This window comes from Pontibacter sp. BAB1700, assembly GCF_000277005.1.
In the GTDB taxonomy this organism is placed as follows: Bacteria; Bacteroidota; Bacteroidia; order Cytophagales; family Hymenobacteraceae; genus Pontibacter; species Pontibacter lucknowensis.
On sequence record NZ_AKIS01000022.1, the window covers coordinates 1 to 57,077 of the forward strand.

The 57,077-nt window shown below is 50.2% G+C and carries 57 protein-coding genes and 4 pseudogenes (1 of these 61 running past the window's edge); 40 read left to right on the plus strand and 21 right to left on the minus strand.

What is annotated here, in order from left to right; all coding sequences use genetic code 11:
- Together O71_RS03225 and O71_RS03230 are read left to right on the plus strand one after the other, a co-directional pair.
- A partial coding sequence (locus O71_RS03225; protein WP_007653158.1) for a UDP-glucose/GDP-mannose dehydrogenase family protein occupies positions 1 to 311 on the plus strand: 311 nt, incomplete at its 5' end.
- Between the two features lie 2 nt (positions 312 to 313).
- Positions 314 to 1,279: a UDP-glucuronic acid decarboxylase family protein gene (locus tag O71_RS03230; RefSeq protein WP_007653163.1), complete on the plus strand. Its 966-nt coding sequence runs from the start codon at positions 314 to 316 to the stop codon at positions 1,277 to 1,279.
- 79 nt (positions 1,280 to 1,358) lie between these two features.
- Here the strand turns inward: O71_RS03230 and O71_RS21355 are convergent, their stop codons facing one another.
- Positions 1,359 to 1,973 (minus strand): lipopolysaccharide assembly protein LapB, encoded by a 615-nt coding sequence (locus tag O71_RS21355; RefSeq protein ID WP_051017686.1) that lies wholly within the window; start codon positions 1,971 to 1,973, stop codon positions 1,359 to 1,361.
- Complete coding sequence (locus tag O71_RS21360) at positions 1,925 to 2,602, minus strand: hypothetical protein (protein ID WP_051017687.1); 678 nt, start codon at positions 2,600 to 2,602, stop codon at positions 1,925 to 1,927. Before O71_RS21360 ends, O71_RS21355 begins: the two co-directional genes overlap by 49 nt.
- A gap of 110 nt (positions 2,603 to 2,712) precedes the next feature.
- Between O71_RS21360 and O71_RS03240 the strand changes: the two are divergent.
- The 11 genes and pseudogenes from O71_RS03240 to O71_RS03290 all read left to right on the plus strand — a co-directional run bounded on the left by O71_RS03240 (position 2,713) and on the right by O71_RS03290 (position 14,395).
- Positions 2,713 to 3,626 (plus strand): annotated as a pseudogene (locus O71_RS03240) (M20/M25/M40 family metallo-hydrolase).
- A 273-nt stretch (positions 3,627 to 3,899) separates the two neighbouring features.
- Complete coding sequence (locus tag O71_RS03245; RefSeq protein WP_007653165.1) at positions 3,900 to 6,146, plus strand: sodium-translocating pyrophosphatase; 2,247 nt, start codon at positions 3,900 to 3,902, stop codon at positions 6,144 to 6,146.
- 98 nt (positions 6,147 to 6,244) lie between these two features.
- Positions 6,245 to 6,787, plus strand: coding sequence for a hypoxanthine phosphoribosyltransferase (hpt, locus tag O71_RS03250; RefSeq protein WP_040573523.1), 543 nt, complete (start codon positions 6,245 to 6,247; stop codon positions 6,785 to 6,787).
- A 115-nt stretch (positions 6,788 to 6,902) separates the two neighbouring features.
- Positions 6,903 to 7,493, plus strand: coding sequence for an adenylate kinase (locus O71_RS03255; RefSeq protein WP_007653167.1), 591 nt, complete (start codon positions 6,903 to 6,905; stop codon positions 7,491 to 7,493).
- Between the two features lie 111 nt (positions 7,494 to 7,604).
- Positions 7,605 to 8,597, plus strand: coding sequence for a GTPase ObgE (gene obgE, locus O71_RS03260; RefSeq protein WP_007653168.1), 993 nt, complete (start codon positions 7,605 to 7,607; stop codon positions 8,595 to 8,597).
- 167 nt (positions 8,598 to 8,764) lie between these two features.
- The gene (locus tag O71_RS03265; RefSeq protein WP_007653169.1) at positions 8,765 to 9,331 is read left to right on the plus strand and encodes a nucleotide exchange factor GrpE; all 567 of its coding nucleotides are present in this window, start codon (positions 8,765 to 8,767) and stop codon (positions 9,329 to 9,331) included.
- A gap of 3 nt (positions 9,332 to 9,334) precedes the next feature.
- Positions 9,335 to 10,483, plus strand: coding sequence for a molecular chaperone DnaJ (gene dnaJ, locus O71_RS03270; RefSeq protein ID WP_007653174.1), 1,149 nt, complete (start codon positions 9,335 to 9,337; stop codon positions 10,481 to 10,483).
- Between the two features lie 298 nt (positions 10,484 to 10,781).
- Positions 10,782 to 11,591 carry an ABC transporter ATP-binding protein gene (locus O71_RS03275; protein ID WP_237717692.1) on the plus strand — a complete coding sequence of 270 codons (810 nt, stop codon included), beginning with the start codon at positions 10,782 to 10,784 and terminating at the stop codon, positions 11,589 to 11,591.
- Positions 11,584 to 12,921, plus strand: coding sequence for an ABC transporter permease (locus tag O71_RS03280; RefSeq protein WP_007653176.1), 1,338 nt, complete (start codon positions 11,584 to 11,586; stop codon positions 12,919 to 12,921). The genes O71_RS03275 and O71_RS03280 overlap by 8 nt, the downstream gene beginning before the upstream one ends.
- Positions 12,922 to 13,011: 90 nt before the next feature.
- The gene (locus O71_RS03285) at positions 13,012 to 13,905 is read left to right on the plus strand and encodes a ChaN family lipoprotein (RefSeq protein ID WP_007653183.1); all 894 of its coding nucleotides are present in this window, start codon (positions 13,012 to 13,014) and stop codon (positions 13,903 to 13,905) included.
- Positions 13,906 to 13,915: 10 nt separating this feature from the next.
- Positions 13,916 to 14,395, plus strand: a complete 480-nt coding sequence (locus O71_RS03290; protein ID WP_007653185.1) for a hypothetical protein — start codon at positions 13,916 to 13,918, stop codon at positions 14,393 to 14,395.
- Between the two features lie 67 nt (positions 14,396 to 14,462).
- Here the strand turns inward: O71_RS03290 and O71_RS03295 are convergent, their stop codons facing one another.
- Positions 14,463 to 14,810 carry an iron-sulfur cluster assembly accessory protein gene (locus O71_RS03295; RefSeq protein ID WP_007653187.1) on the minus strand — a complete coding sequence of 116 codons (348 nt, stop codon included), beginning with the start codon at positions 14,808 to 14,810 and terminating at the stop codon, positions 14,463 to 14,465.
- Between the two features lie 156 nt (positions 14,811 to 14,966).
- Here O71_RS03295 and O71_RS03300 point away from each other — a divergent pair, with 156 nt between their 5' ends.
- Positions 14,967 to 15,512, plus strand: coding sequence for a hypothetical protein (locus O71_RS03300; RefSeq protein ID WP_007653189.1), 546 nt, complete (start codon positions 14,967 to 14,969; stop codon positions 15,510 to 15,512).
- Here the strand turns inward: O71_RS03300 and serA are convergent.
- The 3 genes and pseudogenes from serA to O71_RS03315 all read right to left on the minus strand — a co-directional run bounded on the left by serA (position 15,496) and on the right by O71_RS03315 (position 21,984).
- Positions 15,496 to 17,388: pseudogene (serA, locus tag O71_RS24210) on the minus strand (phosphoglycerate dehydrogenase). The gene O71_RS03300 and the pseudogene serA overlap by 17 nt on opposite strands.
- Positions 17,389 to 17,815: 427 nt before the next feature.
- Complete coding sequence (gene bshA, locus O71_RS03310) at positions 17,816 to 18,964, minus strand: N-acetyl-alpha-D-glucosaminyl L-malate synthase BshA (protein ID WP_192811626.1); 1,149 nt, start codon at positions 18,962 to 18,964, stop codon at positions 17,816 to 17,818.
- Positions 18,965 to 19,033: 69 nt separating this feature from the next.
- A pseudogene (locus O71_RS03315) lies at positions 19,034 to 21,984 on the minus strand (glycoside hydrolase family 3 N-terminal domain-containing protein).
- Between the two features lie 362 nt (positions 21,985 to 22,346).
- On the opposite strand from O71_RS03315, the gene mutL reads away from it, so the two are divergent.
- The 4 genes from mutL to O71_RS03335 all read left to right on the plus strand — a co-directional run bounded on the left by mutL (position 22,347) and on the right by O71_RS03335 (position 26,452).
- Complete coding sequence (mutL, locus tag O71_RS03320) at positions 22,347 to 24,173, plus strand: DNA mismatch repair endonuclease MutL (RefSeq protein ID WP_007653202.1); 1,827 nt, start codon at positions 22,347 to 22,349, stop codon at positions 24,171 to 24,173.
- A gap of 130 nt (positions 24,174 to 24,303) precedes the next feature.
- On the plus strand, positions 24,304 to 25,065 hold the full coding sequence (locus O71_RS03325) for a rhomboid family intramembrane serine protease (protein ID WP_007653204.1): 762 nt from the start codon (positions 24,304 to 24,306) through the stop codon (positions 25,063 to 25,065).
- 69 nt (positions 25,066 to 25,134) lie between these two features.
- A complete protein-coding gene (locus O71_RS03330; RefSeq protein WP_007653206.1) occupies positions 25,135 to 26,052 on the plus strand; it encodes a rhomboid family intramembrane serine protease in 918 nt (305 codons plus the stop codon).
- A gap of 31 nt (positions 26,053 to 26,083) precedes the next feature.
- On the plus strand, positions 26,084 to 26,452 hold the full coding sequence (locus O71_RS03335) for a hypothetical protein (RefSeq protein WP_007653208.1): 369 nt from the start codon (positions 26,084 to 26,086) through the stop codon (positions 26,450 to 26,452).
- Between the two features lie 90 nt (positions 26,453 to 26,542).
- On the opposite strand, the gene mdh is transcribed toward O71_RS03335, so the two are convergent.
- The 3 genes from mdh to tilS (O71_RS03345) form a co-directional block, all read right to left on the minus strand.
- Positions 26,543 to 27,484 (minus strand): malate dehydrogenase, encoded by a 942-nt coding sequence (mdh, locus tag O71_RS03340; protein WP_007653210.1) that lies wholly within the window; start codon positions 27,482 to 27,484, stop codon positions 26,543 to 26,545.
- Between the two features lie 227 nt (positions 27,485 to 27,711).
- Entirely contained in the window at positions 27,712 to 28,149 is a 438-nt protein-coding gene (gene tilS / locus O71_RS25055) for a tRNA lysidine(34) synthetase TilS (RefSeq protein ID WP_051017688.1), read from the minus strand.
- Entirely contained in the window at positions 28,146 to 29,042 is an 897-nt protein-coding gene (gene tilS / locus O71_RS03345) for a tRNA lysidine(34) synthetase TilS (protein WP_051017689.1), read from the minus strand. Before tilS (O71_RS03345) ends, tilS (O71_RS25055) begins: the two co-directional genes overlap by 4 nt.
- Positions 29,043 to 29,163: 121 nt before the next feature.
- Here tilS (O71_RS03345) and O71_RS03350 point away from each other — a divergent pair, with 121 nt between their 5' ends.
- From O71_RS03350 to O71_RS03395, 12 genes and pseudogenes are all read left to right on the plus strand, one after another.
- Complete coding sequence (locus O71_RS03350; protein WP_051017690.1) at positions 29,164 to 31,062, plus strand: OstA-like protein; 1,899 nt, start codon at positions 29,164 to 29,166, stop codon at positions 31,060 to 31,062.
- Between the two features lie 12 nt (positions 31,063 to 31,074).
- On the plus strand, positions 31,075 to 31,698 hold the full coding sequence (locus tag O71_RS03355) for an outer membrane protein assembly factor BamD (protein ID WP_051017691.1): 624 nt from the start codon (positions 31,075 to 31,077) through the stop codon (positions 31,696 to 31,698).
- 2 nt (positions 31,699 to 31,700) lie between these two features.
- Positions 31,701 to 31,898: a hypothetical protein gene (locus O71_RS25060; RefSeq protein ID WP_051017692.1), complete on the plus strand. Its 198-nt coding sequence runs from the start codon at positions 31,701 to 31,703 to the stop codon at positions 31,896 to 31,898.
- A gap of 11 nt (positions 31,899 to 31,909) precedes the next feature.
- Positions 31,910 to 32,236, plus strand: coding sequence for a DNA-directed RNA polymerase subunit omega (locus O71_RS03360; protein ID WP_007653213.1), 327 nt, complete (start codon positions 31,910 to 31,912; stop codon positions 32,234 to 32,236).
- A 68-nt stretch (positions 32,237 to 32,304) separates the two neighbouring features.
- Entirely contained in the window at positions 32,305 to 32,802 is a 498-nt protein-coding gene (locus tag O71_RS26985) for a flavoprotein (protein WP_007653215.1), read from the plus strand.
- Complete coding sequence (locus O71_RS26990; RefSeq protein WP_007653217.1) at positions 32,786 to 33,154, plus strand: phosphopantothenoylcysteine decarboxylase; 369 nt, start codon at positions 32,786 to 32,788, stop codon at positions 33,152 to 33,154. The genes O71_RS26985 and O71_RS26990 overlap by 17 nt, the downstream gene beginning before the upstream one ends.
- 10 nt (positions 33,155 to 33,164) lie before the next feature.
- Positions 33,165 to 33,446, plus strand: a complete 282-nt coding sequence (locus O71_RS26995; RefSeq protein WP_369750865.1) for a phosphopantothenoylcysteine decarboxylase — start codon at positions 33,165 to 33,167, stop codon at positions 33,444 to 33,446.
- Positions 33,447 to 33,471: 25 nt separating this feature from the next.
- Positions 33,472 to 34,025 (plus strand): annotated as a pseudogene (locus O71_RS26270) (DUF4835 family protein).
- Complete coding sequence (locus O71_RS26275; protein WP_007653223.1) at positions 34,022 to 34,342, plus strand: DUF4835 family protein; 321 nt, start codon at positions 34,022 to 34,024, stop codon at positions 34,340 to 34,342. The pseudogene O71_RS26270 and the gene O71_RS26275 overlap by 4 nt, the downstream one beginning before the upstream one ends.
- A gap of 68 nt (positions 34,343 to 34,410) precedes the next feature.
- Positions 34,411 to 34,641 (plus strand): hypothetical protein, encoded by a 231-nt coding sequence (locus tag O71_RS03385; protein ID WP_007653225.1) that lies wholly within the window; start codon positions 34,411 to 34,413, stop codon positions 34,639 to 34,641.
- Between the two features lie 75 nt (positions 34,642 to 34,716).
- Positions 34,717 to 36,396, plus strand: a complete 1,680-nt coding sequence (gene recN / locus O71_RS03390) for a DNA repair protein RecN (RefSeq protein WP_007653227.1) — start codon at positions 34,717 to 34,719, stop codon at positions 36,394 to 36,396.
- A 201-nt stretch (positions 36,397 to 36,597) separates the two neighbouring features.
- Positions 36,598 to 37,416: an enoyl-ACP reductase gene (locus O71_RS03395; RefSeq protein WP_007653229.1), complete on the plus strand. Its 819-nt coding sequence runs from the start codon at positions 36,598 to 36,600 to the stop codon at positions 37,414 to 37,416.
- A 201-nt stretch (positions 37,417 to 37,617) separates the two neighbouring features.
- Here the strand turns inward: O71_RS03395 and O71_RS03400 are convergent, their stop codons facing one another.
- Entirely contained in the window at positions 37,618 to 37,989 is a 372-nt protein-coding gene (locus O71_RS03400) for a cupin domain-containing protein (RefSeq protein WP_007653231.1), read from the minus strand.
- A 17-nt stretch (positions 37,990 to 38,006) separates the two neighbouring features.
- On the minus strand, positions 38,007 to 38,237 hold the full coding sequence (locus O71_RS03405) for a Kazal-type serine protease inhibitor (RefSeq protein WP_007653234.1): 231 nt from the start codon (positions 38,235 to 38,237) through the stop codon (positions 38,007 to 38,009).
- Between the two features lie 201 nt (positions 38,238 to 38,438).
- Here O71_RS03405 and O71_RS22460 point away from each other — a divergent pair, with 201 nt between their 5' ends.
- From O71_RS22460 to O71_RS03420, 4 genes are all read left to right on the plus strand, one after another.
- A complete protein-coding gene (locus O71_RS22460; protein WP_007653235.1) occupies positions 38,439 to 38,840 on the plus strand; it encodes a CsbD family protein in 402 nt (133 codons plus the stop codon).
- Between the two features lie 180 nt (positions 38,841 to 39,020).
- A complete protein-coding gene (locus O71_RS21375; RefSeq protein ID WP_007653241.1) occupies positions 39,021 to 39,368 on the plus strand; it encodes a YtxH domain-containing protein in 348 nt (115 codons plus the stop codon).
- A 246-nt stretch (positions 39,369 to 39,614) separates the two neighbouring features.
- Positions 39,615 to 39,884, plus strand: coding sequence for a hypothetical protein (locus tag O71_RS23655; RefSeq protein ID WP_155800468.1), 270 nt, complete (start codon positions 39,615 to 39,617; stop codon positions 39,882 to 39,884).
- Positions 39,885 to 39,904: 20 nt separating this feature from the next.
- Complete coding sequence (locus O71_RS03420; protein WP_040573529.1) at positions 39,905 to 40,093, plus strand: hypothetical protein; 189 nt, start codon at positions 39,905 to 39,907, stop codon at positions 40,091 to 40,093.
- Between the two features lie 75 nt (positions 40,094 to 40,168).
- On the opposite strand, the gene lysS is transcribed toward O71_RS03420, so the two are convergent.
- The 3 genes from lysS to O71_RS25075 all read right to left on the minus strand — a co-directional run bounded on the left by lysS (position 40,169) and on the right by O71_RS25075 (position 42,936).
- Positions 40,169 to 41,695, minus strand: coding sequence for a lysine--tRNA ligase (gene lysS, locus O71_RS03425; protein ID WP_007653245.1), 1,527 nt, complete (start codon positions 41,693 to 41,695; stop codon positions 40,169 to 40,171).
- 213 nt (positions 41,696 to 41,908) lie between these two features.
- On the minus strand, positions 41,909 to 42,484 hold the full coding sequence (locus O71_RS25070) for a hypothetical protein (protein WP_237717690.1): 576 nt from the start codon (positions 42,482 to 42,484) through the stop codon (positions 41,909 to 41,911).
- Positions 42,481 to 42,936, minus strand: a complete 456-nt coding sequence (locus tag O71_RS25075; RefSeq protein ID WP_237717691.1) for a hypothetical protein — start codon at positions 42,934 to 42,936, stop codon at positions 42,481 to 42,483. The genes O71_RS25070 and O71_RS25075 overlap by 4 nt, the downstream gene beginning before the upstream one ends.
- 266 nt (positions 42,937 to 43,202) lie before the next feature.
- On the opposite strand from O71_RS25075, the gene O71_RS03435 reads away from it, so the two are divergent.
- The 5 genes from O71_RS03435 to O71_RS03455 all read left to right on the plus strand — a co-directional run bounded on the left by O71_RS03435 (position 43,203) and on the right by O71_RS03455 (position 48,487).
- A complete protein-coding gene (locus O71_RS03435; RefSeq protein WP_007653248.1) occupies positions 43,203 to 44,363 on the plus strand; it encodes a PLP-dependent aspartate aminotransferase family protein in 1,161 nt (386 codons plus the stop codon).
- Between the two features lie 181 nt (positions 44,364 to 44,544).
- Positions 44,545 to 45,903 (plus strand): choice-of-anchor J domain-containing protein, encoded by a 1,359-nt coding sequence (locus tag O71_RS03440; protein ID WP_155800470.1) that lies wholly within the window; start codon positions 44,545 to 44,547, stop codon positions 45,901 to 45,903.
- Between the two features lie 77 nt (positions 45,904 to 45,980).
- Positions 45,981 to 47,336 (plus strand): endonuclease/exonuclease/phosphatase family protein, encoded by a 1,356-nt coding sequence (locus tag O71_RS03445; RefSeq protein WP_155800472.1) that lies wholly within the window; start codon positions 45,981 to 45,983, stop codon positions 47,334 to 47,336.
- 35 nt (positions 47,337 to 47,371) lie between these two features.
- The gene (locus O71_RS03450; protein ID WP_007653249.1) at positions 47,372 to 47,947 is read left to right on the plus strand and encodes a T9SS type A sorting domain-containing protein; all 576 of its coding nucleotides are present in this window, start codon (positions 47,372 to 47,374) and stop codon (positions 47,945 to 47,947) included.
- Between the two features lie 153 nt (positions 47,948 to 48,100).
- The gene (locus O71_RS03455) at positions 48,101 to 48,487 is read left to right on the plus strand and encodes a hypothetical protein (RefSeq protein WP_007653251.1); all 387 of its coding nucleotides are present in this window, start codon (positions 48,101 to 48,103) and stop codon (positions 48,485 to 48,487) included.
- Here O71_RS03455 and ggt read toward each other — a convergent pair.
- Both ggt and O71_RS03465 read right to left on the minus strand, forming a co-directional pair.
- Positions 48,462 to 50,300 carry a gamma-glutamyltransferase gene (gene ggt / locus O71_RS03460; protein ID WP_007653253.1) on the minus strand — a complete coding sequence of 613 codons (1,839 nt, stop codon included), beginning with the start codon at positions 50,298 to 50,300 and terminating at the stop codon, positions 48,462 to 48,464. The two genes, O71_RS03455 and ggt, sit on opposite strands and share 26 nt — an antisense overlap.
- Positions 50,301 to 50,391: 91 nt before the next feature.
- A complete protein-coding gene (locus O71_RS03465) occupies positions 50,392 to 52,503 on the minus strand; it encodes a carboxy terminal-processing peptidase (protein WP_040573535.1) in 2,112 nt (703 codons plus the stop codon).
- A 331-nt stretch (positions 52,504 to 52,834) separates the two neighbouring features.
- Between O71_RS03465 and O71_RS03470 the strand changes: the two genes are divergently transcribed.
- Positions 52,835 to 53,398: an arylesterase gene (locus O71_RS03470; protein WP_007653256.1), complete on the plus strand. Its 564-nt coding sequence runs from the start codon at positions 52,835 to 52,837 to the stop codon at positions 53,396 to 53,398.
- A 44-nt stretch (positions 53,399 to 53,442) separates the two neighbouring features.
- Here the strand turns inward: O71_RS03470 and O71_RS03475 are convergent, their stop codons facing one another.
- The 5 genes from O71_RS03475 to O71_RS03495 all read right to left on the minus strand — a co-directional run.
- Complete coding sequence (locus tag O71_RS03475; protein ID WP_007653258.1) at positions 53,443 to 54,027, minus strand: DUF4142 domain-containing protein; 585 nt, start codon at positions 54,025 to 54,027, stop codon at positions 53,443 to 53,445.
- Positions 54,028 to 54,234: 207 nt separating this feature from the next.
- Positions 54,235 to 54,771, minus strand: coding sequence for a hypothetical protein (locus O71_RS03480; RefSeq protein ID WP_007653261.1), 537 nt, complete (start codon positions 54,769 to 54,771; stop codon positions 54,235 to 54,237).
- A gap of 207 nt (positions 54,772 to 54,978) precedes the next feature.
- Complete coding sequence (locus O71_RS03485) at positions 54,979 to 55,575, minus strand: fasciclin domain-containing protein (protein WP_040573545.1); 597 nt, start codon at positions 55,573 to 55,575, stop codon at positions 54,979 to 54,981.
- Between the two features lie 249 nt (positions 55,576 to 55,824).
- Positions 55,825 to 56,922 (minus strand): serine protease, encoded by a 1,098-nt coding sequence (locus tag O71_RS03490; protein WP_007653263.1) that lies wholly within the window; start codon positions 56,920 to 56,922, stop codon positions 55,825 to 55,827.
- 52 nt (positions 56,923 to 56,974) lie between these two features.
- A protein-coding gene (locus O71_RS03495) for an RNA polymerase sigma factor (RefSeq protein ID WP_040573537.1) crosses the window boundary here: on the minus strand, positions 56,975 to 57,077 show its final stretch. It continues 470 nt past the right edge of the window; 103 of the gene's 573 nt are visible here — the last part of the coding sequence; its start codon lies off the right edge, out of view — the gene reads right to left on this strand; the stop codon is at positions 56,975 to 56,977.

The following is a 57,077-nucleotide window of genomic DNA, read 5'->3' on the forward strand; positions in this document are numbered from 1 at the left end:
GCGGTGCCAGGGTGAAGGCCTATGACCCGGTGGCCATGAAGGAGGCAAAGCACTCTTTGGGTGACCGCATCGAGTACGGCAAGGACGAGTACGAGACGCTCATCGACGCAGACGCCCTGCTGCTGGTGACCGAGTGGCCCGAGTTCCGCTCCCCCAACTTCGCCGTTGTCAGCAAGCTGATGAAGGAGAAGGTGGTCTTCGACGGAAGAAACATCTACGACTGCAAGGAGATGGAGGAGAAGGGCTTCACCTACTTCGGCATTGGCGTCAAGCAGGCCAAGGTGGCCCAGGAAACTAAAGCAACTGTATAAGTATGGCCAGAAAAAGAGTATTGGTAACGGGGGGAGCCGGCTTTCTCGGCTCCCACCTGTGCGACAGATTCATAGCCGAGGGTTACCACGTGATCGCGATGGACAACCTGATCACGGGCAACCTGGAGAACATTGAGCACCTTTTCAAGCTGGAGCAGTTTGAGTTCTATCACCACGACGTGTCCAAGTTTGTGCACGTGCCGGGAGAGCTCGACTACATCCTGCACTTCGCCTCGCCGGCCAGCCCGATCGACTACCTAAAGATTCCGATCCAGACGCTGAAGGTGGGCTCGCTGGGCACGCACAACCTGCTGGGCCTGGCCAAGGCCAAGGGAGCGCGCATGCTCATCGCCTCCACGTCGGAGGTATACGGCGACCCGCTCGTGCACCCGCAGAACGAAGACTACTGGGGCAATGTGAACCCGGTGGGACCTCGCGGTTGCTATGACGAGGCCAAGCGCTTCCAGGAGGCCATGACCATGGCTTACCACATGCACCACGGGCTGGAGACGCGTATTGTGCGTATTTTCAACACCTACGGTCCGCGCATGCGACTGGACGACGGCCGCGTACTGCCTGCCTTCCTGAGCCAGGCCCTGCGCGGCGAGCCGCTGAGCATTTTCGGCGACGGCAGCCAGACGCGCTCCTTCTGCTACGTGGACGACCTGGTGGAGGGCATCTACCGCCTGCTGCTGAGCGACTACCCGTACCCGGTGAACGTGGGCAACCCGTCCGAGATCACCATCAGGCAGTTTGCCGAGGAAATCTGCCGGCTGACCGGCGCGGAGCTCAACATCGAGTACCAGCCCCTGCCGACCGACGACCCGCAGAAGCGCCAGCCGGACATCTCGAAAGCCAAAGAGGTGCTAGGTTGGGAGCCGAAGGTGGACCGTGCTGAAGGTCTGCAGAGAACACTCGAGTACTTTAAGGAGAAAGTGAAACTGCCTGTTGAACGTGTAGTAGATTAGGCGCTTTGCAAATAAACACAGAAGGGCCCTGACACTTGGCGATGTCAGGGCCCTTCTGTGTTTACATCCTTTGGTGAGGTTAGATCTTTTTGTGCGCCTTCATAAAGTCCTTCGCTTCCTTATTAGCCGCATGCTTTTTGTCGGTTGTTTCCAGTACAATCCCGTAATAATGCTTCGCTGTTTTTAGTTCGCGCTCCTGTTTGGCAATACGGGCAAGGTTCAAGTATGAATTGACGAAGTAACCGGAATCACGCTCATTGCTCATTTCAGCGTAAGTGATTGAGTTCTGGTAGTAAGCCTTTGCCTTTTGGAAATCACGATACTTATTCTGGTTGATATAAGCCAGAATATAAGAGGCGTAACGTCCACTCACAGCTTCGTAGCCTGGCATACGCCGGTCGAGCTTACTTAGAATGTCAAGACACACCCGCTCTGCCATGGTAAAGTGGCCCTGCACGAAAAGAGCACGTGCATAGAAGCGCTGGAAGTAGGCATTGTTCGGGTATTTTTCAACCAGCCCTTTTACCAGATCCAATGCGGCCTCCATGTTCCCTTCCTCATTGGCATATATCTTCATTAGAAAGAATTTAGCCTCCGTGCCGGTATAGAAACCGTTATTTGCTACATAACGCAACTGTTTTATACCTAGTCGCTTGTCGCCACTCGGGAAAAAAGCCAGCACAGGACGCAGCATCTTGTAGTTTTCGTGAATCCAGATGGAGTAGTAGTTGAAGAGCGCTTCCCCAAACAAAAACTCAGGCTCAGGCCGTTGCCAGCCTTGGCTTTCTCTAAATATTCCAGTGATCGTTTGCTGGCAATGGTGGCTTTGCGCCAGTTGCTGCGCTCTGAGTGCAGGCGACCGGCAAATCCGTTGGCAGCCGATAGGAAAAAGGCTGCTTCATAGTCTTTGTTGTTCTGATCATAAAGTGTCTCAGCTTTTTGGATGGTTGAATCCATATAGGCAAAGAACAGATCGTCGTATTGCGTAGTCTGTATATTGGTAGGTACGATCTTCCACCATTGGCTGAGGCCCATCAGGAAGTAAGGAAGGGGGTGATTCGGATAACGGCGGCGCAAAGATTTGAATTGCTTCTCGGCCAATTCGTACTTAAAGTTGTACATGTTGTCCACGGCGCCCTCCAGTTCATACTGGATGTCTTTATCCATGAGCAGCATGCCTTTGATGTTCCCAGCCGCAGGTATAACCTCTACCGATTGTATTGTGACTTCTCGTATAGCTGTATCAGACTGCGCCTTAGAGCCCTGGCCCAAAGCAAAGTGTGACAGGGTGATACCGAGAAATGCAAGTACAATCTTCTTCATAAGTAAAAAGGAAAATCCGGCGTATCGTGTTTGTAGCTCCTTATCTGGTAAACAGGTAATAAAAGTACAACAATTATATTAATTTTGAATTGATACAAAAGAAATATTGCATGAAACTTCTGAAACAACTCTGCAGCATACACGCACCGTCCGGCAACGAGAAAAAACTAACCGATTTTCTGCTTAACTACATTGAAGAACATAAAGTTCAGTGGAAACAGCAACCTATTATACTTTATGGGGAGGGCTTTCAGGATTGTATTTTGTTAATATTTGGGAAGCCCGAACTGCCATTTTTGCCCATATAGACTCCATTGGCTTTACAGTGCGCTACGGAAAGCAGCTCGTAAAAATCGGAGGGCCTGACCTGGAAACCGGTTATACGCTGGTGGGTGAGGACTCACAGGGTAAAATTGAGTGTACGCTGGAGTTTGACGAGGAAGAGCATGAGATTAGTTACAGCTATGAACGTGAGATAGAACGTGGTACGGAGCTTGTGTTTAAATGTGATTTCCGGGAAACTGAAGAAACAGTGCAATCCTGCTATCTTGATAACAGACTGGGTGTGTGGAGTGCTTTAAAAGTTGCTGAGACATTGGAGAATGGCATCATTGCGTTCAGTAGTTGGGAGGAGCACGGTGGCGGTTCAGTGGCATACCTGGCCAAATATATTGCTGAGCGCTACGGTGTGCATCAGGCGCTGATCTCGGATATTACCTGGGTAACGGAGGGAGTGAAGCCAGGAGAGGGCGTGGTGATCTCTATGCGCGACAGTCTTATACCTCGCCGGTCATATGTCGAAAAGATCATAGGTATAGCCAAAGCCTCCGGTATACCTTATCAACTGGAAGTAGAAGGCTCGGGCGGCAGTGATGCTAAAGAATTACAACACGGGCCTTATCCATGGGATTGGTGTTTTGTAGGAGCGCCGGAAGATAATGTGCATACCCCAAATGAGATCGTCAACAATAAAGACATCGAGAGTATGGTAGCTTTGTACCGGGAGTTGATGGAGAAGCTCTAGGTACTTGAGATTAGGATTTAGACAAGGGCTGCTAGGCATAAGCAGCCCTTTTTTATGTCTTTTAGGGTAGTTGAGGCGGTTGAGGTTAGGTTGAAGCCCTTTGGTACAGGATAAGCAGCGCAATAGCTTCAGGTTTAGAAATATAGCCTATATCTGCTAAATGCAGCTTTGCAGCCAATTATTTGGAAAAGTCAAACGAATAGCCTTTCTTTAATAGCTCTATATAGCAATTTCAGAATCTCAACCCTTATTAACAAAACTAACTCTTATTGAATGGAAACTATTCTCTACGCAATTCCTGGATTTGGTCTGGCGGCCCTCCTGTATACCTTTATCAGGTCGGCTTGGGTAACGAAGCAAGCAGCAGGTAACGAACGCATGACGGAGATTGCCCGTCACATTGCCGATGGTGCCATGGCCTTTTTGAAAGCGGAGTACAAAGTGCTCTTCTACTTTGTGGTCATCGCCAGTATATTTCTTTTTTATCTGGGCTATACCGGTGAAAACTCCCACTGGACAATTGTCATAGCCTTTATCATTGGCGCGCTCTTTTCGGCCATTGCTGGCTTTATTGGGATGCGCATTGCCACGAAGGCAAACGTGCGTACGGCCGAGGCAGCCCGTACAAGCCTGTCGCGCGCTCTGAGCGTGTCGTTTGCGGGTGGCTCCGTAATGGGTATGGGTGTGGCAGGTCTGGCGGTACTGGGCCTTGGCTCACTTTTCATCGTGCTTTACTACTTCTTTGTATACAGCGTGAACGGTAATGTGAACGGCCACGAGATGGAAGTGGCGCTGGAAGTACTCACCGGCTTCTCACTGGGTGCTGAAAGTATTGCCCTCTTTGCCCGTGTCGGTGGTGGTATCTATACCAAAGCAGCCGACGTAGGCGCTGACCTGGTGGGTAAAGTAGAAGCAGGTATACCGGAGGATGACCCGCGTAACCCGGCTACCATTGCCGATAACGTGGGTGACAACGTGGGTGACGTGGCAGGTATGGGAGCCGACCTTTTCGGTTCGTACGTGGCTACTATCCTGGCTACGATGGTACTGGGCCGCGAAGTGGTTTCGCAGGACAATTTCGGCGGCATGGCCCCAATCATTCTTCCGATGTTCATTGCTGGTCTTGGTATTGTCTTCTCCCTGATCGGTATGCTCTTTATTCGTGTAAAGGAAGGTGGCAATGTGCAGGCGGCTCTCAACCTGGGCAACTGGATATCGGTGGCCCTGACAGCAGTGGGTGCTTATTTCGCTATTCACTGGCTGCTGCCTGAGAACATGAACCTGCGTAACTTCGAGTTTACTTCAAACGGTGTATTTATCGCTGTGATCGTGGGTCTTGTAGTAGGTACGCTTATGAGTATCATTACAGAGTACTACACGGCCATGGGCAAAAAGCCTGTTAATTCTATCGTACAGCAGTCTTCTACCGGGCACGCTACCAACATCATTGCTGGTTTGGCGGTAGGCATGCATTCGACTGTATTGCCTATCATTGTGCTGGCGGCGGGTATTGTGCTGTCTTACGCCTCGGCTGGTCTTTATGGCGTAGCTATCGCGGCGGCAGGTATGATGGCAACGACAGCCATGCAGCTGGCCATTGACGCTTTCGGTCCTATTGCAGACAACGCCGGTGGTATAGCGGAGATGAGTGAGTTGCCAAAAGAAGTGCGCGGCCGTACCGATATCCTGGACGCCGTAGGCAATACAACTGCTGCGACCGGTAAAGGCTTCGCGATCGCATCGGCTGCTCTCACCTCACTTGCGCTGTTTGCTGCGTTTGTAGGTATAGCGGGCATCTCGAGCATCGACCTTTACAAAGCCCCTGTGCTGGCGGGCCTCTTCATTGGTGCCATGATTCCGTTTATCTTCTCGGCATTGGCGATTGCTGCCGTAGGTCGTGCGGCTATGGCCATGGTGCATGAAGTGCGCCGTCAGTTCCGCGAGATCCCAGGCATCATGGAAGGTACAGGCCAGCCGGAATATGAGAAATGCGTGGCTATCTCTACTAAAGCCGCTATCCGTGAAATGATGTTACCGGGTGCTATTGCCCTGATTGTGCCGGTTGTAGTGGGCTTTGGTTTCAGAGGTGTTTTTGATGAAACGCCTTCAGCTGAAATTCTGGGTGGCCTGCTGGCTGGTGTAACCGTATCAGGGGTACTGATGGCGATGTTCCAGTCTAACGCCGGTGGCGCCTGGGACAATGCCAAGAAGTCGTTTGAGAAAGGCGTGGAAATCAATGGCAAGATGGAGTACAAAGGCTCTGACGCCCACAAAGCGTCTGTAACGGGCGACACGGTAGGCGATCCGTTCAAGGATACATCAGGCCCGTCTATGAACATCCTCATCAAGCTGATGTCGATCGTGTCATTAGTAATTGCGCCTCACATTGCCACAGAGCGTACCCCAGCTATACCTGAGGAACCAAACCTGAACATGCAGCTAGAGCAGGAGGCACCATCTACAGTGCAGCATATCAATCCTGAGAATACAGTTATTGTTGCCGGTCTGACGGCTAGGTAACCAACACAACTATGCGAAGTATAAATAAGCCCAACTATTCGGTTGGGCTTATTTTTTATTATCCTTACCTTTGTTTACCAACAAGACCGATACGCTATATGGATCCCCGTACAATCACGATTCACGATTGTGACTTCAGTACCTACATGTACGAAGAAGAAATCATTGCACGCATAGTGATGCTGGCAGAGCAAATTGAGCAGGACTATGCTGGTAAAAACCCACTTTTTCTGGCAGTACTGAACGGGTCGTTCATGTTTACAGCCGATCTGATGAAGCGCATCAACATACCTTGCGAAATATCTTTCATCCGCATGTCGTCCTACCAGGATATGCAAAGCACCGGCCATGTGAAGGAAGTACTGGGTCTGACTGAAAACATTGAAGGGCGTGACGTGCTGATCATCGAAGACATCGTGGACACAGGACACACCGTAAATGCGCTGCTGCACCAACTTCAAGAGAAGAATCCTTCCTCGCTCGAGATCGTAACGCTGCTGATGAAGCCTGAATGCCTGCAGCACCAGCTGGATGTGAAGTACGTGGCCAAGTCTATCCCGAATGACTTTGTAGTTGGCTATGGGCTCGACTATAATGGATTGGGTCGCAACCTGCGGGATATTTACAAAATCGTGTCTTAAGGAGTCTGGCGTGCCTGAAGCGAAAAGGGCCGACTCAGATTAGGCGCAACTCAAAAATTATTGAACAATACACCGATTTTATACTTAAATTTGTTTTTTATCATAAATCAAAGATATGCTCAACATCGTTTTGTTTGGCCCTCCTGGTGCTGGTAAAGGTACGCAAAGCCAAAAGCTGATAGATAAATATAACCTGATCCACCTTTCTACTGGTGATTTGCTCCGTTCTGAAATTGCCGCTGGCACCGAGCTGGGTATGAAGGCCAAGTCGTTGATGGACAACGGTATACTGGTTCCAGACGAAGTGGTGATCGGCATGATCGAGAACAAAGTGAAGGAGCATAGCCACGCAGGTGGTTTTATCTTTGATGGCTTCCCTCGTACTGTGCCTCAGGCGCAGGGACTGGATAAACTTTTGATGGACCATGGCACCGAAATTTCGTGCATGATCGCGCTGAAAGTAGACGATGAAGAGCTGACCAAGCGACTGTTGCTGCGCGGTGAGACTTCTGGCCGTCCGGACGACCAGAACGAAGAGCTGATCCGCAAGCGCATACAGGAGTATAACACCAAAACTACACCAGTGGCTGATTACTATGCAGGTCAGAACAAGTACTGCGCAGTAGATGGAATTGGCGAGATCGAGGAAATCTTTGCTGAACTTTGCAAGCAGGTTGACTCCTTGAAAGAGAAGCAGCAGAAGTAATCTTCTTCAAAGCTTTATTTAGAAAGAACATAGAAGGTATAAGCAGGCCGGAACTTTGATGCTCCGGACTTGCTTATACCTTATAATTTATACCTATTAGCATTACCTACATTGGCCCAATCCAACTTTATTGATTACGTAAAAATCTGTTCCCGCTCTGGTCACGGTGGCGCTGGATCTGCGCACCTGCACCGCGACAAACGCACCGCCATGGGCGGACCTGACGGCGGCGATGGGGGCAGAGGAGGCCATATCATCCTGCGTGGCAATGCCCAGCTGTGGACTTTGCTGCACCTGCAGTACCGTAAGCACGTGATCGCCGAAAACGGCCATAACGGAGGCCCAAGCCACTCTACTGGAGCACAGGGCAAAGACGATGTACTGGAGGTTCCACTTGGAACAATCGCCCGCAACGCCGAGACCGGCGAGTTCATGTGCGAGATCACCGAGGACGGACAGGAGATCATCCTGACACCGGGTGGCCGTGGAGGACTAGGCAACGCCCACTTTAAATCACCTACTAACCAGACGCCGCGCTATGCACAGCCAGGCGAGCCAGGTATAGAGGAGTGGGTGATCCTGGAACTGAAACTTCTGGCAGATGTCGGGCTGGTAGGTTTCCCGAATGCCGGCAAGTCTACTTTGCTTTCAGTAGTATCAGCGGCAAAACCAAAGATCGCCAACTATGCCTTTACCACGCTGGAGCCTAACCTGGGGGTAGTGGCCTACCGCGATTACAGGTCCTTTGTAATGGCCGATATACCTGGTATTATCGAGGGTGCTTCGGAAGGCAAAGGTCTTGGTCTGCGTTTTCTGCGTCACATCGAGCGTAACTCTATGCTGCTGTTCATGATATCCTGCGACAGCCCGGATATAGCTGAGGAGTACAAGGTGTTGGTAAACGAACTGCAGACCTACAATCCGGAGCTACTCGACAAGAAGCGCATTCTAGCCATCACAAAGACGGATATGATTGACGACGAACTGGAAGCTGAAATGCGCGAAACCTTACCGAAAGATATTCCAACGGTGTTTATTTCGAGCATGACCCAGAAGAATATCACGCAGCTAAAAGACATGATCTGGTCGGCGCTCAACTCATAGTTGCTGCAGCCAGTTTGAGAATACACATCGGTAGAGGCTGCAAGGCTTGCTACCGATTTTTTTTGAGATGCACCAACCAAATAAATGTCAATCTGACACAAAAACAGAATTGGCAAGACAATTGAAAAGACAAAATAGACCTATCAACCTATAATTCTTAAGGCATTATGTCAGAGAAAGATATCAAGAAAGAGCAGGAAAACACAGAACTAGAGGATAACACTGCCAATACAGAAGAAAACAACGGACAGGAGCAGGCTGAGGAGACAGTAGAAGAAACTGGCTCTGAAACCAAAGCAGAAGCCGAATTGGCAGAAATGAAAGACAAATACATCCGTTTGATGGCAGAGTTTGAGAACTTCAGACGCAGAACTGCCAAGGAGCGCATGGACTTGCTCAAAACAGCCAACGAAGACCTGATGAGCGAACTGTTGCCTGTACTGGATGATATGGAGCGTGCCCGCCAATCAATGGAGGCAACTAAAGATGTGGATGCGATGTTGCAGGGCCTGGAGCTGGTGTTCCACAAGCTGAAGCACGTGACGCAGCTCAAAGGTTTGAAGCCAATCGTGATCAACGCTGGCGATGATTTCGACAGCGATCTGCACGAGGCGGTAACGCAAATTCCGGCGCCATCAGAGGAACTGAAAGGCAAAATAGTAGACGTAATCGAGAAGGGCTATACCTTGAATGAAAAGGTGATCCGCTTCGCGAAAGTTATCATAGGAGCTTAAGCAATGGCTAAGAGAGATTATTACGAGATTTTAGGTGTAAGCAAAGGAGCAAGTCAGGAGGAGATCAAGAAGGCTTACCGTAAGCTCGCCATCAAGTTTCACCCCGACAAGAACCCCGACGACCACACGGCGGAAGAAAAGTTTAAGGAGGCGGCTGAGGCTTATGAAGTATTGAGCGACCAGCAGAAGCGCCAGCGCTATGACCAGTTCGGTCATCAGGGCATGAACGGTGGCTTCAGCGGAGGTGGCGGCATGAATATGGAGGATATCTTCTCCCAATTCGGCGACATCTTCGGCGGGGCTGGAGGCGGCTTCGAGAGTTTCTTTGGCGGCGCTGGCCGTCAGGGAGGCCGACGTACCCGCAAAGGCAGTAACCTGCGCATCAAGTTAAAGCTCAACCTCGAGGAAATTGCCAACGGCGTTGAGAAGAAGATCAAAGTAAAACGCTACGTAGCCTGTGGCACTTGCGGCGGCAACGGTGCCAAGAACGGTACCGAGATGCAGACTTGCGGCTCATGTCAGGGCTCAGGTCAGGTGCGCAAGGTAGTGAATACCATGCTGGGCCAGATGGTGAGCACAGCGACCTGCCCTACCTGTAACGGCGAAGGCCGTATCGTGACCAAGAACTGCGAAGCCTGCCACGGAAGCGGCCGCGAACTGCAGGAAGAGGTGATCACGATCAACGTGCCGGCTGGCGTGATGGATGGCATGCAGCTTTCCATGAGCGGTAAAGGTAACGTGCCGGAGCGTGGCGGTGTGCCGGGTGATTTGCTGATTCAGATTGAAGAAGAAGAACACCCAAGCCTGAAGCGTGACGGCAACAACGTAATTTTTGACCAGTACATCAGCTTCATTGATGCCGCACTGGGCGCTGACATTGAAGTGCCGACCATTGGTGGCCGCGTGAAGATCACGATCAAGCCTGGAACGCAGAGCGGCGAAATCTTCAGGCTGCGCGGCAAAGGCGTGAAAGACATCAATGGATATGGAAAAGGCGATCAGCTGATCCACATCAACGTCTGGACGCCTAAGTCGCTGAGTAGCGAGGAACGTGCCGCACTGGAGCGTCTGCGTGACTCCAACAACTTTGCACCGCACCCCGGTAAGAGCGACAAGGGTTTCTTTGAGAAAGTGAAAGACTACTTTCAGTAGGCCTCTACATGACTAGATAAACAAAAGCCTGCCTTTTCAGTAGAGAAGGCAGGCTTTTTTGTTGCTAATAAAAGCCAGCACTCGTATTTGGTATAGCCTATACCTGCGTTAGTCGATTAAGTATAGTGCTTTATTGATATTGCTTGTCACTCAGCCCCAAAAAGGCTATTTTTGAACATACCAAAAGGTTAACAGCATTGAGCATTCTTAAAATAGATGGCGTAACCAAGCGATACGCCAACACACGGCCCTTGACAACGTCAGCTTCGACATCCCGCAGGGCTGCATCTTCGGCTTACTGGGGCCAAACGGAGCAGGTAAAACATCCCTGATCCGTATCATCACCCAGATTACAGGTGCCGACTCCGGCGAGATATACTTCAAAGGGGAGAAACTGCGCCCTTCGCACATCAAGGACATGGGCTATCTGCCTGAAGAACGCGGTCTGTATAAAAAAATGAAGGTGGGGGAGCAGCTGCTATACCTTGCCCAGCTCAAAGGCCTGACCAAAGACGAAGCCATTGCCCGCATTAAGGAATGGGTGGCCCGCTTTGAGATAAAGGAATGGATGAATAAGAACATTGAAGACCTTTCCAAAGGGATGCAGCAGAAAGTACAGTTCATGGCCACCGTTATGCATCAGCCTTCCCTGATAATCCTTGACGAGCCTTTCTCTGGTTTCGACCCCATTAATGCCAACCTGATCAAAGACGAGATCCTGCGTTTGCGTGACAACGGGGCGACCATCATTTTCTCGACGCACCGCATGGAGTCGGTAGAGGAGCTTTGCGATAACATTGCCTTGATCAACCGCTCTCGCAAAGTGCTCGACGGTCCGGTGCGTGAAATTAAAGACACCTACAAGACGGACACCTACCAGGTAATCGGCAACGGACAATTGCTGATTACGTCACCTGATTTTGAAGTGCTGGAGCAGCACGACAACCACGGTGTGTTCCGGGCTTCCATCCGCCTGCTCGATGGCGCTTCGCCAAACGACCTGCTGCGTTACCTGATTCAGCGTGTAGAGGTACACTCGTTTGTGGAGCTTGTACCGAGTATCAATGACATATTTATCCGAAAAGTAAAAGAAACCTACCATGCATAAGATCTGGCTCATCATACAGCGCGAATACCTGACACGCGTGCGGAAGAAAAGCTTCATCATCATGACCTTCCTGACACCGCTGTTGCTGGCCGCCTTCATGATCATACCTGCCTGGCTCGCCACTATTTCGGACAGTGAAGACGTGGTGATGGTGCTGGACGAAAGCGGACTCTTTGCAGATAAGCTGGAAAGCCGCGAGGACCTGAAAATTATCCCGATAGCGGCCAGTTCGCTGGAACAGGCAAAAGTTGCCTATCAGGAAACAGACTATACCGCACTGCTGCACATTCCGAAGCTTGATCTGGATAAGCCTGAAGGTATCCGCCTCTATTCAAAGAAGAATACCAGTCTGCAGGTGAAGTTCAGGCTGGAGAATATGCTGGAGAAGGAAATTGAGAGTCAGCGCTTCATGGCCTCCGGTATAGACCGTGATATGCTCAATAAAATGAAGGCCAACGTGACGATGACCACCGTGAACCTTAGCGAGAGCGGCGAGCGCGACAGCAATGTGTGGGTAACGTCCGGGGCTGGCATCATCGGGGCTGTTATCATTTATTTCTTCATCTTCCTGTATGGCGTGCAGATCATGCGCGGCGTGATAGAGGAGAAGACCAACCGCATTGTGGAGGTGATGATCTCCTCAGTGAAGCCTTTTCAGCTCATGATGGGCAAGATTGTAGGTATAGCCGGTGTGGGATTGACGCAGTTTTTACTCTGGGTTGTATTGTCGGCTATCGTGGTAAGCGGTGTGCAGGCAGCCTTTGATATCAAACCAGCGCCTACTCCAATCGAGCAGATGCAGTCTGGCCGTGCAATGGCAACAGGTGAAGAGGAGTCTGCTGAGACAGAAGAATCAAGCCAACAGAATACCTTGTCCGAGGTGAGCAGCGCCATCTCGAACCTCAACTTCCCACTTCTATTAGGCAGTTTCCTGTTCTACTTCTTGGGCGGGTACTTGCTGTACGGTTCTCTCTTCGGGGCCATTGGTGCGGCTGTGGACAACGAGACGGACACACAGCAGTTCATGTTCCCGATCACAATACCGCTCATCATTTCCTTCATCATGTCTTACACGGTGGTGATACAGAATCCTGATGGGCCAGTGGCTTTCTGGATGTCGATTATCCCGTTCACATCCCCGATTGTGATGATGGTGCGTATACCTTTCGGGGTGCCCGCCAGCGAACTCCTGCTTTCGATGGGGCTCCTCATTCTGGGCTTCATCTTCACCACCTGGATCGCCTCCAGGATCTACCGCGTAGGTATACTGATGTACGGCAAGAAGATCAACTACAAAGAACTATCGAAGTGGTTGTTCTACAGGGTATAGCCACTCAGGTATAGGTATAAAATTAGCATAGCTGGTTCTTCGGAGCCAGCTATTTTTTTGTAACTTGATTGGGCGAAATACTCCATAACTATGATGAGATTTTCACTCCTGACACTCCTGTTGCTTATGTTCACCACAGGTATAGCCACTGCCTCCGAAACCGATAAAGATAAACCTGCTTACCAACTCTTCACGGCAAAGGGCAAGCAGGTGAAGTATGGCAAAATGCTGGAAGAACTGCAGAAGGCCGATGTGGTGCTGTTTGGTGAGCAGCACAACGACCCGATCGCGCATTGGCTGCAATTAGAAGTGGCCAAAGACCTGCACAAGGCTCACCAGCAGCGCTTCGCCATAGGAGCCGAGATGTTTGAAGCCGATGTGCAACTGGTACTGAACGAGTATCTGTCAGGGCAGGTAGCAGAGAAGAATTTTGAGCAGGAGTCGCGGCCTTGGAATAACTATCAAACGGATTATAAACCAGTGGTACGCTTTGCGAAAGAAATGTCCATACCTTTTGTCGCGACCAATGTGCCGCGCCGTTACGCTGCCATGGTATCAGGAGGTAGCTTGAAGGCGTTGGAGCATGTATCGGCAGATGCAAAACGCTACATTGCGCCGCTGCCTGTGCAGGTTGATATGGACCTGCCCGGGTATAAGAATATGCTGGCGATGTTTGGCAACAGCACACACGGCAATACCAAAAGCGAAAACATCGTGCAGGCGCAGGCCCTGAAAGACGCGACAATGGCCCATTTTATTCTGCAGCAGGTAAATAGCGGCAAAAAAATGCTGCATCTGAACGGCGCTTATCACTCCGATAATTTTGAGGGTATAGGCTGGTATCTGAAGCAGGGCAATCCGCAACTCAGGACCATGACCATTTCCACCGTGCTGCAGGAAGACCTGGACAAGCTGACAGAGGAGCATAAGCAGAAGGCGGATTATATTCTGGTAGTGCCATCGAGTATGACGAGAACCTACTAAGCGCGTACCTATGCTGGTAGCTACATTCTCCTGGTTAATTTACCTTATAGCAGCCTTTGTAGGACTCTGCGTCGTGAGTTATTTCAAGCTTAGGCCTGTAATGCAAAGGTATGGGCTCGGAAAATTTACAGTATGGGCTGGTGCATTATCTTTCATCCTTTTGAGTTTCCTGCTCACTTACTCTTCAAGCCTGGCTATCTGGCGCTATTACCCAAAAACAAGCTTTGATCAGGCAAAGTGGTGGGAAGAGCCGGATAAAAGGTATAAGATGACAGAGGACCTAATTGCTCGTGAGCTACTTATTGGGAAGAACAGATCGGATGTTGAAAAGTGGCTGGGTACTACAGGAAGAGAGAATCAAAGGAATGAACGGTGGAAATATTATACTGGGCGTTTGCCAGGTCCTTTCTCTTTATTACCCCATGTAATTGACATTGAGTTTAAAGAAGGCACCGTAGTTAGGGTTACGCAGTATGATGATCGCCACTGATAAAACAACAAAGCCCGGCCATTTGGCCGGGCTTTGTCTTTCTAAAGAGAAAGAAGGTATTTTTAGCTTATGCAGAGAATGAGCTGCCGCAACCGCAGGTGCTCTTAGCCTGTGGGTTGTTGAAAACGAAACCACGGGCGTTCAGACCGTCCTGGAAGTCAACTTCCATACCCAGTACATACATCGCGTGCTTCTTGTCCATGATCAGGTTCAAACCTTCGAGGTTGTAGATTTCGTCAGAGTCCTTCGCCTTGTCAAAGCCCAACAGGTAAGACATACCAGAGCAGCCACCGCCCTGCACTCCAATGCGCAGGCCGTATTCAGCAGGTACGTTTTTCTCTTGCATTATATTTTTAACTTCAGCCAGTGCTTTTTCAGTAAGCGCTATAGGTGCAGTTTTTGTCTCAGTTGCCATAGTTCGTTCAAATTTGAAATGGAGTCGCAATTTACGCAATTACTCGCAATTTTACTGCGGCTCTCCGTTGTATTAGCTAAACAGCTGTATCTGGAAAATGATTCATGCCAACCTAAATTAATTTTTTCCGATATTTAAGGTTCAAAACCTACCCAAATGGAAGAAGGAACCAATATTATACTCGACATACTCAGAATTTCTATACCTGCCATTTTGGTGGCCGCAGTAGCTTACTCTATGCTGAAAAAGTTTCTGGAGCGGGACTATAAGCTGCGCTTGCTGGAGCTACGCCATAAAAATGCGGAGGTCGTGACGCCTATCCGGCTACAGGCCTATGAGCGCATTGTGCTGTTGTTGGAGCGCATTACGCCAAGCAACCTCTTGCTGCGGGTGAGTGGGGGAGGCCACACAGCCGCCGAGTACCACCGCATCCTGCTCACCGAAATCCGAAACGAGTTTAATCACAACATGTCGCAGCAGGTATACATGACCGAGCAGGCCTGGCAGCAGGTAAGGCACGCTCGCGAAGAAGTTGTGAACCTGATCAACAAATCCTTCCAAAGCCTCGATGAAAAGGCAAAAGGCACGGAACTGGCCAAACGCATTCTGGAAAACGTGCTCAACAACGAAATCGACCCAACTGCCAAAGCTATCAGCTATCTGAAGCAGGAGATCGGCAGGTGTTTTAATATAAGATCCTGAACTTGATGGTAGCCGGAACCCGCTTCATCTCCTCGATCACTTTCTTATCATATAGCTTGTCGATGTCGGTGATCACGTAGCCGATCTGCTCATTGGTTTTAAGGTACTGACCTAAGATGTTCACCTGGTTGCCGGCCAGCACGCTGTTTATATTGGCAAGCACGCCCGGCACATTCTGGTGGATGTGAATCAGGCGGTGCGCATTCTTGAGCTCTGGCAGCTGGATGTTCGGGAAGTTCACGCTCTGGTAGCTGTTGCCAGTGTTGATATACTCCATAATGCGGCTTGGCACAAAGGTACCGATGTTCTCCTGCGCCTCCTGTGTGCTGCCACCGATGTGCGGGGTCAGGATGACATTGGGCAGTCCACGCAGTTCACTTACAAACTCCTCGTCATTAGTGGCCGGCTCATACGGGTACACATCCACCGCCGCGCCACGTACCTTCCCTGATTTTATGGCTTCCACCAGAGCAGGTAAGTCCACGATATGGCCACGACTGAGGTTCAAAAAAGATGGCCCCCGTCCTTCATGGCGGCAAACTCTTCTGCACCGAACATGCCCTGGTTGCTGGTGCGGCCGTCTACGTGCAGGCTCACAATGTCAGCTATTTGAAGCAGTTGTTTCAGCGTTTCGCATTTACGGGCATTGCCGAGCTGTAGTCTTTCAACCACATCGTAGTAGTACACCACCATGCCCAATGCCTCCGCCAGCACTGACAGTTGCGCTCCAATGCTGCCGTAACCGATTATGCCCAGTTTTTTGTCACGTACCTCTACGCTGCCGGTAGCCGACTTATCCCAAATGCCTGATGCATTTTAATGCTTTTGTCAACGGCATTACGGCAAAGCATGATGATCTCACCGATGGCCAGTTCCACTACACTACGGGTATTACTGTAAGGCGCATTAAACACGGCTACACCGGCGTCCAGGCAGGCGCTCAGGTCGATCTGGTTGGTGCCGATGCAGAATGCACCGATACACATCAGTTTGTTGGCATGCTCGAGTACGCGCTTCGTCACCTGCGTTTTAGAGCGTATACCCAGCACCGACACATTCCTGATCCGCTCGCACAGCTCATCCTCACTCAAAGCTCCCGATACAGTCTCGATCTGGTAGCCCTCACGCTTGAACAACTCGACGGCTTTGGGATGTACGTTCTCCAGCAAAAGCACCCGAATGCGGTTTTTGGGATAGGAGATCGCCATCGGAAGTTTGTGCTGGTAGAGGAACTCGTCCAGACTTGGAGCCACGTCGTCAGCTTTCGCTACTACGCTGTCGCGCACCACGTTTTCGGTGAAAGCATAGAACTTATTGGCCAGTCCGGCTTCTTTTATCTCGTAATCGGTATACCCATCGCCCAGCACGTATACATCGCCTTCCAGCGCCAGCTCTTCAAGTAGCTTTATCTTACCCCGGTCCAGGCACAGCAGGTTCTCTTCATCAAAGCCAATGATGTTGCCTTGTTCGTCAAACCTGAGGTATTGGCGTAAATGTTTTCTTCCTTGATGCCATACTCGGTCACGATCGGGGTGATGAACTCTTTGAAGCCACTTGATACGATCAGGATATGGTCGGCATAAGTCTGGAAGAACTCTTTGTTACGCTTGATGGAGTCCGACACCTTGGTCTGCAAAAGCTGAATCAGTGGCTTCAGATGCCGTCGGTTCGCTTTGAGTAAAGCCAGCCTTTTGGACAGGCCTTCGGTAAACGAGCTCCTCCCTTCCATGGCGCCATTGGTCAGATCCTTAATTTGCTGCAGGATTTCGTCTTTGTTCTCCTCACCCGCCAGACTTATTTCGCCCAGTTCATCCAGTGCCTCTACCTGTGTAAAAGTGCTGTCGAAGTCGATGATGTAGTACTTGTCTTTTGCCATAGTTTGGTCGGGTAATAGAGTTTAATTGTAAGGTATACGCATGGCGCAAGTGTCCTCGCCCACGCTATATTCGCGCTATATTAAAGTTAAAACTTCCCTCTTGAGAGGGGTGTGTTTCATTCTAAGAATACAGACTCAAAAATTATTGTCATTCCCTAAAGAAACTTGGTTGAAATAGGGGGGCCAACCCCGGGAAGTTAAGCTTATACTATTGGGGGGTAGAGGCCCTCTTTACCAGGATCTTTTCAGGATGACATAAAAAGTAAAGTGAAACTGCTCTCCTTTTGAGAGGGGCAGGGGTGTGCTCTTATTTTACATCCTTACATTGGGATGACGGCAATAATATAACACACCAAAGTAAATATAAGGCATAAAAAAATCCGGCAACAGGTATAGCGGCCGGATTTTTCTTCAATTTATTTCTGCTCTATAAGGGGTTGCCTGCTTCAGCCAGTTGCGCGTCGATGATGCGCTGGTAGAATTGCTCGTAGAGCGGCACAATCTTATCGATATCAAAATGATGAGCACGGGCCAATGCATTTGCCTTGAAGGTAGGCAGGTTGGCATCGTCGAGGATGTGCAGGGCGTTTTTCACCATGTCATCCACATCGCCTACTTCGCTTACGAAGCCGGTTACGCCGTGCACATTGAGTTCAGGTATACCGCCTGCGTTGGTTGAGATAACAGGTACTTCGCAAGCCATCGCTTCGAGTGCGGCCAAACCAAAACTCTCTTTCTCGGAAGGCATCAGGAACAAGTCAGCAATGGACAGCACTTCTTCTACTGCCTCCAGTTTACCCAAGAAACGCACGTCATTGCAGATTTTCAGGTCGCGGCAGAGTTTCTCCATTTTAGGTCGCTCTGGTCCGTCACCCACCAACAGGAGCTTCGATGGCATTTTTTCACGCACCTTGGCAAAAATCCGGATAACGTCTTCTACACGCTTCACCCCCCGGAAGTTGGAGGTATGTACCAACAGCTTTTCGTTGTTCGGACTGATGGCTGCCCGGAAGTGCTCTTTCTTCTGGCGCTTGAATTTTTTTAGATCAATGAAGTTTGGAATCACTTCAATGTCTTTCTCGATCTGAAAGAACTCATACGTTTCGGTTCGGAGACTCTCCGAGACAGCCGTCACGCCATCTGACTGGTTTATGCTGAAGGTGACTACCGGCTCAAACGAAGCATCCTTGCCTACCAGGGTGATATCCGTGCCGTGCAGGGTGGTGATAACAGGTATGTAAATGCCTTTGGTTCGCAGGATCTGTTTGGCCATGTAGGCTGCCGACGCATGGGGTATGGCATAATGCACATGCAGCACGTCAAGCTTCTCAAAACGGGCTATGTCTACCATTTTGCTGGCCAGCGCTAGTTCGTATGGCGGGTACTGAAAGAGTGGGTAGTTCGGGATGTATACCTCGTGGTAGGAAACATTCTCGTTAAAAAAATCCAGTCGGGCTGGCTGGCTATAGGTGATGAAGTGCACCTGGTGGCCTTTTAGCGCCAGTTCCTTGCCGAGCTCTGTGGCAACCACGCCACTTCCCCCAAAGGTAGGATAACAAACTATTCCGATTTTCATGGTTTTATGCTGAGGAAACAACAAGTGCAGCCCTATGCGGAGCTGCACTCGTAAAATTATCCTTTTTATTTAAGTTTTAGGTACTATCGCTTTATAGATCACATCGTGTATACGGGTGCGGATGTTGTACTTCACGAGTTTGGAGTTGCTCGCATCCGGGTATACTCTGTTGGAAAGGAATATGTAAATCAGTTGGTTGTCAGGATCTACCCAGGCCCCTGTTCCGGTAAAGCCTGTGTGGCCAAAGGTTGCGTTTGAGGCCAGATTCGACGTTGGGCCATTACCGTCAGGGTCTGGTTTGTCCCAGCCCAATCCGCGGCGACTCGTAGTTGATTGTCTTTTCGCAAACTCGCTCACCACCTCCGATTTGTAGAACTGGTGTCCGCCGTACTTACCGTTCTGCAGGTTCATTTGCATAAGCACGGCTAGGTCGTTGGCGTTGGAGAAAAGACCTGCGTGGCCACCCACACCGCCCATCATGGCAGCGCCCTGGTCATGCACCGTGCCCCAGATCAGGTTCTTACGGAAATAATTGTCATCCTCTGTCGGCACGATCACGTCGCGCTGGTGCTTCAGGAGTGGATTATAGGTCATGGTGCTCAAGCCGAGCGGACCGTAAAAGTTCTGATCCATAAACTCGTTTAGCGGCTGGTTCAGCATGCGCTCCGACATCCGCTTGAGAATGTAGAACCCAAGGTCGCTGTACTGGTAGTCATACGTCTTGGCAGCCTTTGGCTTCACCAGCAGGGGTGAACGCACTGTCCAGGCCCACAGCGAATCTTCCATCGATTTGATGGAGTAGATACCTGGCACCACTTCGTTCGGGAACACATCATTCTGAGCGCTGGCGTAGAAGGTCTGGTTCAGTTGCAGCTTGTCCAGCGTTTTCTGCCAGTGCGGTATACCTGCCCGTAAACCTGACTGGTGGGCCAGCACATCACGAATCACCAGGTTAGCCTTGTTGGTGCCTTTCAGCTCCGGCAGGTAAGTCGATACTTTCTCGTCCAGGTTAATCTTGCCTGGTCTTTGAGGAACATCACCGCCTGCAGCGTAGCCGCCACTTTGGTGATGGAAGCGATATCATATACCGTGTTATTTGTAACAGGCTTTTTCTTGTCGTAGGTATAGTGGCCGTATGATTTGTTGAAGATCACGGTGCCGTTTTTCACCACCAGCACCTGCGCACCCGGCGTTGCGGCATAGGCAATGGCTTCAGTGGCTATGTTATCGATCTGCGCCAGGGTCTTGGAGTCCATTCCTACACTCTCAGGAGTGCCGTACTTCAGGCGACCGAGGGCAGGAGTAGCTATACCTGTTCCTGCTTTCAGCGTAGCCGAAGCCGTTACAGGTAATTTGCCTTTGGCGGCGCGRGCACCAAACAGCACCTGCGGCACCAGCGACTGCGAGGTTGGGTTGTCTTCGTAACCAGCTACCAGCCACTCACTCTGGTCAAAGAACTTCAGGCTATAGGCATTGCCGAACACAGCTACCACTACTTTCTTATTAGTGCTCTTCTGCAGGTATTGCACAAAAGCACGTGTGCCCAAGCCAATTCCAAAATCCTTGAAAGGCGTATTGTTCATGCCGTGCACGCTTACTACCACCACATCATGGTCCTGCAGCTTAGGTATAAGCTTAGTGAAGGCGGAGTCCGGTGCAAATCGGTCCTTGATGTTAAACTTGGTCACCGGAGCGTAATTGCCCAGTGTCTGCTGGAACACACTGTTCGGACCTGTACCGATGGCCACCGATGCAATGTTCAGCGTATCCAGGTTACGGAAAGGAATCAGGCTGGCCTTGTTGCGGGCTACCGTTACAGCATGCTCATACAGCTGCTCCTGCACCACATTGCTCAGCGGACGATCCACATCCTGCTGCAGGTTCGTCAGCGATACCGGCTTATAGTTGTTCAGACCAGCCCAGTATTTAGCGTGCAGAATCTTGCGTACACGCTGGTCAATGTCTTCCTGCTTAATTTGCTTGGTTGTGATGGCTTCGTTGATCTTACGGATAGCGGTTGGCACATCCTCCGGGAATAAAAGCACGTCGTTACCAGCCATCAAAGCCTTCAAATCGACTTCACCGGGCTTGTAGAAGCTGCTCACGCCTTTCATGTTCAGAGCGTCGGTAAATACCAGGCCCTTGTATTTCATTTTCTCTTTCAGAATGCCCGTTACGATCGGCTTGGAGAGCGTAGCCGCCTGATTTTTAGTGGAATCGATCTTTGGCATGTGCAGGTGCGCCACCATCACGCCCATCACGCCAGCCTCAAATGACTTATGGAAAGGGTATAGCTCCACCTCCGAAAGGCGTTTCATGTCGTGGTTTACCACCGGAAGGGTCAGGTGGGAATCAGTATCTGTGTCGCCGTGTCCGGGGAAGTGCTTGGCAACAGCAATCACACCGTGGTCCTGCAGCCCTTTAATGTAAGCTACACCGCGACGGGCTACTTCTTCTTTAGTCTCACCAAAAGAACGGTTACCGATCACCGGGTTGGCTGGGTTCACGTTCACGTCCAGTACGGGTGAGAAGCTCACGTGTACGCCCATGCGCTTCATCTTGAGCGCAATCTCGCGGCCCATCAGGTATATGTACTTGTCGTCGTTGAGCGCGCCCAGCGTCATTTGCTTGGCAAAGTGCATGCTGCTATCAAGGCGCATGTTCAGGCCCCACTCAGCGTCCAGGGCGATCAAGGCGGGTACTTTTGCCTTGCTTTGGAAGCGGTTGGTCAATTGTGCCTGCCTTACCGGACCACCCTGCATGAACATAATGCCACCCACATTGTAGCGGGCTACCAGGGTGTCGATCTGGCGGAAGTGTTTTTCGTCTTTGTTGGAGTAGGCGGCCACCATAAACAGCTGGCCGATACGCTGATTCGGAGTCATGGATGTGAAGACACTGTCTACCCAGCTCTGCTCTTTGGAGGCCACAATGATGTTGTCTGACGGTGTCAGTGACATCAGCGGTCCCATTCCGAGAAAGATAAGTATAAGTAATCCTAAGCTAAAACTCTTCAACATCCTGTACTGGTATTATTATATTGGAACAAGTCGAAATTAAGCCTATTTTTGCAGAAGGCGGTTCAAAAAACGAGAAAAATTATTTCCAGTCTTTCTGCCCCTGACAGGCGGTATAGCGGATGGCCTTTGTAGATGCTAACGCCTCGAGAGCCACAAGCCATACGTCGGTCTCTTGTTAAAATCAGAATCCAGACTCTCTTCTAATTTTCGACCCATTTCGCAACTGGTCTGTAAATTAGTAATAAAATTTGTTCTGAATAAGTTCTGTTTTGACAAAATAGTATATTCAAAAATCCGACCGTTTTTATTAAAAACGCAAGATTTTGCCTGGAAGATACCCTAAATTGAATTAGAAATAGCGGATGTCCGATATTATACACTTATTGCCCGATTACCTGGCTAACCAGATAGCCGCTGGTGAAGTGGTGCAGCGGCCTTCATCGGTGGTAAAAGAACTGCTGGAGAACGCCATTGACGCCCGTGCCACAAGCGTGCAACTGATCGTGAAGGAAGCTGGCAAGCAGCTGGTGCAGGTAGTGGACAACGGTATCGGCATGTCGGAAACCGACGCCCGCATGTGCTTTGAGCGACATGCCACTTCTAAAATCAAGTCCACAGAAGACCTGTTCCGGATCCGGACGATGGGCTTCCGGGGAGAGGCCATGGCTTCGATCGGGGCGGTGGCGCAGGTAGAGCTCAAAACCAAGCCGCACGGTGCCGAAACGGGTACCCGCTTGCTGGTGGAAGGCTCCACGGTGGCCGCGCAGGAACCAGCCGCAATAGCTGCTGGTACTTCCATTGCTGTCAAAAACCTTTTCTATAACGTACCTGCCCGCCGCAATTTTCTGAAAACGAACGCGGTGGAAATGCGACACATACTCGACGAGTTTCAGCGGGTGGCCCTGGCTTACCCGGAAGTGGCCTTTACACTGCACCACAACGAGGTGGAGATATTCAGTCTGCCAGCCGGAAAGCTGAGCCAGCGCATTGTGGGCGTGTTTGGCAACAACCACAAAGAGCAAATGGCCGGCTGCGAAGAAGAAACGCCCTTTATGAGCGTGCGCGGCTACATTGGCAAGCCAGAGTTTGCTAAGAAGACCCGTGGCGAGCAATTCTTCTTCGTAAACAACCGTTTTATCAAGAGCGGCTACCTCAATCATGCCGTGATGACGGCCTATGAGGGGCTCCTGCCGAAAGACAGCCATCCGTTTTATGTGCTCTTTATTGACATTGAGCCGGAGCGGATCGACATTAACGTGCACCCGACCAAGACCGAGATCAAGTTCGAAGACGAGAAGACAGTGTACGCCATCGTGCATGCCGCTGTCAAGAAGTCGCTGGGCACGCACAACATTGCCCCTTCGCTCGATTTCCAGAGTGACGTGAACTTTGCTCCGCTGCAGCCGATCCGGATGCCGCATGGGGGAGAGGGTTTTGAGAAGGAAGGCACCTTCCCGGGCTTTAAAGTGCCGTCCTCGCCTAAAAAGGCCAACGTTAATGGCTGGGAACAGCTCTACGAGCCACTGCGAAATGGTCAGTCGGTACAGCAAGAAGAAGAGCGGATTACCTCGCCATCCGGTATGGGCTTGCTCGACGATACTTTTGCCGCGCCTATGACCACGTCCAGCAAAACTTTGCAGGTGCATCACAAGTACTTGTTGGTGCAGGTAAAGTCTGGTGTGATGATCATTGACCAACAGGCGGCGCAGGAGCGGATTCTATACGAAAAGTATATGGCTTCGCTGCAGAAGAAGATGGTGACCTCGCAGGCGCTTCTTTTTCCGCAGACAATCGAGCTGTCACCAGCTGATGCAGCACTGGTAAAGGAGCTACGGGCCGAGTTTCAGGAGTTGGGCTTCCAGTTCGAGGACTTCGGTGGCAACACTATCATCCTGAACGCCATACCTGCCGATGTGCAGGCGGCCAACGAAAAAGAGCTACTTGAGGAGCTGATTGAGCAGTACAAAAACAATCTGGCTACGCTCAAGTTGGATAAGCGGGAGAACCTGGCCCGGGCCATGGCCAAACGATTGGCTTCCAAACTGCAGCCGCGCATGTCAGACCTTGAGATGAACTCACTCGTAGACAAGCTGTTCGGCTGCGAAGTACCCAACTACACCCCTGGCGGACAGAAGACGCTGGTCATCATGGAGCTCGGTCAGCTGCATGAGCTTTTCCTGAAGGGGTGATTTGAATTGTTAAATTGTTGCTTGTTAGATAGTTGTTGTCCTTCTACAGGTTTAATACCAGGTATAGGTATAGCCACCAGGTATAGCAAGCGACTCGAGAAAAGAAGATAAGATGTTCAATATAACCCCCATGGTCAGGAATCTCCTGATCATCAACGTGGTCGTATTTATACTGCAGGCAAATGGTGTGTTCGACTACCGACAGTTTGCGCTGCACCATTTTGCCTCTGATTATTTTCAGCCGGTTCAGATTTTCACTCACATGTTCCTGCATGGCGGCTGGGCACACCTGTTCAGCAACATGTTCAGCTTGTTCATATTCGGGCCCTTGCTGGAGCGTTTCTGGGGCTCACAGCGCTTCCTAGCCTTTTACCTGATCACAGGTTTGGGAGCCAGTATGCTCTATTCCGGTGTTCGGGCATACGAATTGAATACGATTGAAACCGAGGCGGTACAATACATCGAAAACCCGACCCCAACAGGCTTTTATAACTTTATGGAGTCACACTACGCAGGTGGTTACGAGAAGCGCTTTGCTATTGAGTACCAGCGCAATCCAGACAACGAGGGATATATCTCAGAAAGTAAGAAAGCTGTACGTGCCGTCTTCAATCAAACTTTCAACATGCCCATGCTAGGAGCATCTGGTGCAGTGTTTGGAATACTGATGGCATTTGGGATGCTATTCCCAAATCTGGAGCTTTTCCTGCTCTTTCTGCCCATACCTATAAAAGCCAAATATTTTGTACTCCTGTATGGGGGCTACGAGCTATATGCGGGCTTTAACCGTATACCCGGCGACAATGTGGCCCACTTTGCGCACCTCGGTGGTATGTTATTTGCGTATATTCTTATAAAAATGTGGCAACGCAACGATTATCAGGATACGTAATAGTAAAAACAATAAGTATAAGATAGTAAGGCGCAAAAGCCTTCCCGCTCTTTTCAGCTAACAGGTATAATGAGTATTATCCAAGACATAAAAGACTCTTTCCGGCAGCCGAACAACACCTTGAAGCAGCTTATCCTCATCAACGTCATTGTTTTTGTGGTGCTGATCACGCTCCGGACTGTGTTGTTCCTGACCAGTAGCAGCTGGGCTTACAGTGGCTTGATGCGTTTTATCGCACTGCCCTCTGACCCGCTCGTTTTCATCACCCGCCCCTGGACGATCATTTCATATTTCTTCACGCACGAGGGTTTCCTGCACATCATCTTCAACATGCTCAACCTTTACTGGTTCGGGCAGTTGATCAGGGAGTATCTTGGTGAAAAAAAATTACTGAGCCTCTACATACTGGGAGGTATAGCCGGTGGTTTGCTCTACATCCTGAGTTACAACCTGATTCCATACTTTGCCGATCGTGCCGCGTATGCCGTGATGATCGGTGCCTCAGCGAGTGTACTGGCGGTGGTTGTAGCAGCTGCCACGCTGATACCGAACTATACCTTTAACCTGCTTATCATCGGTCCGGTGCGCATCAAGTACATCGCAGCCTTTCTGGTGATACTTTCTATTTCCGGAGCGATTGGCGACAATGCCGGTGGTAACATCGCCCACTTAGGCGGCGCCCTCTTTGGGTGGCTATTCATTAAGCAGTTGCAGCGCGGCCGCGACATGGGCCGTCCGTTGCATGGCACCATGGACTTTTTTACCGGTCTGTTTAAACGCCGACCGAAACTGAAAGTAACGCACCGGCAGAAAGCGACTGTGGGGAATAATGGCGCCCGTAACAACTCCGGTTACCACACTGGCTATGCCGGTAAACCCAGCCAGATGGAAATCGATCTGATTTTGGATAAGATCTCTGTGTCAGGCTACGAGAGCCTTTCGAAAGAAGAGAAGCAGAAGCTGTTTCAGGCGAGTCAGAAGGATTAGTAATAGATTATTATCTCTGAAAGCTCCTCTTATGAAGCAATTATTAGCTATCCTTATCCTCTTTTTTATAGTTGCAAGTAGTAGCTATGGGCAAAGTGTAGATTCGACTAAGTCTGTTGTGATTAGGATAGATTGCAGCCCCAAACTGTTGAACCCTAGCCGGCAACCTTTATATGTTATTACCTATGGACAGGAAAAGGTAGTAATTGATAAAGAGATAAAAAGTCAATTAGAACGAATTGGTACGGAAAAATTCTCCAGTGTGGAGATTATGAAACAAGAGGAAGCGAAAGCAGTTTATGGAGATGCGGCTAGTAAAGGCGCAATATTAATCAGCCTTGATGAAAACTTGGTCAAAAGAAAAGAATGGAATAAACTGAAAAGCGGACAGCTTGATTAATCCTTTGCTTTCAGAATTAAAATACATAAACAAAAAGCGCCGCTCCTTTGCAGAAGCGGCGCTTTTTGTATGGATAAGCAGGTATAGCGATTAAGCTTTGGCTGCGTTGATGTTATCCAGCGCATCCATTACTTCTTTCACGTGACCGCGTGACGTCTCCAGCAGTTGCTTCTCGTCTTCGTTCAGTTGCAGTTCGATGATCTTCTCGATACCGTTTTTGCCCAGGATTACCGGAACACCCAGGTATACGCCGTCGATGCCGTACTCACCTTCCAACTTCACGCAAACAGGGAATACACGACGCTGGTCGCGTACGATTGCCTCCACCATCTGAGCAGCTGCTGAACCCGGTGCGTACCAGGCAGAAGTACCCATCAGTTTCACCAGTTCGCCACCACCGTTCTTGGTGCGGTCAACAATAGCGTTCAGTGTTTCTTCGTCGATCAGCTCCGTTACAGGTATACCGCCAACCGTCGTGTAGCGTGGAAGTGGAACCATGGTGTCGCCGTGGCCACCCATCAATACTGCCTGTATGTCTTTTGGAGATACGTTCAGGGCCTCAGCCAGGAATGCACGGTAACGGGCAGTGTCCAGGATACCAGCCATACCCATTACGCGGGTGCGTGGCAGCTTGGAAGTGATGTGTGCCGCATAGGTCATCACGTCAAGTGGGTTAGAAACCACGATGATGATGGCGTCAGGAGAGTGCTTTACGATGTTCTCAGTTACCGACTGCACGATGCCGGCATTGGTAGAGATCAGGTCATCGCGCGTCATGCCCGGCTTGCGCGGCAGACCAGAAGTGATCACTACCACGTCAGAACCAGCAGTCTTGCTGTAATCGTTGGTTACGCCAACAGTGCGCGTGTCGTACAGGTTGATGGGGGCTTTCTGCCAGATATCAAGCGCTTTGCCCTCAGCAAAACCTTCTTTAATATCCACTAAAACTACTTCGTTCGCGATTTCGCGGTAAGCCAATACATCGGCGCACGTTGCACCCACGTTACCAGCTCCAACTACGGTTACTTTCATTGTAGGATATACTTTAATTATGGTTTGAGATTCGGTTTACTTCCGTAAAATTAGAAAAATCTATTATTAAAAGCGTGTTTAGTAGCAAGTATCACGCAACACATTGCACGATTTTTCATATTCAAGGCTTCAGACAAAAAGAAAGTGACTGTCTTCCTGAAACAGTGACCTGCTAGGAGGCGCCTCACTCTAAACGTCTACACCAAAATTCTGCTACTTGATACGTGCTACGATGTACGTTTCAAAGAAATCTCCAGCACCTGCTCTGTCTTCTCCGTCACTTTAAAGCGGTTGTCAAGTCGGTGGCCGGCTATCCAGACGATAGACTGGTCAGATACCAATACCAGCGTTTTTGCTTTAAGGTTGGCTGGAATCTTCTTGTCGATCAGAAAATCACTGATTTTTTTCTTGCCGTTCATACCCAGCGGCACAAACCAGTCGCCTTCCTGCCATGAGCGCAGTTTCAGCGGGAATTTAAGCAAGCCGGCATCCAGGGCAGCTACATGCGGTTTGGTGTTGAGCTTATACGCACTGGCAGGTACGTAGCGCAATGTCATTTGCACGTGTTCCTCATCCACTTCCGTCTGGCCTTCTGCAATCGTCACACTCCCAAAGCGGCTCAGGTTACGCGGGGTGATCACAAGCTGTTCGCGGTCCTTTATCAAGGTATGGCTAGGCGAGTCGAACTGTTTACCGGATAGCCTTCCAATGCCTTTACCAGCTCCAGCACCACAGTATAGCTGAAGTTGAAGGGGCGAAGCAACTCATGTAGCACTACTGGCAGACCGGTTGCGTTCTGTAGGGGGACCAGCGACAGGTATACGGCGTCTTCGGCCTCCTTTATACTTTGCTGGCGCAGGTTGTCAATGTAAGTGTGTACGATGGCTTCGGCCTGGCTCACCCGCTCGGCTGTGTGCTGCATGGTTTCCTCGAGGTTTGGGTTGATTTCCTTGAGCACCGGAATTACCTCATGCCTGATTTTGTTGCGCTGGTACTTGGTCGTCTCGTTTGAGGTGTCTTCGCGCCAGATCAGCCGTTGCTCCGTCACGAAATCGAAGATATCGTCTTTGGTAACGGTAAGCATTGGCCGGATGATATGCCCGTTTTTGGCAGGTATGCCATGCAGGCCGGCTATACCTGTGCCCTTGGTCAGGTGGAGCAATATGGTCTCTGTCAGGTCGTTGCTATGGTGGGCCGTGGCGATGTAGTCGTAACCTTCCTGCTGGCGAACCTGTTCAAACCAGGTATAGCGCAGGGTGCGGGCCGCCATCTGGATCGAGAGTTTCTCCTGCGTGGCGAAGGCGCGGGTGTCGAAATTTTCGGTAAAGAAAGGCACATCGTACTTTTTGGCCAGCTTTTTGGCGAAAAGCTGGTCAGCCTCAGCATCTTCGTCGCGAAGGCCAAAGTTGCAGTGCGCAATGGCAAAGGTATATTTGAGCTGGTGCAGTACTTCGCAAAGCACAATTGAATCGATGCCGCTGCTGACAGCCGCCAGTATTTTGCTGTCGGGCTCGCAAAGGTTGTGTGATTGTATGAAACCGGAAACTTTCTGTAGCATAAGGCAGCGGCTGGTATATTTTTTATAATTTTGAAGTTAAGAACAGGCAAAGGCCGCAGGTATATGAAACGTTGAAACGAAACGTCATACTTAGCAGGCCATTGTCTTTTGTCCATAAAGCATGAACACCACAAAATTAGTTTATTCTATTCTGTTTACGCTATTGTCGCTGACAGTTTTGGCGCAGGAGCAACAGCAGCAGAAACCACCGGTGACTGTGCGGCAGGCTACGCAGCAGGTAAAGCCGCCACAGCCGCCCAAAATTGTGCCGCAGCAACAGCCACCGCAGCCGCGCATGAATCAGCCACAGCAGGCCCCTTCACAGCCCCGCATGAACCAGCAGCCGGAGTCCGCACGTCCGGGGCAGACGCCGGCCCAGCAGGGTCCTCAACAGCAGGGCCAGCAGGATCGTGTGCAACTGGAGAGTGCTGATGACCTGATTGGTACTACGATCAATGGGAGACGCGTGAATAAGCTGATTGGGAATGTGATCTTTAAGCAAAAGGAGACGTTTCTTTATGCCGACTCCGTGTACCAATACCGTGACAGTGAGATACTGGAGGCATTCGGCAACGTGCGTATCAACCAGGCAGATACTGTTACCATGACCGGTACGAAGGCCATATACGATGGTGCAAAACGCACTGCCAGAATGAGTGGCGGTGTGACCATGCAGGATCCGCGTATGACACTGACCACGCCTACGCTTGATTATAACCTGGAAAACCGCACGGCAGTCTATACCGAGGGCGGAACCATTGTAGACCCTGAGAACCGCTTGCAGAGCCAGCGCGGTACTTACGACACCAATACCAAAGTCTTTACCTTTCAGCAGAACGTGAAAGTGTTTTCAGCTGACTACGAGATCACAGCGCAGAACATGCGCTACAACACAGAGAGTAAAGTGGTGTACTTCCAGGGACCAACCTTCATCAAAGGTCAGAATGGCGACCTGTACGCAGAGCAGGGTACTTATAATACTATTACCAAAGTATCCCGTTTCGGACGTAATGCCTATATCGTAACGCCGGAATACCGCTTGGGGGGAGATGATCTGTATTATGACGAAGCCCGCGGCTATGGAGAGGCGAAGGTGAACATGACCATGCGCTCGCTCAAAGACGACGTGACCATACGTGGGCAAGTCGGCCGCTACTGGCGAGATCAGGGGGTAGCCAAGGTATGGGGCAGTCCGGTGATGGAGTCAATCATGGATGGTGACACGCTTTACATGGCCGCCGATTCACTTATCTCCCGCGAGGCTAAGGCAGACGGACAGCCAAGTATGCTGTTTGCTTTCAATAACGTCAAGATCTTCAAATCAGACCTGCAGGGCACCTGCGACTCTCTCAGCTACAACCGTACCGACTCGCTGATGTACATGCACCGCAACCCGACCCTGTGGAGTGAGCAGAGCCAGATCGTGGGCGATACCATCCGCATCCACATGCGAAACAAGACCATCGACAAGATGTACATTTTCAGTAACTCCTTTATCACTTCTGAAGACTCACTCCGGAATTACAACCAGGTGAAGGGCCGTAACATGGTGGCGCACTTCCAGGACGGGCGTATGCGACGTGTAAATGTGAACGGCAATGGAGAGAGTATTTACTTTGCCTTGGAAGGTGATTCGGTGCTAACAGGTATGAACCGGGCTGTGTGTAGCGACATGGTTTTGAACTTTGCGGAAAATAAACTGAAATCTATTTCGTTTCTTGTAAATCCGGACGCAAAGTTCATACCGCCGCACGAACTGCAGGCTAGTGACCGAAGGCTTGAAGGATTTGCCTGGCTCGAAGAACTCAGGCCTGATAAAAAAGAGGTACTGGCTCCGCGCGAACCGGTGAAAGCGCCGGATGTGCCTACTAAAGCCGCTGCTCCTGCCAAAGGCAAAGCAGCTGGCAACAAGTCAGGCCAGACGCCAGCTAAAAAGCTGCTGCAGGAGCTGCCAAGCAGTCGCCAGCCCGCAAGTAAACACGCTATATTCACGCTTGTAAATCACAGGGATATTGTATAATTTTGCCCGTTCATGAACAGAGGAATCCTGCATACCGTCGTATTGTTGTGCCTGTTGGTTTTTACAACCAGCTGCAGCAACTTCCAAAAGCTGTTAAAAAGCAACGACGTTGATCTGAAATACAAAGCCGCACTCGAGTACTACGAGAAAGGGGACTACTACCGTGCAAACCAACTGCTTGAGCAGGTGATGCCTTTGATGACGGGTAGAGAAGAGGCTGAGAGAGCCCGTTTCTACTACGCCAACACACATTACCAGCAGCGGGAGTACATGCTGAGTGCCTTCCAGTTCCGTACCTTCTACGAAACCTACCCGCGTAGTGAGATGGCAGAGGAGGCTATGTTCCTGCAGGCTAAGTCACTTTACAACGACTCACCGGACTTCGAGCAGGATCAGACTAGCACCATCACGGCTATGGAGTCGATCCAGGAATTCCTGGTACGCTACCCAAGCAGCCAGTTCTCAGCAGAGGCCAATAAGATGTTCGATGATCTGAGCGCTAAGCTGGATCTGAAAGCTTTTGAAAGTGCCCGCTTATACTACAAGCTGCGCTATTACAAGTCTGCCGTAGTGGCATTTACGAACTTTTTGCGCGAAACCCGTCTTCGCCCTACAGTGAGCAGGCAGCTTACCTGAGAGTGGATGCACAATACCGCTTTGCGCTGGAAAGCGTGCCGGACAAGCAGCAGGAGCGTTTCATGGAAGCCATTGATTTTTACCAGGCCTTCATCGACCAGTATCCCGACAGCAGTTACCTGCGTAGTGCTGAGCAGGTATACGCCAACGCGCAATCGGAGCTCGAGAAAATAAAGAAAAACAACCCAAGCAATTCATAAAGCAAGTATATATGGCAATCGTTCCATCATCAATCGTTACCCGTAACATGGCCGACTTTGCAGAGCAGACCGGCAATGTGTACAAGTCTGTTTCGGTTATCTCTAAAAGAGCCAACCAGATCTCTGTGAAGCTGAAAGAAGAGTTGAACTCTAAGCTGGCCGAGTTTGCCACCACAGTGGACAACCTGGAGGAGGTGTTTGAGAACCGTGAGCAGATCGAAATTTCTAAATACTACGAGCGCCTGCCAAAGCCTACCAGCCTTGCTATTGAGGAATTCCTGGAAGGTAAAGTATACGTGCGCACACCAGACGAAGAGACTGACGAAATATCGCTGTAAGGCGCATGCTCCGGAATCGGAAAATAGTATTGGGGGTCTGCGGAAGTATAGCTGCGTATAAGGCAGCCATGCTAGTTCGCTTACTCGTAAAAGCAGAAGCAGAAGTGCAGGTCATCCTGACCACTTCTGCTTCTGCCTTTATAACCCCGCTCACTTTAGCTACCCTCTCCAAGCGGCCTGTGCTCACTGAATTCGTGCTCAATGAGCAGGGTGTCTGGAACAACCATGTGGAGCTGGGCCTCTGGGCCGATGCCATGGTGGTAGCACCTGCCAGTGCCAACACAGTGGCCAAGTTTGCCAACGGTTTTTGCGATAATCTCTTGTCGGCTACCTACCTGTCAGCACGCTGCCCGGTGTTTGTGGCACCGGCTATGGACCTGGATATGTACCAGCACCCTGCGGTGCAGGCCAACTTTACCAGGCTGCGCGGCTATGGCAACTTCATCATTGAGGCCGGATATGGCGAACTTGCCAGTGGACTGGTGGGGCAGGGGCGTATGGCAGAGCCAGAGGAAATTATTCGCGTATTAGAAAATCACTTCACAGGCATTGGAAAAACTGTTTAAGGGCAAAACCGTCGTCCTGACTGCCGGCCCGACATACGAACCAATTGATCCGGTGCGTTTTATTGGCAACCACTCAACAGGTAAAATGGGCTATGCGCTGGCCGAGTGCTTTGCCAGCCGCGGTGCTCAGGTGCAGCTGGTGGCAGGGCCAACAAACCTGCAGGCGCAGCATGATGCCATCAAGGTTATACCTGTCACGACTGCCGATGAAATGTATGCGGCGGTAAAGCAGCAGGCTCCTGCGGCTGATATCTGGGTATTTGCCGCTGCCGTTGCCGATTACAAACCCAAAGTAGTAGCAGACCGAAAAATAAAAAAAAGCCGGTGCCGAACTGACAATCGAACTCGTTAAGAACGTTGATATAGCAGCGGCACTCGGCAAAGAAAAGCGGCAAGATCAGTTTGCCGTGGGATTTGCCCTGGAGACGGATAATGAAGACAGCAATGCCCGCGAGAAGCTGCAGAAGAAGAACCTGAACATGATTGTGCTGAACTCCCTCAATGATCCGGGCGCTGGTTTTAAGCACGATACAAATAAAATCACTATTATTGAGAAAGATACGACCACGGCTTTTGAACTGAAGCATAAAAGCGAAGTGGCACAGGATATCGTGAACCTGATTTGGGAGAGACTCTATGCTTAAGCGACTGTTTGTTTTGCTGTGTGTGATGGGAGTAGCCTTGGGAGCCCGTGCCCAGGAGTTGCAGTGCGATGTGGTGGTCAACAGCGAACAGGTAGCTTTTGCCAACCGGCAACTGTTCACCGAAATGCAAAACCGCATTTTTGAGTTTATGAACAACCGCCGCTGGACTAATCAGTCTTACCGGGTGGATGAACGCATCAAATGCCGTATGCTCATCAACCTGACTGAAATGCCCGAGGTAGGTACTTTCCGCGCCAATGTACAGATCGTATCCGTACGGCCAGCTTATGGCACCGGCTACGAGTCCACGCTTTTCTCTTTTATCGACCGTGACTGGCTTTTCCAGTTTAACGAGGCCCAACCGCTCGACTTTGCCGAAAACAATTTTACCGGCAACCTGTCAGCCATGCTGGCATACTATGCTATATGATCATCGGGATGGATAACGACAGCTTTGCCAGACTGGGCGGCTCACCTTCCTTTGACCGGGCACGTGGCATCCTGAACCTGGCAGCTTCGCAGACTCCATTTTCCCGGGCTGGCGTCCGTTTGAAGGCAATCGCAACCGCTACTGGATGATCGACAACATACAGGATCCGGTGTTTATACCTTTCCGTGAGGGCATCTATACCATGCACCGCCAGGGGATGGACCTGATGGCACAGGACCCTGAGAAAGCCCGCAAGGCGACACTCGAAGTGCTGCGGAACATCCAGAAGATATCGCAGCAGAAGCCCGGCGCTGCTCTGATCCGTTCATTCTTTGAGGCCAAGTCAGATGAACTGGTGAATATTTTCAAATCGGCCGCTCCGGCTGATAAGCAAGCCGCCTATACCTTACTCACGCAGGTGGATCCTACCAACAACACCAAGTACGAAGTGCTGCTCCAACGCTAAGCCTTTTCCAAATTTCACAGAAAGCGCGTATCTTCACGGGGCGGAGGGCTATACCTGCGCAATCACCTATGGGCAAACGCCAGATCAGAATCTATCGAAACCAATTGGCCGATCACCTGCCTGATCTTCTGCAACAGCAGACGGTGCAAGTGGTGTTGAGAAACCGCGTGGTTGTGCAGGGGGTACTGCAGCATGTGTCAGTCCAGGAGTTGGAGTTGCTCGATGGTCGCAGGCACAAACATACCATACCTGTGCCCGAGGTGGAGGAAGTGATTTACGACATCGAAGCACCTTATTAAAATACACCCAAATTATCGAACTAAGTCCGGGTATTAAATCTTATACCTTGTGACTAGCATCTTGCATCCTTATATATGCTGATTGATCTTAAAATAAAAAACTACGCACTGATAGAGCAGTTGGAAATGAACCCATCGCCAGTGCTCAATATTATAACAGGTGAAACCGGTGCCGGTAAGTCCATTATGCTGGGCGCGATAGGTTTGCTGCTCGGTAACCGCGCCGACTCTAAACTGCTCTTCAACCAGGAGCAGAAGTGCGTGATTGAGGGGGTATTTGATATTTCGCAGTACAACCTCAAAGAGGTGTTTTTAGCTGAGGACTTAGACTTTGACGAACACTGCATCCTGCGTCGTGAGATCAGCCCAAGCGGAAAGTCACGCGCCTTTGTGAACGACACCCCGGTAACGCTGGACGTGCTGCGCAAGATAGGCGAGAACCTGATGGACATCCACTCGCAGCACGACACACTGCAGTTGGGCGACACCAGCTTCCAACTCAATATCCTCGACATTTATGCCGGCAACACTTCGCTGGATATCTATGCAGGCAACCTGTCATACCTGAAAGATTATAACGAGACGTACCGCAAGTATAAGAAGCTCGAAAGCGATTATAAGAAACTGAACGACCAGCTTGCGCAGGCGCAGAAGGAACTGGACTACAACACTTTCCTGCTCAATGAACTGGAGGAGATCAACCTGCAGGAAGATGAACAGGAGCAGCTGGAGACAGAGCTTAAGGAACTGGAGAACGCCGAAGACATCAAGCTGAAGCTGACGCAGGCGGTGCAGTACCTGACAGAGTCAGAGTTTAACATCACCTCCGCGCTGAAAGACACAGTGCAGCTGATCGGGCAATTGGCGGCTTTCTCACCGAAGTATGAAGAGTTGCGCACCCGCACCGAAAGCTGCATGATTGAGCTTAATGACGTGGCAGGTGAACTCGAAGATGCTGAGCGCCGCACCGAAGCCGATCCGGCCCGCACTACGGAGGTACAGGAGCGGCTTAACACCATCTATACCTTGCAGCGCAAGCACCAGGTACAAACTATTGCCGAACTGCTCGAGATTCAGCGTGAACTGGAAGGCAAAGTAGGCAGTGTACTTAACCTGGATAATGCCCTTTCCAGCACCGAAAAAGCCATGAAGGATGCGGAGAAGGAGATGCTGGAGAAAGCCGCTGTGCTTTCGGAGCGTCGTAAGGCTTCGTTTGGTCAGTTCGAGCAGGAACTCTATACCTTGCTGGCCGAACTTGGTATGCCAAACGCCCGCATTGTCATTCAGCACAAAGCCGCTGCACCAACTGCAACAGGTACTGACGAGATCAGTATTTTGTTCAGTGCAAACAAAGGTGCGCAGCCGCAGTCATTGGTAAAAGCTGCCTCAGGCGGTGAATTCTCCCGACTGATGCTCAGCATCAAGTACATGCTGGCCGATAAAACTGCCCTGCCAACCATCGTATTCGACGAGATCGACACAGGCATATCCGGTGAGGTAGCCGTGAAAGTGGGCAGGATGATGCAGCAGATGGCGCAGAAGCACCAGATTATTGCCATTTCGCACTTGCCGCAGATTGCAGCGCAGGGTAACTCCCATTACTTCGTGTACAAGCATGATACCGAAGACCGAACGATCAGCCGTGTGAAGAAACTGAGCGACAAAGAGCGTGTAGATGAAATAGCGCACATGATAGCAGGTGCCAACCCTAGTGCAAGTGCTTACAAGAGTGCCAAAGAGTTGCTTTCGCTGTAATATACACTCAATGTCGCTTCTTTGCTCAGGGCCGCATACTTAAAATAGGAGAGGGGGCTAACGGAGAAATGGGCTTGTGTGAATGATGGCCGATCTTAACTTGAGTTATACCTAGTTATTGCTATATTGCTGCCTGATTTCTGCTGGCTATACCTGGTTGGCAGAAATCCTGAAAATGTGAAACATTAACCTGACAAATACATGTCTTACAATCTGCTTAAAGGAAAGAAAGGAATCATTTTCGGAGCGCTTGACGAGAAGTCTATCGCCTGGAAAGTTGCGATGCGTGCCCATGAAGAGGGTGCTGAGTTTGTGCTGACAAATGCCCCGATCGCAATGCGTATGGGTGAGATCAACAAGCTGGCTGAAGCTTGCAACGCTCAGGTTATACCTGCCGACGCTACTTCTGTTGAGGATCTGGAAAACCTGTTTACAAAAGCTCAGGAAATTTTAGGCGGTAAGATCGACTTCGTGCTGCACTCAATCGGCTCAAGCCCGAACATCCGTAAAGGCAAGTCTTACGGCGACCTGAACTACGACTGGTTCCTGAAGACGCTGGACATCTCAGCCATTTCTTTCCACAAGGTGATGCACGTAGCTGAGAAGCAGAACGCCATGAATGAGTGGGGTTCTATCGTAGCGCTTTCGTATATCGCGGCGCAGCGTGTGTTCCCTGATTATACTGACATGTCACATGCAAAGGCTGTGCTTGAGTCTATTGCGCGTAACTATGGCTACCGCCTGGGCAAGCTGAATAAGGTACGTGTGAACACAGTGTCGCAGTCACCGACCAAGACGACCGCTGGTACAGGTGTAGGAGGTTTCGACGCTTTCTATGACTATGCTGACAAGATGTCTCCACTAGGCAACGCCTCTGCTGAGTCTTGCGCAGACTACTGTATCACCCTGTTCTCTGACCTGACCCGTATGGTGACCATGCAGAACCTGATGCACGACGGCGGCTTCTCTGCCATGGGCATCTCTGAAGATGTGGTGGAGATGATTAATAAGCAGTCTTAATTCCAGATTTGAAGATCTGGAGATTTAAAATAGATCTGACATGCTCTGAAATATGAAGAGCCCCTGGTACTAAGTGTGCTAGGGGCTTTTTTGATATACTTTTCTGAACGATCTGAAGTGAGGTAAGAGATAGTTTAGATCGTCAGGTGGCAGGGTTATACTCGTGGAGCTCCTAAGGCGCCCCATCGCCACACCTCGGCATTATGCATCCTCGCGATTCACTTTGGTAAAGTCAAACGCAGGTACGCATACAGACCAGTATTCAGTCTCCTCATCGTAAGGATTGGAGTAACGAATGCGGGCACCTGCTTTGATCAGGATGGACTCACCGGCTTCCACTACCACTTCCTCCCCGTCAATCTCAATCAGCTTGCGGCCGCGTAGCACGATCGTGATCTCGTCGAACTCCGGCGTCTGATGCGCCTCCCCCCAGTGCGGCGGGGCTACCATATGCGCGACGCTGAAGGCGCTGGTATGGGTAGAGGCTTTGCCGAAATGCTCTTCTATCAGCTTACCGTCGGTGGTAGGTACCCGAAAAGGCTTAGTTTGTTTGAAGTATTTTTTCTCAGACATAGGCTGGCAGGTATAGCTTAGGATTTGTCAGGGCACTCGCCTTTGGTGTAAGAAGTCACGCCGGCACGATCAGCCTCACAGGCATTGCCGTAAGTTTTGCCGTCGCAGCCGCATACGGGGTCATACTGCATGGTGCACATCTGGTCAGGGTTGATCTTGGATTGGTCAATGCAGGCTATTTCGCTGTTTTTGCAGGAGTAAAGGGTTCCCATAGCCAGGAATGCTAATGCCAGGGCTGTTTTTTTCATAAGGTTTTATTTTATTGTTGTATTATACGTGCTACTGAATAGAAAGAGAATAGAAACGCTGGTATGCAAAGATAAGGGCTTGCAAACTAAGTATGCAGCAACCCGTATGTATTGGAACGTAAATTAAACGAGATACAGGTATAAGGACCATGCTTTCTATTCTGAAGGAGCTACGCCTTATCAAATAAACAGCACCTGAAAATGATAAACAACATGAACGACGAAAAAGGAAAAATTCTGCTGGCCACACTGGCCGGTATTGGAGCCGGTGTAGTAGCCGGTGTACTACTCGCCCCAAACAATGGCCTGGACACACGCGATAGCCTGAAAAAAACGCTCACCAAAGTAAGCGATGACGTGGAGCGTACTGTCAAGAACTTTATGGATAAGCTGGAACGCAACAAGGTGACCGATGATGGGAGCAGCCTGATTATGCGCGGATCCTGGGATGATGTAAAGGGGCAGTTGAAGAAAAACTACGCTGACCTGACCGATGATGACCTGACTTATGTGGAAGGGCAGGAAGACGAATTGTTTGGACGTTTGCAGCAGAAACTGGGCAAAACCAAAAATGAGATCATGAAGGTGATCAGAGACTTGTAAGAGAATACGGAACATAATTTAAAGCTCAGCAAAGTGTTTTGCTGAGCTTTTTTTCGTTATTTAGATGCACTACAACATAAAACTGTAGTATAGTTATAACTTAATACATAGCTTCGTCGTTATTAGGGCAATAGCTAATATTAAAGAAACCAAATCCAACAATTTATAATAAACAGAACTATGAAAGATAATAGCGGAAAGATCATGCTTGCACTGTTGGCAGGCGCTAGCGCTGGTGTAATTGCAGGCTTATTGATGGCTCCAGACACAGGTGAACACACCAGAACCGGTATCAAGAAGTGGGCTAACAAACTAAGCAAAGATCTTGAGAAGAACCTGCAGACTGGCCTTGACGAAATCAAAAACATGAGCAACGAGGCCATGAGCAAAATGGGCAGCGCCAATAAAGAAGGCGGTAACACTGGTGGCAGTTCGTCTTCATCAGCTGGTTCAACCGGCTCAACCGGCTCTACTACTGGTACATCTGGCAGCACAAATGCTGGTGGCTCTACTGTAACAAACGTATAACCTGCCACACCGGGCATAGCCCATTCAAAACGTATACTTAAACTTGGCTTGTTCCTGGGGCACGTGTGCCCGCTGAGGTGGAAACAAGCTTTGTGAAGGCGAAAGGCCTGTTCCATACCGGAACAGGCCTTTGTTTTTGGATGCTACTGATTTGATCAGCGCTAACCTTAGGACTTTACTCCCGTTATTATTTTAAAGAGTATAATATTTCGCGCAATAGAATTCACAATAAAACCAAAGCAAACTATGAGAACGAAAATGGATTACAGCAGCCTGGGAGAGGCAAAAAGTACATACAGCAACAACCCAAGATCATCGTCTACCAATAGTCATGTGGGTAGAGAAACGAGCGGAAATGTAACGCACTCCTCTGTGCGGGAGCCGAAGCACCAGCCGAAAATGCAGCAACGTACAGCGTATAGCAGCGGTAGTCGCAGGTCATCGTCTTCCAGCTCGCATGATGAGAGCAGCGGGACCTTGGGGGTCGCCATGGGCTTGCTCGCCGGCGCAGCGTAGGAGTGCTGGCAGGTATACTCATGGCACCCGACAGTGGCCGCATTACCCGTCGCCGCCTGTCAGACTCCGCCGCCTGGGTAGGCCGCGGCATCAACGAGAAGTTAGGTGCTGGTAAGACCAAAATTGACTCCTGGGTCGGAAAAGAAGAAAGCCTGAAAGATGCCACGGACAAAGTGAAGGATAGAATTTCAGGCGAGGAAAAGCTATAGAAAGAAGATAAGCATAAAACAGAAATGGCCCGCTAAGGTATAGCGGGCCATTTCTGTTTTATGGAAAATTAACTTTTATTCTTCTCTTCTCTCTGGCTTCATTTGTGGGAAGAACAGCACATCCTGAATGGAGTTAGAGTTTGTCATGATCATGGTCAGGCGATCTATACCTACACCCAAGCCAGCGGTTGGTGGCATACCGTATTCCAGGGCACGCAGGAAGTCTTCGTCCAGGGCCATGGCCTCCACGTCACCGCGTTTTGCCAGTTCCAGCTGCTCCTCAAAGCGGGCACGCTGATCAACCGGGTCATTCAGCTCCGAGAAGGCATTACAGATTTCTTTGCCATTACAGATGGCCTCGAAACGCTCCACCAAACCTGGCTTGTCGCGGTGCTTCTTGGCAAGCGGGCTCATCTCCACAGGGTAATCTGTGATGAAAGTCGGCTGTATCAGGTTAGGCTCTGCCGTCTCCCCGAATATCTCATCAATGATTTTGGCTTTGCCCATGGTTGGGTCCACATGAATGCCCAATTGCTGCGCCGCCTGGCGAAGCTCCGGTTCTTCCATGTTCGAGATGTCGATCTTCGTGAAGTGCTCAATGGCTTCGTACATGGTGTAGCGCTTCCATGGACGGGCAAAGTTGATCAGGTTTTCGCCAACCTGTACTTCTGTTTTACCGTGCAGAGCAAGGGCGACTTTTTCTACCATCTCCTCTACCAAATCCATCATCCAGTTGTAGTCCTTGTAGGTAACGTACAGCTCCATCACCGTAAACTCCGGGTTGTGGAAACGGCTCATACCCTCGTTACGGAAGTCCTTGGCAAACTCAAACACACCGTCGAATCCACCTACGATGAGGCGCTTCAGGTATAGCTCATTGGCAATGCGCAGGTATAGCGTCATATCCAGTGTGTTGTGGTGCGTCTTGAACGGACGAGCCGCAGCACCGCCGTGTATAGGCTGCAGAATCGGCGTTTCTACTTCCAGGTAACCTTTTTCAGCAAGGAAGTTACGCATGGTGCTCACCAGCTGTGTACGCTTCTTAAAAGTCTCACGCACATGCGGGTTCACGATTAGGTCCACGTAACGCTGACGGTAACGCAGCTCCGGATCCGTAAAACCGTCGTGCACGATCTCGTTGCCGTTCTCGTCAATCTCACGCTTCACAATAGGCAATGGGCGAAGTGACTTCGTCAGGACTTTCAATTCCGTCACGTGTACCGAGATCTCGCCTACCTGCGTTACAAAAGCGTATCCTTTGATGCCGATGAAGTCACCGATGTCGAGCATCTTCTTGAACACGGTGTTGTACATGTCCTTGTTTTCGCCTGGTGCAATGTCATCGCGTGATACATAGATCTGGATGCGACCCGTGCTGTCCATCAGCTCAGCAAATGAGGCTTTGCCCATCACGCGGCGACTCATCAAACGACCAGCCAGGGTTACTTCCTGGTAGTTGTTCTTCTCCTTATCGAAATTCTCCTTTATCTCTTTGGCCGTGGCCGTCACTTCAAATGTTTCGGATGGATATGGGTTGATGCCCATTTTCTCCAGCTCTTCGCGCTCGTGGCGTCTGCGTAGTTCCTGTTCGCTGAGTTGCATGCGATTTTAGTACTAAATGTGACTGTTATATATAAACTGCAAAATTGCTAAATAATCGGCAGCTTTTAAAAGGTTAATTACTGATTGTTAAAGGTTAGTTACCAAAGACAGCTCAATCCTGTGTATCCTTCCGGACGCTAAAAATCCTGATAAAAAAAGCCCGGCAAGCAAAACCTGCCGGGGCTCCCATATATGTAGTAGAACAAATCGGACTTACGCAGCTGTGCGGAGTTGCTGCTCGTCGTCCTGTAAAAGCGGTTTTACTTTGTCCTGCAGTCTGGCTGCCACAAAGGAGTTTTGCAGATAGGCTGGCAGTTCCTGCACAAAGGCCTCATACTGCTGCAGACTCATGGCCTGCGCCACATAGCACTCATGTATTCCATTAAGGTAGCTCACTATATCGAGCAGCGACTCGTGGAACAGCCTGAAATCGATCTCGGCCTGCACGAAACGTTCGATTTCGCGGTGTGAGTTGGAGATGCGCAGTCTGGCCAGCAGGTCAAACAGGGTGGTATAACCCATGCGCCAGGTCAGTTGCTGCCAGTGCTGCGGACCGAATTTCTGAAGCACTTCGCCCGTGCGATTGCTGCGAATAGCCGTTGCTGCATTGCCCTGTACCTGTTGCCGTACCGCTTTAGCCTTCATGCGACGAGTCGTGCGCAGAAACTGACCGATTTGCGACTGTGCCTCAAGCTCTTTGCCGGCAATCTGCAAGCCCGGCTTGTAGTGTGCCAGTGGCAAACGGTTAATTCGGAAGTCATCGTAGTGCCCGGATGCGTAGAAGCTCATCGCCTGCGGATAGCATTCTTCACGATCAGGCGGCCTGCTTCGCGCATTACCAGGGTCTCGTTGCTGGTCTTGATCTGGCGGGTATGCAGGAATGCCTGTAAGCTCGCAAACACGGTATAGTAAGCCTGTGGGAAAGTCCAGTGCAGGGCATTTCGGATATAGCTCTCGTCACCCAGCTCTGCCGTAGTACGCAAAGCATACTCTGTATTCCAGCTGTTCAGCAAAAGTTTTTTGACTGCTTCCACATCTTCTTCGGAGAGCTCGGCAGGTACTTCCCTAAAGAAAGCCAACTGCTGCAGCCCCATACCTTCGTAGTGGTTCAGGTGGTAATTGATCGCGAAAAAATAGTTCAGAAACACCTGCGCCGGAATAGATTTATACCATTCCTTGTCGAGCTGTTTCTGCTCTTCCGGATACATAGATATGATGTTTTCTTCTTCTTTCTCTTTCATGTATTTACAACATTTCTGACCTGCTAACAGTTGCAATTTTTGTTTATAAATACAAGGTTTTTGTGAATTTATTTAATTGATTATCAATGACTTATGCGATGGTTGTGAAAAATATTTTCTTCGCTTATCATGTTGCTGTAAAAGCAGCATTTTCAGGTATAATATGGCTTAAGGTAAGCCTTTTAAATTCAGGAATTTGTGAGAGGTCGCAGCAATAACCCGGAGCTCAAAATAAGAGTACAAGAGGGGGACCAAATCTTTGTACCATGGAGCTATCTTATATCCTGAACGAATTGGGGGAAGACCGGGAATTGTATTACAATGCAGTGGCGCCACCCATCCTGCAGACAAGCAATTTTGCCAGCAAAACGGTTGATGATATGCGACGCATGCTCCTGAACGAGGCAGAGTCTTACCTCTATACCCGTGGCAATAACCCCACTGTGACCATGTTCGAGAAAAAGATGGCGGCACTGGAAGGAGCGGAGCATGCCATTGCGTTTGGGAGTGGAATAGCGGCCGTTTCAGCTGCGGTGCTCTCCCAACTCAAGGCAGGTGACCATGTGGTGTGCATCGAGAAACCCTACGGCTGGACCAACGTGCTGATGAACCGTTTTTTGCCTCGTTTTGGGGTAGAGGTGACCATGGTGGATGGCAAAGACACAGAGAACTACCGAAAGGCTATGCGTCCCAACACGAGGCTGCTGTATTTGGAAAGTCCCAACTCCTTCACCTTTGAGCTGCAGGATATAGCGGCTGTTGCAGCACTTGCCAAAGCGCATGGCTGCAGCACCATTATCGATAATAGCTTTGCCTCGTCGCTCAATCAAAATCCGCTTGCTATGGGAGTGGACCTGGTCGTACACTCCTGCACTAAGTATATCGGGGGGCACTCCGACACTATGGGGGGCGTGATCTGCGGCAGCCGTGGCATGATCAACAAGATATTTGAGCGGGAGTTTATGACGCTGGGAGCCATACTTTCACCGCACGATGCCTGGCTACTCCTGCGCGGCCTGCGGACGCTTCCTGTGCGTATGGAGCGGGTCGCCGAAACTACACGAAAAGTGGTAGCCTGGATTGAAAAGCAGGAGCAGGTCGAAAAGATCTATTATCCTTTCCACCCATCGAATCCGCAGTATGAGTTGGCCAAAAAGCAGTTGCGCAATAACACAGGCCAGTTTACAATTGCGCTTAAAACAAATGATATTGGGAAGGTTGAAAACTTCTGCAACAGCTTGAAGCATTTCCTCATGGCTGCTTCCTGGGGCGGACATGAGTCCCTGATTTACCCGGCGGCTGCTTACTATGATAAAGGCTCGAATTACAAAGGCAAACTCGATTTTAACCTGGTGCGCTTTTATATTGGACTGGAAGATGCTGACTACCTGATCAAGGATATTGAACAGGCTTTAGTCAAGGTATAGCCAAGTTATAATATACACTTGAAATAATATTGATGATTTGGTAACATTGGATTGAAAACGTCTGCTTACCTTTGCAATCGATGGATTTTCAAGCGCCTCTCTGTGCCCGTATCCCATTGCATGACAGTGCACTAAACTTTCGTGCGTCTCACACGACACCAATCAAATCTCTCTTATATCTATGTTTAAACATTTACACAAGGCGTCTGCTTTTGTGCTGGCCTGCTGTGCCTTTTTGGCCGGCGGCGATGCATTAGCGCAGACCAATCCGCAGCCACAGTCGCTGCCTTACTCGCAGGACTTCTCCAGCCTGGAGCATGCGTCCACTGCTTATCCTGACGGATGGCAGGGATGGTTATTGTCTACTAGTCCTGGCGCGAACTTCAGAACGACTCCGGCAACTGCAGACAGAGCTATGCTGGGAGGTAGCACATCCACTACTACCAACGGCGCCGTTCATAACTACAATGGCAAAATAGGCTTTCTGAACAGTGGGTCGGTTGACCTGAGCCTGGCGTTCGCCATCAGCACCCAGCAAAAACAGGCCGTGAAAGTGTCGTTTGAGATGATGACGCTGCGCAATCCGTATGATGGCGGTAGCAACACACGTATCAACGAAGTGGTGCTGCAGTACCGCGTTGGTACAAGCGGCGATTTTATCAACCTGGACGGCACTGCGTACCAGAACAGCACAGAAAAGTGGACTACGAGTGGTAACACAGCGCCACAAAAATTAGAGACTTTTACTATAACCCTACCAGAGGCGGCTGAAAACCAGGAAGTGGTGCAGCTGCGCTGGGCATCCCGCCAAATAAGCGGCGGCGGTTCCAGACCGAGCTTTGCCGTAGACAATATCGAAGTGAGCAGCCTGAGCGACAGCAAGAACCCCATCGTGCTGGCTCCGGCATCACTGGCTTTTGGCGATGTGGTGTTGAACCAGCCAAACGTTTCTTCCTATACCTTGGCCAGCGCCAACATCACCGGCAACGTACAACTATCGGCTACTGGTGGCTTTATGGTCTCCAAGCAAGCTACATCTGGTTTCGCTGCCAGCATCTCTTTCTCTGCTGAGGAGATGGCTGCCAACCCAACCGTGTTTGTACGCGTGACGCCAACTATTTTAGGAGCCTTGACTGGCACAATTGCGCATAGCGGTACAGGTATAGCCACGGCTGTAACTGAGCTGTCAGCCAATGCGGTTAGCCCGTATGTACAGAACTTCAACAACTGCGGTACCGCACTGCCAGGTGGCTGGAAGGCCTACAGCGTAACCGGCGACCAGGTATGGGGCTGCACGACTTTCGGTAGAGAAACTGAAACCAGCGGACGCAACAACGGTGTGCAGATTAACGGCTTTGCCGGCAGTGCCCGCGACAACGAGGACTGGCTGATTTCGCCTGCACTGGATTTGTCTGCCTTTAACATTGCCGCCCTTTCCTTCTGGACCAGAACCGCCTTCCAGGGCCCTGGTCTGAAACTGATGGTGTCGACAAACTACGATGGCACCAGCGCACCAGCACTGCCACCTGGACCGAGCTGAATGGCGACTTCCCGGCTGCCGCTTCTGACGTTTGGAAACAATCCATCGAGAACCTGACGGCCTACAAAGGCACTGCGGTGCATGTAGCCTTCGTCTATACCTCCGGTGTGGACCTGAATGCCGCTCGTTGGACGCTGGACGACTTTGCCGTTGAGAACGTAGACCAACTGCTGGTAGCCAACGAGTTCAGCGTTGATTTCGGTCTGGTGGAAGTACCGAACGCATCAGCTCCCTATACCTTCAATTTCTCAGCACTGGGCTACCCGGCAGGCATGACCCTGTCTGTAGGAACCGATTTCGAGCTTTCCAAGAACGGCCAGACCTACGCTTCCTCTCTCTTTTACACTGCTGCTGAGACAGGCGCCACGAATCAAGTGTACGTACGCTACAAGCCAGGCAGCACCAAGCTGCGCTCCACTGGCCAGCTGACTTACTCGAGCGGCGACTTCACCGTAGTGAAAGGAGTCCTGACTGGCACCTCCCTGCCAAAGAGCAGCACGCTGGATATCGTGTCCTGGAACCTGGAGTGGTTTGGCGCTGACAAAGACGACAGAGGCCAAGAACTTGGTCCGGATAACGAGGAACTACAGTTCGCCAATGCTAAAAAAGCCCTTCAAACACTGGACGCTGACATCATTGCCTTCCAGGAAATTGCGAACGATGCTGCCATGGTTAGCCTGATGGCAGAACTCCCTGCTTATGATTTTGTTCGCTCTGATGTGCATTCCTACTCCTGGGACCCAAGCCGCAATCTGGTGCCACAGAAGCTTTATGTCGCTTACAAGAAAGATGTAGTAAAAGTGAAGAGCCAGAAAGTGCTGCTCCACAAACTGTATCAGGACGTGCTGGCCGGTACAGCTACGTTACCTGACTACCCTGCAGCGCAGACCAGCTTCTGGGCCAGTGGCCGCTTGCCATTGCTGGTAGAATTGGAAGCCACCGTAAACGGCGTGACACAGCAAATCTATGTGGTGAACCTCCATACCCGTGCCAACTCCGGCAACAACGTGACGCCTTACAACCAGCGCAAGTACGACGTGCAGGTATTGAAGGACAGCCTGGCAGCACAGTACCCGAACGTGAACCTGGTGATGCTGGGCGACATGAACGAGGATGTAGACATCTCGGTGGTGAACAACCTGCCTTCTTCCCTGAACTCGTTTGTGCTCGACAGCAACTATAAAGCCCTGACCTACGACCTGAGCGTAGCCGGTGGTTACACCTATGCCTCGGGCTCTTTCCAGAGCTTCCTGGACCACATCATCGTATCGAAGTCTTTGGTGGATGAATACATTGAGGAGTCGATTGCGATTGAGAACCAGCTGCTGAGCCTGATTCCGAACTACAGAAATACTACGTCGGACCACGTGCCGGTTTCAGCCCGCTTCAGCTTCGGGCTACGCCAGCGGTTGCTTTCTCAGCACCAACCCTGACTGCCACAGAGGGCGATGCACCTGTCACTGTGACCATGAACATCTCGGCCGCGCAGCCAAAGGCTCATACCGTATACCTGACGGTGAAAGACGGCGCAACCGCCACTGCCGTTGATTACACGACCGCCCCGGTGGCCGCCAGCAACGTAATCGCCGTGGAGGTGCCTGCCTACGCTTCAACTGCTTCGTTCGAGGTAAGTATAGCAGACGACAAGCTGACAGAGCCAACCGAGCAGGTGTCGTTCTACATCAACAATGTGACAACGGACCTGGGTATGGCAGCCGCCGCCCGCAGCTTCACGCTCGCCATCCGCGACAACGACTTCCCGGTAGGTATAGCCAATGGCCAGGAGCTGGCCTTCCGTCTGTATCCGAACCCGACACAGGGCGCTGTGGTGAACATCTCGTTGCCGGCCGAAGTATCGGTGCTGGAAGAGATGACGCTGGAGCTGCGCTCTGCCAACGGCACCAAAATGTACGAACTGGGCGGTAACCTGAGCAGCGTGCAGCAGCAGCTGAACGAGAAGGTAGCCGGCCTGCGCAATGGTATGTACTATGTGCAGGTGTTGGTACAAGGCAAGGTATACCAGGCCAAACTGGTGAGAAACTAAGCGAATTTACTTTACTAGGAAGCGGCCTACCGTCATGCGGCAGGCCGCTTTTTTGTGTGCAGATATAGCAGTTCTACAGGTGAAGTCGTTCATACAGGTATAACCCAGCCGTGAAGCAATCGGTATGAAGTAGACGAACCAAAAGAAATGACTATGACAGACAAACCGCAAATTATAAACAATGTGCATGCTGCTACCCTTATTGGCTCTGGCCTGAGTAGCTATTTTATGAACGAGAAACGTCCAAAGACAGCACTTATACCTGCAATAGCCGGAAGCGGACTGCTGCTGCTGAGCAAAAACCTGGAGAAAGGTGACCAAAAAATGGCGCACGTAGCAGTGGGGATTACCGGTCTCTTGCTGGTCCAAACGCTGCGTTCGTTCCTGCAAGCTGCCGTGCCGGATGTGGAGACAGAAACGAAATTTGACCCTGCCACCTTAAATCGACGCAAACTGATCTTTGGGCTCATGAGTACCACAGGTATAGCCGCAATGGCCACCTACATTGGGGGCTTCATCGAGAAGCGCAAGAATAGCTAAGGTATACCTTGTATGAAAAGAAAGAGCCCGCAGATGCTATATCTGTGGGCTCTTTTTGTATGATGCTATGCCTGTTAAAAACCAACGGCTGTGTCGTCACCACGAGGTCGGCACCACCTTCCAACTTGCCGTTTGGCAGCACTAGTATACCTTCCACGGCGCCGTACTTGCCTCTTTGCTTCAGCTTATAGCCCTTGCTCTCAAGCACAGCCCTTACCTCAGGAGAGATGGCATCCGGTTCATGTTGTATCTCGTCAGGCAGCCACTGATGATGGAAGCGGGGAGCAGCCACGGCTTCCTGCATGGTCATACCGTGCTCCACTACGTTCAGGATCGTTTGGAAAACAGAGGTGATGATGGTTGAGCCACCCGGAGTGCCTACGACCATGAAGAGTTTGCCGTCTTTTTCCAGTATGGTCGGTGTCATGGCGCTAAGCATACGTTTGCCGGGTTGCACAGAGTTTGCTTCACCTCCGATCAGGCCAAACATATTCGGGACACCAGGTTTTGCGCTGAAGTCGTCCATTTCGTTGTTGAGCAGGAAACCAGCACCTTCTACCACCACCATGGATCCATAGCCACCGTTGATGGTTGTAGTTATGGAAGCGGCGTTGCCAAACTGATCGACAATGCTGAAATGGGTAGTTTGATCTGATTCATAAACCGGTAAGTCGCCAGCTTTCACCTCTGACGAAGGTGTGGCACGCTCCATACTCACGTTCTGCATGCGCTCCTGCAGGTAGCTACGATCTAACAGGCCGCTGCTGGGCACTTTATAAAAATCCGGATCGCCAAGATAGGTGGCACGGTCTGCGTATACCCGACGCTTGGCTTCGGTCATCACCTGTATGGTCAGAGGCTGCTGCCAGCCGTAATCTTTCAGGTCGTAAGGCTCTACCATGGTCAACAGCTGCATAAGGGCTATACCTCCGCTCGAAGGGGGCGACATGGAAGTGACTTTCAGGTTCTTGTACTGCCCTGTAATAGGCGTACGCCATACGGCATTATAGTCACGCAGGTCTTGGTGTGAAACCAGTCCGCCGCCGCGCTGCATTTCTTTTACGATCAGGTCAGCCGTTTCACCAGCGTAGAAGCCCTCACGACCTTTGTCACGGATGCGCTCCAGGGTGCGGGCCAGGTCGAGGTGAAAGAGGGTGTCACCGGCCTGCCAGGCCTGTGCACGGGTGAGGTAGGGAGTGTGCTTGTTATACCTGATCATCCGCTCCCGGGCATTGTTCAGCATGCGTGCCTCACGTTCAGTGAGCACCACGCCGCGACGAGCCAGGTCAATCGAAGGCTGCACCAGTTCGGCAAATGACATCGAACCAAGCTTTTCGTGCAGCTTGATCATGCCATCTACAGAGCCAGGTACACCTGCTGCCAGGTGGCCCATCAAGCTCAGGTCAGGTATCACATTGCCCAGTGAGTCCAGGTACATATCGCGGTGAGCAGCTGCGGGAGCTTTCTCCCTGAAGTCGAGTGCTCCGGTTTCGCCAGTATGATGGCGGTATACCAGAAAGCCACCTCCACCGATGTTGCCGGCAACCGGATAGCAAACGGCCAGGGCAAACTGTGTGGCGATGGCTGCGTCATAGGCATTGCCGCCTTTGCGCAGTATCTCTAAACCGATGTTAGAGGCGTCCGGGTGAGCGGAAACCACCATGGCTTTGTCAGCAACTACGCCTTGCTTAGCGGCCTCAGACTGAGTTTGAGGACGGGGGGCGCAAGCCGAAAAGGAGAGAAGGACTGCTGTAAAACATGTAAGGGTATAACGCTTCGTTCGGAAGCCTTGAAGCAGGTTGAGGTGTTTCATGAATATTGTTCTAGTTGAGGCGAAGATGCAAAATAAAAAAAAGCCGGCTATCTGCATAGCCGGCTTTCTCCTTATTACCAATTGAAGGCAATTACTTCAAGTCATTTTTAATGATCGCTACGGATTCTTCTACATACACGTCCTTCTGCAGCGACTTCAGGAAGTCTTTGTTACGGGCCATCTTGGCAGTGTCACCTGAGATAGCCTGCAGATCTGTTTTCAAACGTGACACGTTCAGCACCGGAACATTTTTCTGAGCTTCTTCTAACTGTTTGTTTGCAGCTTCGCTCTTTTTCTCTTCTTCCATGTACTTCTTCATGCTCAGTGACCGGGTTGTGATATCAGACTGTTTTTTCAGTCTTTCGCCGCTCTGCTGAATTACTTTGAAGCTCTCGTTTCCTGCAACACGGCTCTTGCTGTTCGACTGTATGGCCGGTATGTTTAGCTTAGTGCGGGTCCATGGCTTATAACGTGCCGGAGAAATTTCGTCAAACGGAAGCGCATAATCCTGCTCTTTCTCACCAAACTCAAGGTAGCTGTAAGCGTCTGGCAGAATAACGTCAGGCGTTACACCACGCAGCTGCGTAGTACCACCGTTGATGCGGTAGAACTTCTGGATCGTCAGCTTCAGCGCACCGAAAGGCTTGTACGGGTCAAACTGTGATGGCAGGGCTTCGTCAATTTCCACGAACTGCTGTACAGTACCTTTACCAAAAGTAGGTGTACCTACGATAACAGCACGCTTGTAGTCCTGCATGGCTGCTGCCAGAATTTCAGAAGCCGAAGCACTGTTAGAGTTCACCATGATCACCAGCGGACCAGTATACTGTACTTCCGGGTCACGGTCATCCAGTACGACAGTCTTGCCAGAAGAGGTACGAACCTGTACGATCGGGCCCTGCTCAATGAACAAACCTGCCATCTCAACGGCATCTGCCAGGGAGCCACCACCGTTGTTACGCAGGTCCAGTACGAGGCCTTGCATACCTGCTGCTTTCAATTTCTCGATTTCAGCCTTCACGTCGGCACCACTGTTACGGCCACCATTACGCTCAAAGTCAGCATAGAAGCCAGGAAGCTTGATATAGCCAATCTTCTGCTTGTCATCGATCATAGCACTCTGCGCATAAGTCTCTTCAAACACGATCACGTCACGCACAATTGGGATAATACGTGTGCTACCATCCGGCTTGCGTACGGTCAGGCGTACTTCAGTTCCTTTCTTACCACGGATCAACTGGATCGCGTCGTCCAGGCGCATACCTTCTACCAATACCGGATCACCGCTGCCTTGCGCTACTTTCTGGATCGCGTCGCCCGGCTTCAGGTCGCCTTGCATGTAAGAAGGGCTTCCCGGTACGATTTCAAGTACTTTTATCTGACCGTCTTTTTCTTGCAAAGAGGCGCCTATACCTTCCAGTCGGCCGGTAAACTCAATATCAAAATCTTTTTTAGCTTTCGGAGGGAAGTAGCCTGTATGCGGATCGTATACGTTGGCCACCGCATTGATATAAGTGGAGCGGCGATCGTCGCGCGTAACCTGCGCCAATCGTTTGTAAAGCTCGTTGTAAGCTGTCATCACTTTGTCTCGGGCTTCAGCTTCCAATTGCTCCGGCGTTTTGCGGGTTTCTTTGCTGTCAGTGCTAGCCGTGGCTTTTTCCTGTTGCTTCTGCATTTCAGCCAGGCGCACTAGTGTCTGGTACTTCAGCTGCTTTCTCCAGGCTTCTTTCAGCTCGTTTTTGTCTTTGGCATATTTTAGCTTTTTACCATCCAGTTCAATGCTCTCCTCCTTTGAAAAGTCAAATGGCTTGGCCAGAATCTCTTTGTAGAAGGCCTCAGACTCTTTGGTGCGCTTCTCGATCAGGTCAGCCGAAATATCAAAGAACTCAAAAGAGCCGGCACGCAACTGGTCATCCAACTGGGTTTCGTACTGGCGCAGCATAGCCACATCTGACTCGAGCAGGAACTTCTTGTTGAAGTCCAGACGATCCAGGTATAGCTTAAAGGCTTTTTTAGAAAAATTATCGTCTACCTTCTCCGGCTTATAGTGCATGGTGCTCAAACCCTGCATCAGGGCTTTGATCAGAATTTCGTTTTTACCGGCAGGTGTACTGTTTTTGCTGTACAGGATAAAAGAACCCGTGAGTAAGATCACGGCCAGTACAGAAAGAAATATTTTTAATCTGGTTGTCAAGGATAGCATCTAATTTAGTTTGTTGGACCACATATTCTCTACGCAAAAGTAGTGCCGTAGATGAGGCCACGAGCAATTCTTTAAGGCGAGTCCTAATGTAGTATAAATATAGCTTTATCGCAAAGCAGCGCTTCAGCTTATGATAAAACAAGGAGACCACCTTCTTGTTTTACGGAAAGCCTCACTTCTTTATATAACTGTTATCTCTTTTTTTTCGTTTCCGGAGCATGCCCAGGCCCGGAAAATTGTATCTGGAACGTAAGGGTTGCAGTCGCATTCATACGGCCTTGATAACCAGGGGAGCACGTGCGGATGCAGGTATAGCCAAGATTAAATGACTATGAAGACAATTCTTTTTTTCGGAGACAGCCTGACAGCGGGATACGGGTTGCCCACGGCACAGGCCTACCCGTCTCTGATACAGGAAAAGCTGAAAGAAGAAGGGTATGATGACTATACAGTGATCAATGCGGGCATCAGCGGCGACACCACTTCCAGTGGCCTGTACCGGCTCGATCGCTGGCTGGCTGCTCCAATCGATATTTTTGTGCTGGCTCTTGGTGCTAATGACGGACTGCGGGGTATACCTGCCCGGGAAACCTCTCAAAATTTGCAGCAGATCATTGACAAGGTAAAGCACAAACATCCGGATGCGCAGATTATTTTGTCAGGTATGGAGTTTCCTGACATTGTGCCAGGGCGCTACGCAGCTGAGTTCAGAAAGCTTTTCAGAGAATTGGCTATCAGGAATAATGTGACCTTTGTCCCTTTCTTACTGGAAGGCGTGGCCGGTATGCGGCATCTTAATCTGCCGGATGGCGTGCATCCCAATGCAGAGGGCCAAAAAATACTGGCCCGCCATACCTGGACAGTACTGGAGGGTATCATTAAGCAAAATATTTAAACAAAACAGGCGATGCATGCTGCGCCGCCTGTCTCTCTGTTAACTTAGTTTTTATAATCCTGCCTGAAACGCATGGCATTTTCCATTTGTGCCCGGATCTCTTTTGTGGTATTGCGGGCCCACAGGTTGAAGGTTGTATTGTCCGTTTCCTCAATGTCTTTCACATTATCTTCAAATTCACTGAGGGCATCTTTATGCGCGTCCACTACGGTATCCCAGTAGGACTGGTCAAACTCATCGGTGTTTTTGTCACGCAGCTCCTGCACACGTCCTGCATGGTCTTCTTCCATTTGCTGAGGCGGTGTTGTGCTGTACTGCCTGGACATATCCTGTAACTCTTCCAGTTTCTTAGAATAGAGGTCTACCATTTGCTGCCCATACTCACGCACCTGCGTAGTCACACCTCTTTCAGCTGCCAGTTTGCCCAGCTCCACCTGTTGTGTGCTGATGCTGTGTGCCTTGCTCATAAACTCCCTCTTGTCTTCGTTCAGGGTGGTGTCGGCTGCGGCAGTTGTATTCAGTTCCGTGTCTACGTTTGCGGTGGTGTCTGTTTCCTGTGTGTCAGAGCTACAGGATGCAAAGGCGAGCGCGCCCAATGTGAGGGTGGCTGCCATCCATAGGTTTTTCATAGTCTTATTTTTGCTTTTTGTTATTTCTACATGTTTTTAAGGGCATACGGAAAAACAGTGCGTGTATGTTCAGATTATTCCGCAGCAAGGCATTTGCAGGCGAAAGTGCATAGCAGGAAAAGGTATAGAAAAACAAAGGCTCGACTTCGCCACAAGGGAAAAGCCAAGCCTTTGTTTTATGTAATGTTTTATGTAAGGTATAAAACCTTAGTAATAAATATGCTCTCCGCGGTTCTTCTGGAAGTGATCCTCGAAGTAGCGTGCGTCTTCTGGCGAACGTGGGTTAAAGCCCAACACGATATTACCTTCCTTCACGCCTTCTTCATATACCTTGGCGCGTTCTTCAGGTATACCGGCGCCTACCAGCGCACCCAGCAGGCCACCTGTCAGACCGCCCGCTCCGGCACCGGCCAGACCAGCCGCCAACGGACCAGCCACAACCAGACCCAGGCCAGGTATAGCCACTGAAGTACCAATGGCTGCCACAGCACCTACAATAGCACCAAGTGTACCACCGATTGCTGATCCGGCTCCGGCGCCCTCCAGTGATTTATTTCCCAGTTCGGTGTCTCCATCACGGTCCACGTCATCACTGAAGTGACGCTTACGACCCTCGTCCGACATCACCACATTGATATCATCCTTGTCATAACCGCGTGCGCGTAGTTCTTCATAAGCGCGTTCTGCGCTGTCACGGTCCCGGAACATAGCTGTCATCATGTTCGCGTTGTCTTGTCTGTTCATAGCTTATTTTATTTAGTTTATATTAGTATGATAATGAATGCCTGCTCTTTTTGCAGACTAGTTTATAGTAACGGCTGCTCAACTCTATGGTTACGGAATAGGGCCATGCTTCACATAGATAAGTATAATTGAGATAATTTTAAGTGCTTACAAATAAGAAAGCCTTCCGTGTTGGAAGGCTTTCTTATTTGTATATTATAGTGTTAATTATTCTTCTGATACACGGTCAGCAGTTACAAGTACACGGTCAACTACGTGAATCACACCGTTGTTTGCTTCAATGTTAGACTCTACGATGTTGGCTCCGCCAATGGTAAAGGCATTCGGGTTGGCACCGGCTGTACCTATCTCGATGTAGTCGTCCTGGCCTACCTGAATACGTTGGTTTGTTTCCAGTTGAGCGGTAGTTACCTTACCCGCAATAATGTGGGCCTGCAAAATCTGGATCAATTCATTTCTGTTCTCAGGTTTTTTCAGGTACTCTAACTGACCAGCAGGGAGTTGCTCAAATGCTTCGTTGTTCGGAGCGAAGATGGTGAACTCACCTTCCTGCTCAAAAGCTCTTGAAATATTGGCAGACTGTACCAGTTCCATAAATGTAGAAATGTCGCTTCTGGTTCTGGCTGCATCAAGTATAGCCATCGAGCTGGTTTCGGCATTGGCATCCATAGTAGCGGAGGCCTCCATGTTTGTAGTACCGGTAGTGGCATCAGTAGTTACTTCTGTATCCATGGTGGCATCATTACCGGCCATGGTTGTAGTTTCGCTCATGGTTGTTGTCTCGTCCATGGCGGTTGTGTCCATTGTATCATTACTGCTGGCGCAGCTAAATAAAAAGCCTGTCGCAAAAACAGCAGCAAAAGGTTTTAGCATTCGCATTTTCATAGTTATTTTTTTATAGTTCACGATTTAACAAATTGTACCCCTTTGGTCGGGCTGTACATTGTTTATTTAACTGTATCTTTTTAAAAAAGTTATAAAAAAGAAGGACTATCTGCGTGTGAGTTGCAGATAGTCCTTCTTGGTATTGTAATAAAACAATACTAATGTGTCTTAATTATAAACTTTTACGACGAAGATATAGTCCTGAAGTTTCTTGAGTTGCTGTGTGCGGGAAGTGCCATTCAGGTTATTTTGCTGTGGTAGACTAACTGCCAGGCCGGCTTCACGCTCTTTCATTTCGTTCACCATCTGAAGCAGGTAGGATGATTTGACAGCGAAAGCGGCACCTTCCTGACCTGCCTGCTTGCCATTGATCACTCCAATGATGTTGCCTTTGTCATCGAGCAGCGGTCCGCCACTGTTACCTGGGTTGAGCGGTATAGAGATCTGATAGGAAGTGGTATCGCCCTCGAAGCCGGAGGCTGAGCTCAGCGAACCCTCGCCAAACACAATGTCTTCACGCGGGAAGCCAAGCGTATAGACGCGCTCACCCAAATCAGAAGAAGCTGTTTTGAAGGTATAAGGTAGCTTGCTGAAACCAGCAAAGGCCGGATCCTCTACTTTCAGAATCGACAGGTCATAATCTGAGTTGCGGTGCACTTCGGTTACCTTAAACTTAAGGCCAGCCTTGTTCTCGATCAGGATAGAGTCAGCACCCTGGATAACGTGTGAGCTGGTAACGATATATCCATCCGGGCTGATAGCGAAACCAGTGCCACTGAAGCGGGCTGTACGTGGGGCTGGAGTTGTCGCGTCCGCGCTGGCAATACCATTGATGATGGCACGCTGTTCTTTTTTGATCTTCTCTACTTCACGACGAAGTTCAATGTAGCGGGCGGTCTGCTGCTGTACAGGTTCTTTTATTTGCTGTACACTCCAAAGCGTACCAAATACTGACAACAGAGAAACGCTGGCGGCAACCGCCATGGTCTGGGCATGCTTCTTAAAGAAAACTTTCCAGGCAGTGAGTTCACTGGTAATGCCCTGCTCAGCAGCTTCCATATCTGTGTGAATGGTGCTAAGCTTATGGCGCAATTGCTGGCGCTGGCCGTACTGCTGCATTGCCTGCAATACTTGTCGGTGCTCCTGTACCTGGTCGGCAAGCCGCAGGTCGGAGAGCAACAGCGCCTCAAAGGCAGCTTTCTCCTCAGCAGGCATGGTGCCGGCCAGGTAGCGCTCTATTTGCTCGTATATGCGGTAGTCAAACATGGTTTTATAAAAATACCTTCTTATAAGGTGCTAAAATTCATTCTGGTCTATCCTATGCCTCTGGTTTATAGGAGGTAAAAAACAGTTTTTTAAGGCGTTGCAAGCACTTGTACTTCTGGTTTTTGGCTGTATCGGTGTTCGTGTAGCCAAACTTC

Excerpts from the sequence above, each read along its gene's own strand:
- O71_RS03230 (WP_007653163.1), top strand. The coding sequence starts at position 314 with ATGGCCAGAAAAAGAGTATTGGTAACGGGGGGAGCCGGCTTTCTCGGC.
- O71_RS21355 (WP_051017686.1), bottom strand. The coding sequence starts at position 1,973 with ATGCTGCGTCCTGTGCTGGCTTTTTTCCCGAGTGGCGACAAGCGACTA.
- O71_RS21360 (WP_051017687.1), bottom strand. The coding sequence starts at position 2,602 with ATGAAGAAGATTGTACTTGCATTTCTCGGTATCACCCTGTCACACTTT.
- O71_RS03245 (WP_007653165.1), top strand. The coding sequence starts at position 3,900 with ATGGAAACTATTCTCTACGCAATTCCTGGATTTGGTCTGGCGGCCCTC.
- hpt (WP_040573523.1), top strand. The coding sequence starts at position 6,245 with ATGGATCCCCGTACAATCACGATTCACGATTGTGACTTCAGTACCTAC.
- O71_RS03255 (WP_007653167.1), top strand. The coding sequence starts at position 6,903 with ATGCTCAACATCGTTTTGTTTGGCCCTCCTGGTGCTGGTAAAGGTACG.
- O71_RS03265 (WP_007653169.1), top strand. The coding sequence starts at position 8,765 with ATGTCAGAGAAAGATATCAAGAAAGAGCAGGAAAACACAGAACTAGAG.
- dnaJ (WP_007653174.1), top strand. The coding sequence starts at position 9,335 with ATGGCTAAGAGAGATTATTACGAGATTTTAGGTGTAAGCAAAGGAGCA.
- O71_RS03280 (WP_007653176.1), top strand. The coding sequence starts at position 11,584 with ATGCATAAGATCTGGCTCATCATACAGCGCGAATACCTGACACGCGTG.
- O71_RS03285 (WP_007653183.1), top strand. The coding sequence starts at position 13,012 with ATGATGAGATTTTCACTCCTGACACTCCTGTTGCTTATGTTCACCACA.
- O71_RS03290 (WP_007653185.1), top strand. The coding sequence starts at position 13,916 with ATGCTGGTAGCTACATTCTCCTGGTTAATTTACCTTATAGCAGCCTTT.
- O71_RS03295 (WP_007653187.1), bottom strand. The coding sequence starts at position 14,810 with ATGGCAACTGAGACAAAAACTGCACCTATAGCGCTTACTGAAAAAGCA.
- O71_RS03300 (WP_007653189.1), top strand. The coding sequence starts at position 14,967 with ATGGAAGAAGGAACCAATATTATACTCGACATACTCAGAATTTCTATA.
- bshA (WP_192811626.1), bottom strand. The coding sequence starts at position 18,964 with ATGAAAATCGGAATAGTTTGTTATCCTACCTTTGGGGGAAGTGGCGTG.
- mutL (WP_007653202.1), top strand. The coding sequence starts at position 22,347 with ATGTCCGATATTATACACTTATTGCCCGATTACCTGGCTAACCAGATA.
- O71_RS03325 (WP_007653204.1), top strand. The coding sequence starts at position 24,304 with ATGGTCAGGAATCTCCTGATCATCAACGTGGTCGTATTTATACTGCAG.
- O71_RS03330 (WP_007653206.1), top strand. The coding sequence starts at position 25,135 with ATGAGTATTATCCAAGACATAAAAGACTCTTTCCGGCAGCCGAACAAC.
- O71_RS03335 (WP_007653208.1), top strand. The coding sequence starts at position 26,084 with ATGAAGCAATTATTAGCTATCCTTATCCTCTTTTTTATAGTTGCAAGT.
- mdh (WP_007653210.1), bottom strand. The coding sequence starts at position 27,484 with ATGAAAGTAACCGTAGTTGGAGCTGGTAACGTGGGTGCAACGTGCGCC.
- tilS (WP_051017689.1), bottom strand. The coding sequence starts at position 29,042 with ATGCTACAGAAAGTTTCCGGTTTCATACAATCACACAACCTTTGCGAG.
- O71_RS03350 (WP_051017690.1), top strand. The coding sequence starts at position 29,164 with ATGAACACCACAAAATTAGTTTATTCTATTCTGTTTACGCTATTGTCG.
- O71_RS03355 (WP_051017691.1), top strand. The coding sequence starts at position 31,075 with ATGAACAGAGGAATCCTGCATACCGTCGTATTGTTGTGCCTGTTGGTT.
- O71_RS03360 (WP_007653213.1), top strand. The coding sequence starts at position 31,910 with ATGGCAATCGTTCCATCATCAATCGTTACCCGTAACATGGCCGACTTT.
- O71_RS26985 (WP_007653215.1), top strand. The coding sequence starts at position 32,305 with ATGCTAGTTCGCTTACTCGTAAAAGCAGAAGCAGAAGTGCAGGTCATC.
- O71_RS26275 (WP_007653223.1), top strand. The coding sequence starts at position 34,022 with ATGATCGACAACATACAGGATCCGGTGTTTATACCTTTCCGTGAGGGC.
- O71_RS03385 (WP_007653225.1), top strand. The coding sequence starts at position 34,411 with ATGGGCAAACGCCAGATCAGAATCTATCGAAACCAATTGGCCGATCAC.
- recN (WP_007653227.1), top strand. The coding sequence starts at position 34,717 with ATGCTGATTGATCTTAAAATAAAAAACTACGCACTGATAGAGCAGTTG.
- O71_RS03395 (WP_007653229.1), top strand. The coding sequence starts at position 36,598 with ATGTCTTACAATCTGCTTAAAGGAAAGAAAGGAATCATTTTCGGAGCG.
- O71_RS03400 (WP_007653231.1), bottom strand. The coding sequence starts at position 37,989 with ATGTCTGAGAAAAAATACTTCAAACAAACTAAGCCTTTTCGGGTACCT.
- O71_RS03405 (WP_007653234.1), bottom strand. The coding sequence starts at position 38,237 with ATGAAAAAAACAGCCCTGGCATTAGCATTCCTGGCTATGGGAACCCTT.
- O71_RS22460 (WP_007653235.1), top strand. The coding sequence starts at position 38,439 with ATGATAAACAACATGAACGACGAAAAAGGAAAAATTCTGCTGGCCACA.
- O71_RS21375 (WP_007653241.1), top strand. The coding sequence starts at position 39,021 with ATGAAAGATAATAGCGGAAAGATCATGCTTGCACTGTTGGCAGGCGCT.
- O71_RS23655 (WP_155800468.1), top strand. The coding sequence starts at position 39,615 with ATGAGAACGAAAATGGATTACAGCAGCCTGGGAGAGGCAAAAAGTACA.
- O71_RS03420 (WP_040573529.1), top strand. The coding sequence starts at position 39,905 with ATGGCACCCGACAGTGGCCGCATTACCCGTCGCCGCCTGTCAGACTCC.
- lysS (WP_007653245.1), bottom strand. The coding sequence starts at position 41,695 with ATGCAACTCAGCGAACAGGAACTACGCAGACGCCACGAGCGCGAAGAG.
- O71_RS25070 (WP_237717690.1), bottom strand. The coding sequence starts at position 42,484 with ATGAGCTTCTACGCATCCGGGCACTACGATGACTTCCGAATTAACCGT.
- O71_RS25075 (WP_237717691.1), bottom strand. The coding sequence starts at position 42,936 with ATGAAAGAGAAAGAAGAAGAAAACATCATATCTATGTATCCGGAAGAG.
- O71_RS03435 (WP_007653248.1), top strand. The coding sequence starts at position 43,203 with ATGGAGCTATCTTATATCCTGAACGAATTGGGGGAAGACCGGGAATTG.
- O71_RS03440 (WP_155800470.1), top strand. The coding sequence starts at position 44,545 with ATGTTTAAACATTTACACAAGGCGTCTGCTTTTGTGCTGGCCTGCTGT.
- O71_RS03450 (WP_007653249.1), top strand. The coding sequence starts at position 47,372 with ATGAACATCTCGGCCGCGCAGCCAAAGGCTCATACCGTATACCTGACG.
- O71_RS03455 (WP_007653251.1), top strand. The coding sequence starts at position 48,101 with ATGACAGACAAACCGCAAATTATAAACAATGTGCATGCTGCTACCCTT.
- ggt (WP_007653253.1), bottom strand. The coding sequence starts at position 50,300 with ATGAAACACCTCAACCTGCTTCAAGGCTTCCGAACGAAGCGTTATACC.
- O71_RS03465 (WP_040573535.1), bottom strand. The coding sequence starts at position 52,503 with ATGCTATCCTTGACAACCAGATTAAAAATATTTCTTTCTGTACTGGCC.
- O71_RS03470 (WP_007653256.1), top strand. The coding sequence starts at position 52,835 with ATGAAGACAATTCTTTTTTTCGGAGACAGCCTGACAGCGGGATACGGG.
- O71_RS03475 (WP_007653258.1), bottom strand. The coding sequence starts at position 54,027 with ATGAAAAACCTATGGATGGCAGCCACCCTCACATTGGGCGCGCTCGCC.
- O71_RS03480 (WP_007653261.1), bottom strand. The coding sequence starts at position 54,771 with ATGAACAGACAAGACAACGCGAACATGATGACAGCTATGTTCCGGGAC.
- O71_RS03485 (WP_040573545.1), bottom strand. The coding sequence starts at position 55,575 with ATGGACACAACCGCCATGGACGAGACAACAACCATGAGCGAAACTACA.
- O71_RS03490 (WP_007653263.1), bottom strand. The coding sequence starts at position 56,922 with ATGTTTGACTACCGCATATACGAGCAAATAGAGCGCTACCTGGCCGGC.